The sequence below is a fragment of the Desulfotomaculum sp. genome (assembly GCF_982386235.1).
The window spans coordinates 1-57,671 of sequence record NZ_CEVWQM010000018.1 but is presented as its reverse complement, the minus strand read 5'-3'; the positions used below and the strand labels follow the sequence as shown (position 1 = coordinate 57,671).

55 protein-coding genes and 5 tRNA genes are annotated in these 57,671 nt (G+C 44.0%); 12 read left to right on the top strand and 48 right to left on the bottom strand.

All coding sequences use genetic code 11. The annotated features are described in order from the left end of the window. Nucleotides 1-23: 23 nt before the first annotated feature. Nucleotides 24-188 carry a hypothetical protein gene (locus AC1U9Z_RS11780; RefSeq protein ID WP_333531893.1) on the top strand — a complete coding sequence of 55 codons (165 nt, stop codon included), beginning with the start codon at nt 24-26 and terminating at the stop codon, nt 186-188. Nucleotides 189-327: 139 nt separating this feature from the next. Here the strand turns inward: AC1U9Z_RS11780 and AC1U9Z_RS11775 are convergent, their stop codons facing one another. After that, nucleotides 328-786, bottom strand: coding sequence for a TIGR04086 family membrane protein (locus AC1U9Z_RS11775; RefSeq protein ID WP_333531894.1), 459 nt, complete (start codon nt 784-786; stop codon nt 328-330). 156 nt (nt 787-942) lie between these two features. Here AC1U9Z_RS11775 and AC1U9Z_RS11770 point away from each other — a divergent pair, with 156 nt between their 5' ends. Together AC1U9Z_RS11770 and AC1U9Z_RS11765 are read left to right on the top strand one after the other, a co-directional pair. Then, nucleotides 943-2,037, top strand: a complete 1,095-nt coding sequence (locus AC1U9Z_RS11770) for an ABC transporter substrate-binding protein (RefSeq protein WP_333531895.1) — start codon at nt 943-945, stop codon at nt 2,035-2,037. A 195-nt stretch (nt 2,038-2,232) separates the two neighbouring features. Beyond that, entirely contained in the window at nt 2,233-3,336 is a 1,104-nt protein-coding gene (locus tag AC1U9Z_RS11765; RefSeq protein ID WP_333531896.1) for an NAD(P)/FAD-dependent oxidoreductase, read from the top strand. Nucleotides 3,337-3,353: 17 nt separating this feature from the next. Here the strand turns inward: AC1U9Z_RS11765 and AC1U9Z_RS11760 are convergent, their stop codons facing one another. The 11 genes from AC1U9Z_RS11760 to tig form a co-directional block, all read right to left on the bottom strand. Further along, nucleotides 3,354-4,445: a GerAB/ArcD/ProY family transporter gene (locus AC1U9Z_RS11760; RefSeq protein ID WP_333531897.1), complete on the bottom strand. Its 1,092-nt coding sequence runs from the start codon at nt 4,443-4,445 to the stop codon at nt 3,354-3,356. Continuing rightward, the gene (locus tag AC1U9Z_RS11755) at nt 4,438-5,622 is read right to left on the bottom strand and encodes a Ger(x)C family spore germination protein (protein WP_333531898.1); all 1,185 of its coding nucleotides are present in this window, start codon (nt 5,620-5,622) and stop codon (nt 4,438-4,440) included. The genes AC1U9Z_RS11760 and AC1U9Z_RS11755 overlap by 8 nt, the downstream gene beginning before the upstream one ends. Further along, the gene (locus AC1U9Z_RS11750) at nt 5,619-7,178 is read right to left on the bottom strand and encodes a spore germination protein (protein WP_333531899.1); all 1,560 of its coding nucleotides are present in this window, start codon (nt 7,176-7,178) and stop codon (nt 5,619-5,621) included. Before AC1U9Z_RS11750 ends, AC1U9Z_RS11755 begins: the two co-directional genes overlap by 4 nt. A gap of 125 nt (nt 7,179-7,303) precedes the next feature. Continuing rightward, nucleotides 7,304-8,281 (bottom strand): alpha-ketoacid dehydrogenase subunit beta, encoded by a 978-nt coding sequence (locus AC1U9Z_RS11745; protein ID WP_333531900.1) that lies wholly within the window; start codon nt 8,279-8,281, stop codon nt 7,304-7,306. Nucleotides 8,282-8,305: 24 nt separating this feature from the next. Then, entirely contained in the window at nt 8,306-9,262 is a 957-nt protein-coding gene (locus AC1U9Z_RS11740) for a thiamine pyrophosphate-dependent dehydrogenase E1 component subunit alpha (RefSeq protein WP_333531901.1), read from the bottom strand. Nucleotides 9,263-9,456: 194 nt separating this feature from the next. Next, nucleotides 9,457-10,056, bottom strand: a complete 600-nt coding sequence (gene yihA / locus AC1U9Z_RS11735) for a ribosome biogenesis GTP-binding protein YihA/YsxC (protein WP_333531902.1) — start codon at nt 10,054-10,056, stop codon at nt 9,457-9,459. Further along, complete coding sequence (gene lon / locus AC1U9Z_RS11730; protein ID WP_333531903.1) at nt 10,053-12,482, bottom strand: endopeptidase La; 2,430 nt, start codon at nt 12,480-12,482, stop codon at nt 10,053-10,055. Before lon ends, yihA begins: the two co-directional genes overlap by 4 nt. Nucleotides 12,483-12,697: 215 nt before the next feature. Continuing rightward, nucleotides 12,698-14,413: an ATP-dependent protease LonB gene (gene lonB / locus AC1U9Z_RS11725; protein WP_333531904.1), complete on the bottom strand. Its 1,716-nt coding sequence runs from the start codon at nt 14,411-14,413 to the stop codon at nt 12,698-12,700. Between the two features lie 306 nt (nt 14,414-14,719). Next, the gene (gene clpX, locus AC1U9Z_RS11720) at nt 14,720-15,970 is read right to left on the bottom strand and encodes an ATP-dependent Clp protease ATP-binding subunit ClpX (protein WP_333531905.1); all 1,251 of its coding nucleotides are present in this window, start codon (nt 15,968-15,970) and stop codon (nt 14,720-14,722) included. Between the two features lie 19 nt (nt 15,971-15,989). After that, nucleotides 15,990-16,577 carry an ATP-dependent Clp endopeptidase proteolytic subunit ClpP gene (clpP, locus tag AC1U9Z_RS11715; protein WP_333531906.1) on the bottom strand — a complete coding sequence of 196 codons (588 nt, stop codon included), beginning with the start codon at nt 16,575-16,577 and terminating at the stop codon, nt 15,990-15,992. 73 nt (nt 16,578-16,650) lie between these two features. Next, nucleotides 16,651-17,958, bottom strand: coding sequence for a trigger factor (gene tig, locus AC1U9Z_RS11710; protein ID WP_333531907.1), 1,308 nt, complete (start codon nt 17,956-17,958; stop codon nt 16,651-16,653). Nucleotides 17,959-18,421: 463 nt separating this feature from the next. Between tig and AC1U9Z_RS11705 the strand changes: the two genes are divergently transcribed. Continuing rightward, the gene (locus AC1U9Z_RS11705; protein ID WP_333531908.1) at nt 18,422-18,652 is read left to right on the top strand and encodes a hypothetical protein; all 231 of its coding nucleotides are present in this window, start codon (nt 18,422-18,424) and stop codon (nt 18,650-18,652) included. A gap of 65 nt (nt 18,653-18,717) precedes the next feature. Here AC1U9Z_RS11705 and AC1U9Z_RS11700 read toward each other — a convergent pair. The 4 genes from AC1U9Z_RS11700 to AC1U9Z_RS11685 all read right to left on the bottom strand — a co-directional run bounded on the left by AC1U9Z_RS11700 (nt 18,718) and on the right by AC1U9Z_RS11685 (nt 19,062). Then, nucleotides 18,718-18,802 (bottom strand) — tRNA-Leu (locus tag AC1U9Z_RS11700). 12 nt (nt 18,803-18,814) lie between these two features. Then, a tRNA-Lys gene (locus AC1U9Z_RS11695) sits at nt 18,815-18,890 on the bottom strand. Nucleotides 18,891-18,897: 7 nt separating this feature from the next. After that, nucleotides 18,898-18,972 (bottom strand) — tRNA-Gln (locus tag AC1U9Z_RS11690). A gap of 13 nt (nt 18,973-18,985) precedes the next feature. Then, nucleotides 18,986-19,062 (bottom strand) — tRNA-His (locus AC1U9Z_RS11685). A gap of 287 nt (nt 19,063-19,349) precedes the next feature. Here AC1U9Z_RS11685 and AC1U9Z_RS11680 point away from each other — a divergent pair. Further along, on the top strand, nt 19,350-20,054 hold the full coding sequence (locus AC1U9Z_RS11680) for an AzlC family ABC transporter permease (protein WP_333531909.1): 705 nt from the start codon (nt 19,350-19,352) through the stop codon (nt 20,052-20,054). Then, complete coding sequence (locus tag AC1U9Z_RS11675) at nt 20,018-20,338, top strand: AzlD domain-containing protein (RefSeq protein WP_333531910.1); 321 nt, start codon at nt 20,018-20,020, stop codon at nt 20,336-20,338. Before AC1U9Z_RS11680 ends, AC1U9Z_RS11675 begins: the two co-directional genes overlap by 37 nt. Before the next feature lie 66 nt (nt 20,339-20,404). On the opposite strand, the gene AC1U9Z_RS11670 is transcribed toward AC1U9Z_RS11675, so the two are convergent. Both AC1U9Z_RS11670 and AC1U9Z_RS11665 read right to left on the bottom strand, forming a co-directional pair. Next, entirely contained in the window at nt 20,405-23,362 is a 2,958-nt protein-coding gene (locus AC1U9Z_RS11670; RefSeq protein WP_333531911.1) for an SMC family ATPase, read from the bottom strand. After that, a complete protein-coding gene (locus AC1U9Z_RS11665; RefSeq protein ID WP_333531912.1) occupies nt 23,363-24,724 on the bottom strand; it encodes a metallophosphoesterase family protein in 1,362 nt (453 codons plus the stop codon). 132 nt (nt 24,725-24,856) lie between these two features. On the opposite strand from AC1U9Z_RS11665, the gene AC1U9Z_RS11660 reads away from it, so the two are divergent. Beyond that, a complete protein-coding gene (locus AC1U9Z_RS11660; protein ID WP_333531913.1) occupies nt 24,857-25,138 on the top strand; it encodes a MarR family transcriptional regulator in 282 nt (93 codons plus the stop codon). Nucleotides 25,139-25,186: 48 nt separating this feature from the next. Here the strand turns inward: AC1U9Z_RS11660 and AC1U9Z_RS11655 are convergent, their stop codons facing one another. The 3 genes from AC1U9Z_RS11655 to AC1U9Z_RS11645 all read right to left on the bottom strand — a co-directional run bounded on the left by AC1U9Z_RS11655 (nt 25,187) and on the right by AC1U9Z_RS11645 (nt 26,750). Next, nucleotides 25,187-25,408: a DUF378 domain-containing protein gene (locus tag AC1U9Z_RS11655; RefSeq protein WP_333531914.1), complete on the bottom strand. Its 222-nt coding sequence runs from the start codon at nt 25,406-25,408 to the stop codon at nt 25,187-25,189. Between the two features lie 77 nt (nt 25,409-25,485). Continuing rightward, nucleotides 25,486-25,671 (bottom strand): DUF3006 domain-containing protein, encoded by a 186-nt coding sequence (locus AC1U9Z_RS11650; RefSeq protein WP_333531915.1) that lies wholly within the window; start codon nt 25,669-25,671, stop codon nt 25,486-25,488. Further along, the gene (locus AC1U9Z_RS11645; RefSeq protein ID WP_333531916.1) at nt 25,668-26,750 is read right to left on the bottom strand and encodes a ComEC/Rec2 family competence protein; all 1,083 of its coding nucleotides are present in this window, start codon (nt 26,748-26,750) and stop codon (nt 25,668-25,670) included. The genes AC1U9Z_RS11650 and AC1U9Z_RS11645 overlap by 4 nt, the downstream gene beginning before the upstream one ends. A 151-nt stretch (nt 26,751-26,901) precedes the next feature. Between AC1U9Z_RS11645 and AC1U9Z_RS11640 the strand changes: the two genes are divergently transcribed. Next, nucleotides 26,902-27,249 carry a DUF2680 domain-containing protein gene (locus AC1U9Z_RS11640; protein ID WP_333531917.1) on the top strand — a complete coding sequence of 116 codons (348 nt, stop codon included), beginning with the start codon at nt 26,902-26,904 and terminating at the stop codon, nt 27,247-27,249. Between the two features lie 47 nt (nt 27,250-27,296). Here AC1U9Z_RS11640 and AC1U9Z_RS11635 read toward each other — a convergent pair whose 3' ends face one another. The 3 genes from AC1U9Z_RS11635 to AC1U9Z_RS11625 all read right to left on the bottom strand — a co-directional run bounded on the left by AC1U9Z_RS11635 (nt 27,297) and on the right by AC1U9Z_RS11625 (nt 29,689). Next, nucleotides 27,297-28,016 (bottom strand): N-acetylmuramoyl-L-alanine amidase family protein, encoded by a 720-nt coding sequence (locus AC1U9Z_RS11635; RefSeq protein WP_333531918.1) that lies wholly within the window; start codon nt 28,014-28,016, stop codon nt 27,297-27,299. Between the two features lie 370 nt (nt 28,017-28,386). Next, the gene (locus AC1U9Z_RS11630; protein ID WP_333531919.1) at nt 28,387-29,199 is read right to left on the bottom strand and encodes a histidinol-phosphatase; all 813 of its coding nucleotides are present in this window, start codon (nt 29,197-29,199) and stop codon (nt 28,387-28,389) included. A gap of 106 nt (nt 29,200-29,305) precedes the next feature. After that, nucleotides 29,306-29,689 (bottom strand): hypothetical protein, encoded by a 384-nt coding sequence (locus tag AC1U9Z_RS11625; RefSeq protein ID WP_333531920.1) that lies wholly within the window; start codon nt 29,687-29,689, stop codon nt 29,306-29,308. A gap of 160 nt (nt 29,690-29,849) precedes the next feature. Between AC1U9Z_RS11625 and AC1U9Z_RS11620 the strand changes: the two genes are divergently transcribed. Further along, a tRNA-Arg gene (locus tag AC1U9Z_RS11620) sits at nt 29,850-29,926 on the top strand. Between the two features lie 719 nt (nt 29,927-30,645). On the opposite strand, the gene AC1U9Z_RS11615 is transcribed toward AC1U9Z_RS11620, so the two are convergent. The 3 genes from AC1U9Z_RS11615 to AC1U9Z_RS11605 all read right to left on the bottom strand — a co-directional run bounded on the left by AC1U9Z_RS11615 (nt 30,646) and on the right by AC1U9Z_RS11605 (nt 31,455). After that, complete coding sequence (locus AC1U9Z_RS11615; protein ID WP_479957483.1) at nt 30,646-30,987, bottom strand: nucleotidyltransferase domain-containing protein; 342 nt, start codon at nt 30,985-30,987, stop codon at nt 30,646-30,648. A gap of 115 nt (nt 30,988-31,102) precedes the next feature. Beyond that, on the bottom strand, nt 31,103-31,249 hold the full coding sequence (locus AC1U9Z_RS11610) for a DNA cytosine methyltransferase (RefSeq protein WP_479957488.1): 147 nt from the start codon (nt 31,247-31,249) through the stop codon (nt 31,103-31,105). After that, the gene (locus tag AC1U9Z_RS11605; protein ID WP_333531921.1) at nt 31,216-31,455 is read right to left on the bottom strand and encodes a hypothetical protein; all 240 of its coding nucleotides are present in this window, start codon (nt 31,453-31,455) and stop codon (nt 31,216-31,218) included. The genes AC1U9Z_RS11610 and AC1U9Z_RS11605 overlap by 34 nt, the downstream gene beginning before the upstream one ends. 653 nt (nt 31,456-32,108) lie before the next feature. Between AC1U9Z_RS11605 and AC1U9Z_RS11600 the strand changes: the two genes are divergently transcribed. Both AC1U9Z_RS11600 and AC1U9Z_RS11595 read left to right on the top strand, forming a co-directional pair. Continuing rightward, complete coding sequence (locus AC1U9Z_RS11600) at nt 32,109-32,438, top strand: CPCC family cysteine-rich protein (RefSeq protein WP_333531922.1); 330 nt, start codon at nt 32,109-32,111, stop codon at nt 32,436-32,438. A 187-nt stretch (nt 32,439-32,625) separates the two neighbouring features. After that, nucleotides 32,626-32,883: a TM1266 family iron-only hydrogenase system putative regulator gene (locus tag AC1U9Z_RS11595; protein WP_333531923.1), complete on the top strand. Its 258-nt coding sequence runs from the start codon at nt 32,626-32,628 to the stop codon at nt 32,881-32,883. Nucleotides 32,884-32,961: 78 nt separating this feature from the next. On the opposite strand, the gene AC1U9Z_RS11590 is transcribed toward AC1U9Z_RS11595, so the two are convergent. The 8 genes from AC1U9Z_RS11590 to ybgC form a co-directional block, all read right to left on the bottom strand. Beyond that, nucleotides 32,962-34,317, bottom strand: a complete 1,356-nt coding sequence (locus AC1U9Z_RS11590) for a DUF1015 domain-containing protein (RefSeq protein WP_333531924.1) — start codon at nt 34,315-34,317, stop codon at nt 32,962-32,964. Between the two features lie 607 nt (nt 34,318-34,924). Then, nucleotides 34,925-35,233, bottom strand: a complete 309-nt coding sequence (locus AC1U9Z_RS11585) for a hypothetical protein (RefSeq protein ID WP_333531925.1) — start codon at nt 35,231-35,233, stop codon at nt 34,925-34,927. A gap of 187 nt (nt 35,234-35,420) precedes the next feature. Continuing rightward, a complete protein-coding gene (locus tag AC1U9Z_RS11580) occupies nt 35,421-36,128 on the bottom strand; it encodes an ATP-binding protein (RefSeq protein ID WP_333531926.1) in 708 nt (235 codons plus the stop codon). 473 nt (nt 36,129-36,601) lie between these two features. After that, the gene (locus tag AC1U9Z_RS11575; RefSeq protein ID WP_333531927.1) at nt 36,602-38,782 is read right to left on the bottom strand and encodes a PAS domain S-box protein; all 2,181 of its coding nucleotides are present in this window, start codon (nt 38,780-38,782) and stop codon (nt 36,602-36,604) included. Nucleotides 38,783-38,973: 191 nt separating this feature from the next. After that, the gene (locus tag AC1U9Z_RS11570; protein WP_333531928.1) at nt 38,974-41,109 is read right to left on the bottom strand and encodes a two-component system sensor histidine kinase NtrB; all 2,136 of its coding nucleotides are present in this window, start codon (nt 41,107-41,109) and stop codon (nt 38,974-38,976) included. Nucleotides 41,110-41,181: 72 nt separating this feature from the next. Then, on the bottom strand, nt 41,182-41,376 hold the full coding sequence (locus tag AC1U9Z_RS11565; RefSeq protein WP_333531929.1) for a hypothetical protein: 195 nt from the start codon (nt 41,374-41,376) through the stop codon (nt 41,182-41,184). Between the two features lie 172 nt (nt 41,377-41,548). Continuing rightward, on the bottom strand, nt 41,549-41,680 hold the full coding sequence (locus tag AC1U9Z_RS11560) for a hypothetical protein (protein ID WP_333531930.1): 132 nt from the start codon (nt 41,678-41,680) through the stop codon (nt 41,549-41,551). Between the two features lie 280 nt (nt 41,681-41,960). Further along, the gene (gene ybgC / locus AC1U9Z_RS11555) at nt 41,961-42,341 is read right to left on the bottom strand and encodes a tol-pal system-associated acyl-CoA thioesterase (RefSeq protein WP_333531931.1); all 381 of its coding nucleotides are present in this window, start codon (nt 42,339-42,341) and stop codon (nt 41,961-41,963) included. 176 nt (nt 42,342-42,517) lie between these two features. On the opposite strand from ybgC, the gene AC1U9Z_RS11550 reads away from it, so the two are divergent. Next, nucleotides 42,518-43,111: a hypothetical protein gene (locus AC1U9Z_RS11550; RefSeq protein WP_479957482.1), complete on the top strand. Its 594-nt coding sequence runs from the start codon at nt 42,518-42,520 to the stop codon at nt 43,109-43,111. A 65-nt stretch (nt 43,112-43,176) separates the two neighbouring features. On the opposite strand, the gene AC1U9Z_RS11545 is transcribed toward AC1U9Z_RS11550, so the two are convergent. The 13 genes from AC1U9Z_RS11545 to AC1U9Z_RS11485 form a co-directional block, all read right to left on the bottom strand. Then, a complete protein-coding gene (locus tag AC1U9Z_RS11545) occupies nt 43,177-44,025 on the bottom strand; it encodes a zinc metalloprotease HtpX (protein WP_333531933.1) in 849 nt (282 codons plus the stop codon). A 54-nt stretch (nt 44,026-44,079) separates the two neighbouring features. Then, entirely contained in the window at nt 44,080-44,520 is a 441-nt protein-coding gene (locus AC1U9Z_RS11540; protein WP_333531934.1) for a MerR family transcriptional regulator, read from the bottom strand. A 79-nt stretch (nt 44,521-44,599) separates the two neighbouring features. Then, entirely contained in the window at nt 44,600-44,857 is a 258-nt protein-coding gene (locus tag AC1U9Z_RS11535; protein ID WP_333531935.1) for a hypothetical protein, read from the bottom strand. 196 nt (nt 44,858-45,053) lie between these two features. Next, complete coding sequence (locus AC1U9Z_RS11530) at nt 45,054-45,242, bottom strand: CooT family nickel-binding protein (protein ID WP_333531936.1); 189 nt, start codon at nt 45,240-45,242, stop codon at nt 45,054-45,056. Beyond that, on the bottom strand, nt 45,235-45,657 hold the full coding sequence (locus AC1U9Z_RS11525; protein ID WP_333531937.1) for a DUF3842 family protein: 423 nt from the start codon (nt 45,655-45,657) through the stop codon (nt 45,235-45,237). The genes AC1U9Z_RS11530 and AC1U9Z_RS11525 overlap by 8 nt, the downstream gene beginning before the upstream one ends. A 435-nt stretch (nt 45,658-46,092) precedes the next feature. Further along, nucleotides 46,093-47,376, bottom strand: a complete 1,284-nt coding sequence (locus tag AC1U9Z_RS11520) for a methyl-accepting chemotaxis protein (RefSeq protein WP_333531938.1) — start codon at nt 47,374-47,376, stop codon at nt 46,093-46,095. Nucleotides 47,377-47,657: 281 nt separating this feature from the next. After that, nucleotides 47,658-48,518, bottom strand: coding sequence for an ABC transporter permease (locus AC1U9Z_RS11515; RefSeq protein ID WP_333531939.1), 861 nt, complete (start codon nt 48,516-48,518; stop codon nt 47,658-47,660). An 18-nt stretch (nt 48,519-48,536) separates the two neighbouring features. Next, nucleotides 48,537-49,472 carry an ABC transporter ATP-binding protein gene (locus tag AC1U9Z_RS11510; RefSeq protein ID WP_333531940.1) on the bottom strand — a complete coding sequence of 312 codons (936 nt, stop codon included), beginning with the start codon at nt 49,470-49,472 and terminating at the stop codon, nt 48,537-48,539. 21 nt (nt 49,473-49,493) lie between these two features. Then, entirely contained in the window at nt 49,494-50,606 is a 1,113-nt protein-coding gene (locus tag AC1U9Z_RS11505) for a zf-HC2 domain-containing protein (RefSeq protein WP_333531941.1), read from the bottom strand. Nucleotides 50,607-50,617: 11 nt separating this feature from the next. Beyond that, entirely contained in the window at nt 50,618-51,130 is a 513-nt protein-coding gene (locus tag AC1U9Z_RS11500) for an RNA polymerase sigma factor SigX (RefSeq protein WP_333531942.1), read from the bottom strand. Nucleotides 51,131-51,394: 264 nt separating this feature from the next. Continuing rightward, nucleotides 51,395-55,624 (bottom strand): acyl-CoA dehydratase activase-related protein, encoded by a 4,230-nt coding sequence (locus AC1U9Z_RS11495; RefSeq protein WP_333531943.1) that lies wholly within the window; start codon nt 55,622-55,624, stop codon nt 51,395-51,397. A gap of 351 nt (nt 55,625-55,975) precedes the next feature. Beyond that, complete coding sequence (ric, locus tag AC1U9Z_RS11490) at nt 55,976-56,689, bottom strand: iron-sulfur cluster repair di-iron protein (RefSeq protein ID WP_333531944.1); 714 nt, start codon at nt 56,687-56,689, stop codon at nt 55,976-55,978. A 313-nt stretch (nt 56,690-57,002) separates the two neighbouring features. Next, a complete protein-coding gene (locus AC1U9Z_RS11485) occupies nt 57,003-57,278 on the bottom strand; it encodes a thioredoxin family protein (RefSeq protein WP_333531945.1) in 276 nt (91 codons plus the stop codon). Nucleotides 57,279-57,671: the final 393 nt, after the last annotated feature.

Sequence of the window (57,671 nt, the reverse complement as noted above, 5' to 3'; positions counted from 1 at the left end):
TTAAAAAAGGGGGGAGCCAAACATTGTTTACGCAAAGAACCCAAAGTACCGAACCAATGACCAAGGATGTTATGGCAAAAATGATGGAAAACCCTTACTACATGGCTGAGAGAATTCAAGAAATTAAAAATTCTCCTAAGCAAAAGCAAGTCATGGAAATTATTTTGGAAAAATACCCACAAAGATAGGTGTATCTAGTGAACGATTTCACATTTTATTTGCCAAGTAAAGGTGTCTGAATTTCAGTTTAGTGAACTGAAATTCAGACACCTTTTTCCTTTATTAACCGTTCGCTTTTGACTGTTAGCCTTTAGCTAATAGCTAAAATTACCGATTAAAATTTCCCAAGTATCTCCGTTTGAGCACTGCTTTCCTGGCAGAAGGAAGGTTTACACCAATGATTCCCCCGATGCTGCCTAAGATAGTCATGGCGGTGGTGATGAGGACTGGATCAAAAATTGGTATACCCGTAAAAAATCCTACCACCACAAAAAACAAACCGTAAATCAAGCCTGTTGCACCCCCATGCTGCCAGCCCCGAATGCCAGCAGCAGCGCCCGCACTGCCTCCGCCAATGGTTGCCGCGGCAAATACCGTGAGCAGCGTGAGCCAGGAGAAATTGTAGACTGTTTGACGGGTCACAGCCACTACAAAACCCATCATAACCACCACTGCAAAGGTAACCCCAAAGGCTCTCACCAGGCCTGTCCCCACAGCACCTCTTTTAAAGGGCTTGTCTCCCTTTAGTCCGTGCTTATGCCACTGCACAAAGGTAAATTTACCCATGCTGCTAAAGCCTCCTTTTAGTTTTATTCTTTATTTTTATTCTTATAGAATATTTATGTTGCTTCTTCAAAAATATGCTTAGAAAGGTATAATCTGGTCTTTTTTTTCATTCACCAAATAAAATATTAGTGGATTTGCTTTGGGAGGTGCTTTTTAATGAGAAAACGTTGGAAAGGGTTATTATTACTCCTATTGCTGCTGGCGGTGGCCGGGTTGGGCACCTTTGGTATGAAAGAATTTCTGTTATACCAACTGGAATCAAAGGGACCCGATCAGATCAAAATAGTGGAAAACGAACGCACCCTGCTGGCCTTGCCCCACTATATCGCCCTGGCTCAGGGCTTTTATCAGGAACAAGATTTAGAGATAACCACCTCTAAGCTGGCGACTTCTTCTGAAAATTCCTTTGTTGAACAGAGTAACGGTGCTGTTCTTTTAAGCGACCTGTGCCAAGGTGTCTTTACCCGTCCCCTGGGTACCGGGGCAGACCGGATAGCCTTTGCCACAGTGGCTCAAAGGGAAGGGACCTACCTGATATCTCGCCAGGATGCAACGAATTTTTCCTGGCAGAATGTCAAACGAAAAAGCATTCTGGGGGATGCCCCGGATAGCCAATCCAATATCGTTTTGGAGGAAGCACTAAGACAAAATAAATTGACCCTACAGCATCAAGTAATCATTATCCAAAACCTACCCTCTGATCTAAAGGAAGGTGCCTTTGCCGCAGGGGTAGGACATTTTGTGCAAATGCCCCAGCCCCTAGCCCAGCAAACTTTACAAAGGCAAACTGGAAATTTGGCCACCTTTTTAGGTGATGCTGTTGCACCCATCCCATCGCTGGTTTTTCTGGCCTCCGGGAACTATTTAAAAAACAACGCTCAAGCTTGCCAGAAACTAGTAAACGGTCTCTGCAAGGGCATGCTCTGGCTGGACTATCATAAGCCGGAAGAAGCAGCCCAAATCGTCTCCCCCTACTTCCCAGAGTTGGATAAAGAAGTTATTACCATAATTATTCAAGAATATAAAAAGCAAGGCATGTGGGCAAAAAACCCCTTAACCTTAGAAAAAGACTATGAAAATTTAAAAACCTATGTCAGCCACTCCGGAGAAATGACGAATCCTGTGGAGTTTAAGGATGGCGTCAATAATACGTTGGCTAAGCATGCTGCTAAAACCGTAGAATATATTCCACCGGAACTAAAAAAGGAAAAAACCTGGTGGGAAAAGGTGAAGAGTCTGGATTTTAAGTAAGTTTCCTTCATAATCGGATCACCGCGGGGAAGAATAATAGCCATCAGGCGGCAGCTACAGAAGGATGAAAATCCCTTATCATCCTAAGCGATAGCGGGGGATCTTGGATCTTACCTTTCAATGATGCAAAAGAGCCTTGGCTATCGCTTAGGATGGCATAGCTGATGGCTGATGGCTAATAAGGAGGTGTCCCTGATGAAAGTTGCCATCATTGGTGCCGGCGTTTCTGGGCTGGCTTGTGCCCATGAATTGGAACACCATGGCATTTACCCGGATATTTTTGAAGAGCGCCCCCGCGTCGGTGAACCTTTTCCTCATGTGGCGGGGCTTCTTCAACTGATGAATCGCCCAGTACCTAACCAATTGTACTGGCTAAAAAAGGATTATCATATCGATATCCATCCCCTGAACACATGGAAGAAGTTAACCATGAACTCCCCAAATGCAAAAAAAGTCGTAAAGTCTAGAAATTTTGGCTATTTTTTAGAACGGGGCCAGGGTGAACGTTCCCTAGAAACACAGCTGGCCAACAAATTAAAAAGCCCGATCAATTTCAATTGCCGGGCTGATCATTCGGAACTGGCTAAGGAATATGACTACGTGGTGGTAGCAACCGGCCATCGGCAGGTTCCTGCTACCCTGGGCATTTGGACAGAAAACTTTATTTCTTTAGTTCGGGGGGCCATTATAACGGGTGACTTTAATCCCCAAGAATTGATCATGTGGGTGAATACGGATTATGCCCTGGGGGCCTATGCCTATTTAACAGCCTTTAGCCGCACTAGAGCGAGCTTAGTGCTTATTCATGCCAATGCCACAGCCCAGGAAATGGAACGCCATTGGAGGACCTTTCTCAAAAAAGAAAAACTAAATTACCAAATAGAAGAGAACTTTATGCTGGAACACGCGTCTGGAACCGTTTATCCTCATCAAGTGCGAAATATTATTTTGATTGGTGTTGCCGGGGGCTTTATGGAGTCCTTCCTGGGCTTTGGCACAGTATCAGCCTTACGGAGTGGTGTGCTGGCCGGCAGGGCCATTGCCAAAAAAGCTTCTTTTCCAAAAACTGCAGCTGAGTTGGACAAGGAAATGAGACGCTCTGTGCGCATTCGGGAAATTTTAAATACCATGCATAACAACGACTATGATCATTTGATTGCCACGATAACCTTTCCAGTTATTAGACATATTAACTATCACAGCAATATTCCTGTGCTGCGGATTGCCGGGGATGTCTTAGAATTGATCCGTGATTCAACAACCCTGCGTCAGAAAAGCATCCTTCCTCCAAAATCCTGAAAAAATAAGAAGAGGAGCTAGGATTCACCAACTTCTTTAGGGTAACCACGCAGCTTGGCAACGATTAAGAGCAATAAAGGTATCACCAGTGCCAAGATGTAGACCATGCTGGATAACGGGTTTAAAAACATGGTCCTTATTAATGGGACATTGATAATCCTGAAATTTGCTATTACGAGAATAACTAGGCCATAAAACCAAAGGACGAGCCGATAGCCTTTTAAATTAAATAAATCCCTCGTTAGAACCGCAGCCCCATAGCTAAAAGCTGCAATAAAAATTAAAAAACCCATATACCAAACCATCATCATCAGGGCATCCAGCCGGGTGATAAATCCTATATCAATGTTACGAATCATTTCTAGGGCGGGGAATATCATCATACCTGTTAATGCTGGCCCAAAAATTGCTATAGCCAGTGTTCCTGCCCATAGGGCCAGTATTAACAAAGGAGTAAGTTTATTACCCAGCGCAATTAACTTATCCTTATGCTCAATTAGGGGGAAGATGACAAAATACAAAAGCGAATGGCCTAATTTCCCCCCCATGGTATAGGCCCCAACCAAGGGAGGCAGATAGCCGTTTGCCAGCACTGGCAGATATTCTTTGAGATTAATATAAGGTATATTAAAAACCACCACGATCAATAGAATTAGCAACCCCAGAGGCAAAAGCAGCTCATTCATGCGGGCCGGTATGGAAATACCCAGGGAAGCCACATACAGAGCTGGTAAAAGCAGTGTAAAATCCCATAAATAAATGGAACTACCTGGCTTAAAGGCTGTGGGAATAATAATCGCAAATTCCACCAAGGCAATAGTAGAAATAACTAGAAAGGCTAAAATATAGATCATGGTAACTACACCACCCAGATATTTTCCCAGCAGCAAGCGATTGAATCCCGCCAATGTATGGTTGGGAAACAGGGAACAAAGCATTAGGGTCAGGCGAAACATACTATAGCCAATAACCACGGCAATGAGCACCGACAACCAAGCATCCCTGCCAGCCCTTTGGGCTACCTCGGAGGGAATAAATACATCCACCGTTGCTAAAATACAGGTGACCACCAAGAATCCTGCCTGCTTCGCACTGATTTTGTTATTCACCTTCAGCCCTGCCACCCTTCAGATTGGTCTCAATGAGTAAGCCCGTTCGCAGCAACTGGGATTGTACCATTACCTCTATGGACAGATCAGGGAATATCTCTTCGGCCCATTGATTCCGTATCTGCTGCCAAAGTTTGTTATCAGCCAATTGTACCTCCCGGGCTAAATTAAAATAATCCGCTTTCAGTTGTTGGGCCTGCTCGATGCTTTTCCTAATCTCCTGCTCCACTGCCCCATTAAAAGCATTTTCCGCGGCTTTATCAAAGGCTTGATTTTCTAAATTTAGCGGCTGATCATTTTCTCCAAAGTTAAATTGAGGCTTTACTTCTATGCGAAAGGCAACATTGCCGTCCTCAATGTGCGGTATAATTTTTGCTTTGGAGCCGATCAATTCTACAGCGATTTTTTTCCCGTGGACTTGCAGGGGAAATACAGCATTTTTTATTTGACCAGAGACAAATAGGTACCCTCTGGTTTCCTGGGGCGAGAGTCTGCCCACCATTTTATCCTCCCGAAATACCGCTGCACCCGCCATTTCAAATTTCGTTTTTTCTTCCACGGCCCGGGTTTCCGGTTGCTTCATGCTTAACATGGGAACTAAGTAGACAGGATTTTCCATGGACTGGTCCTTCCAAACCTCAATGACCCGCTTGGGAATAGTCTCACCATGTCTTTTGGGCCCTAACAGCACCAACCTTTTTAGTGCCATTAGGGGCACCTTTTCCTGCCCATCCTTTATGGAAAGGAGTTTTTCCCGCGGTATATCACTGACAAAGATATAAGCCGTTGATCTCAGTTCATGATCCCTATGGGCAAAATCAAGAAAGGGCAAGATACCCTTTTGGGCTAAATCCTTTCCCATGACATAAACATCACAATGGGACCAAAACAGTCGTCTAGCGGAATTTCTAGCAGCATCCCGCACTGCACCATAGACGGTATCTGCTTCACCTCTATATATGAGATAGGTTTCCTGCAGCTGGCCTCCCGACTGCATTTTACTAAAAGCCTCACTTACCGCTACTTGGGTATACATTTCATATTTATCTTTTTCTGCATCGTAGTCAAACAAGGCACCCAAAACAAAATTTGTTTCATTCATTTCCCGTCGCTCGGTACAACCACCCAGCAATAGACTGACAATCAGCAGCAAAGTTAAAAACCGTGGCCGGCTCACCTTTCATCTTCCTCCTGATGGCTTTGGACCTTCCCTAAGCGGTCCGGATCCAGGGAAGGTATCGTTTGAGGCCGGGTCACCATGGCCCAGGTCGGGACACGGAATAAGGTATCCTTTAAATCCTTAACCTGCACTGGGGTAAAGGGGGCCAGGTAAGGGACGCCAAAGGAGGTGAGAGAGGCCATATGGGCCCAGATGACAATTAACCCCGCCACCAACCCAAGGATTCCTATGGCAAAAGAAAGGATGATTAAGGGAAACCGCAGCAGCCGGAAAGCCAGCGTGGCATCATAACTGGGTATGGCAAAGGAAGCGATACCAGTGAAGGCCACCAGGACGACCACCACAGGTGAAATTAACCCTGCCTGCACGGCGGCCTGACCAATCACCAATGCCCCGGCAATACTGACGGCCGGACCCACTGCCTTAGGCAGACGTACCCCCGCTTCGCGCAGCAATTCAAAGGTTAATTCCATGGCCAATACTTCCACCAGGAGTGGAAAAGGAACGCCCTCCCGGCTGCCGGCGATGCTCAGGGCCAAAGGGGTAGGCATCATTTCCCAATGGTGCGTGGTGATGGCAGTATATAAAGAAGGTAAAACCAACGTAGCGGTAAAGGCAAAGAGTGTTAACCAACGCAAAAAGGAACCAAAGTAAAAACTAAAATAATAGTCGTCCCCTTCTTGTAACATCATGGCAAAGGTAACCGGTGCCACGATAACAAAGGGAGTACCATCCACAAAAATTGCCACCCTGCCTTCTAATAGACAGGCCACCACTTTGGCTGGTCTTTCGGTTTTCAGCAGGGTGGAAAAAGGTGTTAAACGCTGATCTTTGATAAACTCCATCACACTTTGGGCTGACTGAATGCCATCGATTCGAATGGCCTGTACTCTCTTTTTCACCTCTGCCACAATGCCAGGATCAGCCAACCCTTCGATATAGGCCACCGATAGAGCCGTATTGGTTCTCGTTCCCAAATGTAAGTTATCAAAACGCAACTGACTATCCCGGATCCTTCTTCTTATCTGGGTTATGTTGACTGAAATGGCTTCCACAAAGCCTTCTTGGGGTCCTTGTATATTTGTCTCCGTCTCTGGCGGTTGGATACTTCTTTTTTCCCAACCGCTGGTCTCAGCCACGATGGCCCGATCGGACCCAGACAAAAAGATCGCGGTTTTCCCATAGAGAATACCGTCAACGGCCTTTACCAAATCACCTGTAAGGACAACCTTTGATACCGGCAACACTGCATGGGCCAAAATTTTGCTGTTAGCCAAAAGTGCAACCGGCGCCTCTTGAAGTTTGGCAATAATCGATTCATTAATAGTTTTTGGGTCGGCCATATTCTCCAGATAAACCACTAAGACCGGTATAGTACCATTCCCAGCCAGGATTTTACGCAGCACCAAATCCCCCGTACTGCCAAAGCGCTGCCGCAGGGCATCCATAACCCTATTTAAATCGGGTGCCACAGGAGCCTTTGGCCGCTGAGGCTGGTTGCCTGATTCCATGATTTTTTCAACCACAAAGTTTTTCAAATACCTCTTCAGCATCGTCATACCTCATCGCCATAGCTTATGTTTTATTGTGCGACATTTTGGCAATTTTATGTATATTTGCCAAAAATAAAAGGGGTGTCGCTTCCGACACTCCCCCTTATTATTATAAAAAGGCTTTGCTATAAAAGGGCTTTGATACCCTCTATGACCATTTTTTCATTAGGCAAGTAAAACTCCTCCAAGGGCTTACTGTAGGGTACGGGTATATCCGGGGCGGCAATTCTTTTAATGGGTGCTTTTAACTGTACAAAGGCCTTTTCTGCCACCAGGGCAGCAATTTCCCCACCAAACCCACCTGTACGGGTGGCTTCATGCAACACTACCAGGCGACCGGTTTTGGCCACGGACTTTAAAATGGCCTCTTCATCTAAGGGAACCAGCGTTCTCAGGTCTACAATCTCCACACTGATACCCTCTTGCTCCAACTGAGCCGCAGCCTTAAAAGCGGTCCCTAACATCTTGGACCAGGTTACCAGGGTAACATCCCGCCCAGGCTTTTTAACATCCGCTACCCCGATGGGGATTTGGTAATCCTCCTCTGGTACAGGACCAGGTACAAAATAGAGGATCATGTCTTCAATAAAAATAACCGGATTATCATCCCGAATGGCAGACTTTAACAGTCCCTTGGCATCTGCCGGGGTGCTGGGCATTACCACCTTAAGCCCAGGGCAGTGGGCCAACCAAGCTTCTAGGTTATGGGAATGCTGGCAGCCGGCACCAATACCGGAGCCACTCTTCATACGCACTACCAAAGGAAATTTACTCTTACCACCGGATAAATAACGCAGCTTGGCTGCGTGGTTGACGATTTGATCCGCTGCAATGGTAAAAAAGGGATTAAACATAATCTCCACCACCGGGCGCAGTCCCATCACCGAGGCTCCCACCGCAAGACCGGCAATAGCTGCCTCGGACACGGGAGTATCCTTTACCCGGCGGGCTCCAAATTCCTCTAATAACCCAAAGGTGGGAAACTTCGGATTGCTATGAATTCCCACACCCACACCTTCTCCGGCAATAAAAACCTGCTCATCCCGACGCATCTCTTCCCGTAAGGCCTGATTGACAGCTTCACCCATTGTTATCTGTTGCATTTTACAATCCCCCTTTCTATTACCCTAGGCAAATACGTCTTCCAAAGCCTCGGTAACATCCGGCCAGGGACTTTCCTCGGCAAACTGTACAGCCTGTTCTACCTGTTTGGTCGCTTCCTCATTGATCTGCTGCCAAACTGCCTCTGTTAACTGGCCTGTTCCCAGCAGTGTATTTTTTAACAGTTCGATGGGACAACGTTGTTTCCATTGTTCAATTTCTTCCTTTGGCTGGTATGACTGAAAATCGGTGGTGCTATGGCCCCCCCAGCGATAGGTTTTACATTCAATGAGGATGGGACCCTGCCCAGACAAACACTTTTGTCGTGCCTCTGCTGTGGCTTGATGCACCTTTAATACGTCATTACCATCCACCACCTGGGATGGCATACCGTAGGCTATGGCACGGTCAGCCAGATCTTTTAGTCTGGTGTGTTCTTCCAGCCGCTGGGCGCCGGAATATATATTATTTTCACAAACAAAAATCACAGGCAGATTCCATAAGGCAGCTAAATTGAGGGCCTCATGAAAACTACCTTCATCCGATGCTCCGTTGCCAAAATAACACACCGTGACAAAGTCCTTCTTTTCATATTGGGCCGCAAAGGCTGTCCCCACGGCAATGGGGATACCTCCTCCTACCACGGTGGTGGTGCAGAGGGCATTGACCTCCGGAGCTGCAATGTGCAAGGTGCCGCTTTTACCTTTGTTATACCCAGTACGTTTGCCATAGATCTCAGCCATGATAAGATTTGGTAAGGCCCCTTTCGCTATTAGATGCCCATGACTGCGGTGATTGCTAATAATTACATCCTGCGGCTCCAATGCTGCACTGACACCCGCTGCCACTGCTTCCTGACCCGTACAAACGATCATCATACCGTGCAGCTTGCCATACTCTTTGCTTAAATCCTCCAGCTTTTCTTCAAACTTACGAATTAGCAGCATGGTTTCCAGCAATTTAACCTGATTCAAATTCTCCACGAGCTAGATCACCTCCTAGGTTTTACCTAAATATTCCATGCTCATTGGAGAAGTCCTTTGTTAAAAAAAGAAATATAGCCATCCGCCGTCCGCTTTTTTTGCATGCATTACAGAGAGCACAAGGGGACGGTTCTTTTGTGCTCCCGGCTAATGGCTAAAAGCAAAAAAAGACCGCCGGAATCATCCAGCAGCCTTTACTCTTCTTCACTATGTACCCAATCATCCAGCACGGCTAACAAATCATCTTTGCCCCTGCCTGTTTCCGCAGAAAAGGCCACCAATCGATGTCCCGGTGCCAGGGGTAGGGCTTTCTGTATCACTGCCTGTTGTTTGGCCCACTGATTATTGGATAATTTGTCCACCTTGGTGGCCACCACCACCGTGGGTACCTGATAATATTGCAACCATTCATACATTTGCTTATCCTGGGCCGTGGGTGTATGACGGCTATCCAGTAAAAGCACAACTCCCCTTAGGTTTTCCCGTTCCTTAAGGTAGCCTTCAATCATCTTGCCCCATTTAGCCCGCACATCTAATGGTACTTTGGCATAACCATAACCGGGCAAATCCACCATGAGGAATTGGTCATTGTTAATATTAAAAAAATTTATGAGCTGGGTTCTGCCGGGGGTGCTGCTGGTTTTGGCCAATCCCTTGCGGTTTACCACTTTGTTAATGAGGGAAGATTTCCCCACATTGGAACGGCCCACAAAGGCTACTTCGGGTAAATTCCCCGGGGGGTAACCCCCGGGGTTAACTGCACTGGTTACAAATGAAGCGGTTGTTATTTTCACGACGGTAGCTGGGTTCCTCCTTGCTGAACTTCCTGGGTTTCCACCGCTGTAAGATGCGGATTATCCATCAGGGCTGCTTCTGGTTCCATTATGGTGGTGGTATGGTCAATCTCCTTTTCCAACAAGGCGATTTCCAACACCTGATCAATATGCTCCACCAGGATGAATTCCAGGTGCTTCTTAATGTTAACTGGAATGTCTTCCAGATCCTTTTTGTTATCCTTGGGCATAATGATTAATTTAATACCTGCCCGGTGAGCCGCCATAACCTTTTCCTTGATACCACCCACGGGCAACACACGGCCCCGCAGGGTGATCTCACCGGTCATCGCAATGTCGTGGCGCACCTTCCGACCGGTAAGCACCGAAGCCATCGCTGTGGCCATGGTAATACCGGCTGAAGGGCCATCCTTGGGAACAGCCCCCTCGGGAATATGAATGTGCATATCCCATTTTTCAAACAGCTCTTGATCAATTTCTAACTCGTGGGCACGGCTGCGGATGAAGCTGTAGCCGGCCTGGGCAGATTCCCTCATCACTTCACCCAATTTACCCGTTAGGGTCATACGACCGGTTCCCTTATAGGTGGTAATCTCAATAACCAGGGTATCACCGCCCACTTCGGTCCAAGCCATACCAGTAACGGTACCAATTTCATCATTTTGTTCCGCTACCCCATAACGGTAACGGGGAATGCCCAGGAATTGCTCTAAATTTTGAGTGGTAACCTTCACCTTTTCCGCCTGACCTGCTACGATTTTCCTAGCTGTCTTACGGCAGATGGAGGCAAGCTTGCGCTCCAGATTTCTAACTCCAGATTCCCTGGTGTACTCACGTACTACCTTTAACAGGGTATTATCCGAAATCTGCATCATTTGATCGGTTAAACCATGATCTTTGATCTGTTTGGGCAGTAAATGACGTTTGGCGATTTGCAGTTTCTCTTCTTCAGTATAACCAGAAATCTGAATAACTTCCATCCGGTCCAATAAAGGCCTTGGAATGGAATACATGCTGTTCGCTGTGGTGATAAACATAACATTGGACAAATCAAAGGGTGTCTCAATGTAATGATCACTAAAGGTACTATTTTGCTCAGGATCTAGTACTTCCAATAGGGCAGAGGCAGGGTCACCTCGGAAATCGCTAGCCATTTTATCAATTTCATCCAGCAAGAAGACTGGGTTTTTTGACCCGGCGGTTTTCATACCCTGGATAACCCGACCTGGCATGGCACCGACATAGGTTCTCCGGTGGCCACGAATCTCCGCCTCGTCCCTGACACCCCCGAGGGAAATTCTTACGAATTTACGCTCCAGAGCTCTGGCAATGGAGCGACCCAGGGAGGTTTTACCAACACCCGGGGGGCCCACCAGGCAAAGTATGGGTCCTTTCATTTTCTTAGCCAACTTACGGATAGCCAAATATTCGATGATTCTTTCCTTCGGATCCTTTAGGCCGTAGTGATCGGCCTCCAACACAGCCTCTGCGGCGTTAATATCGATGCGATCTTTGGTGCCCTTGCTCCAGGGCAAACTTAACATCCAGTCCAGGTAATTGCGTACCACAGCGGACTCGGCTGCCATGGGCGGCATTTTTTCCAGACGCTCTACTTCCTTGAGAGCCTTCTCTTCGGCTTCTTTAGGAAGTTTTGCTTTGGCGATTTTTTCCCTGAGTTCTTCACACTCAGCCACCCGATCTTCCTTATCACCTAATTCCTTTTGAATGGCCTTCATCTGTTCTCTCAGGTAGTATTCCTTTTGGGTTTTTTCCATCTGTTTGCGAACCCGAATGTTGATCTTGCGTTCCAACTCGACGATTTCCAATTCCCTGGCCACAATGCCACAGAGTTTTTCCAGTCGGTCCACAATCTCGATGGATTCTAATATTTTTTGTTTATCTTCGATTTTTAGGGCTAAGTGAGAAGCAATTATATCCACCAGACGTCCAGGTTCTTCCAAATTAACCACAGAAACCACTGTTTCTGGAGGAATTCTTTTGGAGAGTTTTACATACTGCTCAAACTGATAAACCAGGTTCCGCATCAGAGCTTCAATTTCGGCACTCTTTTCGAATTCTTCGGTATATTGCTCCACTTTCACTCTAAAATAGGGTTCTTGATATTCATAGTTGTTAATCTTGGCCCGGGCGATGCCTTCCACCAGCACTCGAATGGTTCCCCCAGGAAGTTTTAGCAGTTGCTTTACTTCTGCCACTGTCCCGATCTGATAAATATCATCCACTGTGGGCTCATCGGTCTGAGCCTCCTTTTGGGTTGCCAGAAAAATCATTTTGTCTTGGACCATTGCCTCTTCAATGGCTTGGATTGATTTTTCTCTTCCTACGTCAAGGTGTATAACCATATAGGGAAATACTAAAATACCCCTCAGTGGAAGCAAGGGTAACGATTTAATTTCAAAATTCACTGCCGCACCTCCTTGTATATTCTAAACATATGTTGGCTGATTAGTTACTAAGAATAAGGTTATAATAACATAAAAGTTTTATCCACTGCCACAACAATAATTTACCATTAACAGAGAAAACCCAGCATACGCTGGGTTTTTGAAGCTTGATCAAGCAAATTTAAAATTATTCTATTAACAGGAAAACCTATATTTCTCAAATGTTTTTTAAATTATCAGGAATTGGCAGATTCCCCAGCCAAAAAGGCTGCCGCTGGTAGATCCAAACTGGAATTTAGCGATTCCCACTGGATTTTTTTCTCAGGCTGTTCCACCAGTGCCCCTTGAACGACCTCCTCTAGTGTGTCTATGGGTACAACCTCAATGCCTTCCATATTTTTAAATATTTCCTGATAGTTTTCCCGGGGGATTAAAACCTTCTTAACCCCTGCCTGCTTGGCTGCCTCTACCTTGGCCACCACACCACCGATGGGTTTTACCAAGCCACGAATGGAAATTTCGCCGGTCATGGCTACGGTATTGCTGACGGCTACACCCTTGATGGCTGAGTAAATGGCTGTGGCAATGGTGACACCGGCTGAGGGACCATCCACCAAGCCGCTGCCAAGGAAATTTACATGGATATCGTAGTTTTGGGGATTCACATCCATGACCCGCCTAAGTACTGTCACCACGTTTTCCACCGAACTGCGGGCCATACTCTTGCGCCGTACTTTTTTGCTTCCGCCACTGATTTCCTCTTCTTCCACTACCCCGGTCACAATAATTTTACCCATACCAGCCGCAGCGGGGATAACCGTTGCCTCCACTTCGGAGACGATACCCATATTGGGTCCATAGACGGCCAGGCCATTGACTACACCAACCTGAGACTGTGAATTGATCTTGCGCTCCGGTCGCGGTGTATACTGCCCACTATGCAGGACCCATTCAATATCCCTGACTAAAATCTCTTTTCTATCCTCTGTCAGGGCTATACCGCCGGCAATTTGAATGATATTGACAGATTCCCGCCCATTGGTGGCATAGCGTTTGATAACGTCCAGTGCCCCCTCCTCTAAGGGAAAGCCAATCTTCTTTGCTGCATTGTCAGCAATTTTTTTGATTTCCTCCTGCTGTAGTGGTCGAAAGAAAATTTCTAAGCAGCGGGAACGAATGGCCGGGGGTATCTCCTCTGGCGTCCGGGTGGTTGCCCCTACCATGCGAAAGTCCGCCGGTAAGCCATTCTGAAAGATATCATGGATATGGGTTGGTATGTTATTGTCCTCAGAGCTATAGTAGGCACTCTCTAAAAAGACCTTGCGATCTTCCAATACCTTTAGCAGCTTATTCATTTGGATGGGGTGCAGTTCCCCGATTTCATCAATAAACAGCATACCCCCATGGGCCTTTGTCACAGCCCCAGCCTTAGGCTGAGGAATACCTGCCATGCCCATGGCCCCAGCACCCTGATAGATCGGGTCATGCACCGAACCGATCAGGGGGTCCGCAATACCTCTTTCGTCAAAGCGAGCAGTGGTTGCATCCAGCTCAAAGAATTTTGCATTTTCCTTAAAGGGAGAGCTGGGTGTTTTTTTAGCCTCTTCCAGCACCAATCTGGCCGCAGCTGTTTTACCAACCCCCGGGGGTCCATAGACGATAACGTGCTGTGGATTGGGCCCGCAGAGGGCAGCCCGCAGGGATTTTAAGCCCTCTTCCTGGCCGATGATTTCACTAAAATTTTTGGGCCTGGTTTTCTCCGCCAGCGGTTCAGTCAAGGAAATAGCCCGCAGACGCTGCAGTTTTTCCATCTCTTTACGGGATTCTCTTTCTACGGCGGTTTTATTGCCCTGTTGTTGCTTCAGCAAGTTCCAGAAATAAAGACCAATAACCACCGCGAAAAATACCTGTATAAAGGTGAGAAAACTCCCAAGGCCGGTAAGTTCCCCCATAATACGATGCCTCCTTTTAGCGAACTCTTTCTTTTGTATTATTGCTAAAAGGACCAAATTTTACACGTGGATTTTTGATTTAGGGTATTTCTTTTGGGTATTAGCCGTCAGCTTTTTTCCTTGAGGCATTCCTATGGGGTAAGCGATGGCCATAGTCCATTAATTGACAGCTATTACCTTTATTAATCATGAATGACATTGGTGGCTTACTCCCCCTGTCACTCCGTGACGTCATCCTCAGAGAGAGCTAATTAAAAAAGCGAAAAGCTAAAGCACGGGGGATTTCCCCGTGCTTTGACCCTTAATCTATGCGCTTTCTTCTTTTTTCTTCTTTTTATCCATGGTGATGAGCAGTGGTTCGCCTTTCTTTAAGATGGCGTCCCTGGTGATGATAACCTTGGAGATGTCATCACGGGAAGGAATGTCATACATAATGCCCAGCATCGCTTCTTCCATGATGGCCCTGAGGCCCCTGGCACCGGTTTTGCGTTTTAGCGCTTCCTTAGCCACCTCACGCAAGGAATCAGGCTGCAATTCCAAATCCACGCCATCCAGTTCAAATAACTTCTGATACTGTTTGGACAGAGCATTCTTGGGTTCTGTCAAAATACGAACCAGAGCATCTTCATCAAGGGCGTCAAGGGTAACCACAACCGGCAGACGACCTACAAATTCGGGGATTAAGCCAAATTTCAAAAGGTCTTCCGGCAAGATGTTGGCTAAGATTTCACCAATTTTCCGATCCTTTTGGCTTTGAATTTCTGCACCAAAACCAAGCTGTTTTTTACCGGTACGGTTTTGGATAATCTTATCAATGCCGTCAAAGGCACCACCACAGATAAACAAGATGTTGGTGGTATCCAGCTGGATAAATTCCTGATGGGGATGCTTGCGCCCACCCTGGGGTGGTACGCTGGCAACTGTGCCTTCGAGGATTTTTAGTAAAGCTTGCTGTACACCTTCGCCGGAAACATCCCTGGTAATGGAGGGATTTTCCGATTTGCGTGCAATTTTATCAATCTCGTCGATATAGACAATGCCTTTTTCAGCCTTTTCAACATCATAATCCGCTGCTTGGATAAGTTTTAGCAGGATGTTCTCCACATCCTCACCAACATATCCTGCCTCGGTTAAAGAGGTGGCATCGGCGATGGCAAAGGGCACGTTTAACAAGCGAGCCAGTGTCTGGGCCAGTAATGTTTTACCACAACCGGTGGGCCCCAGCATAACGATATTGCTCTTGGAGAGCTCCACGTCTTCAACTTTGCCCCCAAGGTTAATCCGCTTGTAGTGGTTGTATACTGCCACAGCCAATTGTCTTTTTGCACTTTCTTGTCCAATTACATACTGATCCAAAATGGCTTTGATTTCTTTGGGTTTGGGTAAATCACCCATATCCAGGCCCAAGTCATCGCTTAATTCTTCTTCGATGATTTCATTGCATAACTCGATGCATTCATCGCAGATATAGACACCGGGGCCGGCTACAAGCTTTTTTACCTGATCCTGCATCTTGCCACAGAAGGAGCATTTGAGCTGGCCTTTCTCGTTAAACATATTTCCACCTCTTTTATCTTTACTTCCTATACGGCATCACCTCATCAATGATTCCGTACTGTTTAGCTTCCTCAGCGGACATAAAGAAGTCCCGCTCAGTGTCCCTGGTAATCTTATCCAGAGGCTGCCCGGTGTGGTGGGCCAACCGTTCATTTAACAGGTCTTTCATGCGTAAAATCTCTTTGGCATGAATATCAATATCCGTTGCCTGACCCTGCACGCCACCTAGGGGTTGGTGAATCATAATTCTAGCCATGGGAAGAGTATAACGCTTGCCAGTTGCTCCGGCGGCCAGCAAGAAGGAACCCATGCTTGCAGCTTGACCCAAACAAATGGTGGATACAGGGGGTTTAATATACTGCATGGTATCGTAAATCGCCAATCCAGCAGTAACAACCCCACCCGGAGAATTGATATATAAATGAATATCCTTCTCAGGATCCTCAGCCTCTAGGAATAAGAACTGTGCGATTACCAGATTGGCAATATGGTCGTCAATGGGTCCACCAATAAAGATAATACGATCTTTCAATAATCTTGAATAAATATCGTATGCTCGCTCGCCCCGGTTAGTTTGTTCTACTACTATTGGTACTAAGCCCGACAAGTCTATCGCCTCCTTGAAATATCTATCTAGCCCTATCTACGGCTTTAGGGCTTACATTGCCAATATATTCAATCTAGGCCTCTTTGGTGCCTTCCACCACTTTAGCATTTTCAGCCAAGAAATTAACAACTTTACGGCGGGCTATATCTAGATTAATATGTCTCAGCTCACCCTGTAATTCCAGTGTCTTACGTACAATTTCCGCATCCTGTTTAACATATTCAGCAATTTTTTGAATTTCCTCATTTAATTCTTCTTCACTGGCAGTAATATTTTCAGACTTGGCAATGGCGTCTAAAACCAGTTCACTTTTAACTGTTCTTTCAGCATCTGGTCTCATACGGTCACGCATGTCATTAATGCTGGTGTTCGTATATTGGAAATACTGATCCAGGTTAATGCCTTGCTGAGCCAGACGTTGGCTCATGCTGTTAATCATTTCTTCAACCTTTTGGTCTACCATAACTGCTGGGATCTCAACCTCTGCTTTAGCAACCGCAGCTTCCACTGCACCGTTTTCCATGGAAGACTTGGCCACTTTTGCGGCATTTTCTTTTAATCTATTCAGAATGTCTGACTTTAATTCATCCAATGTATCGAATTCGCTTACGTCTTTGGCAAACTCATCATCCAGTGGTGCCAGTTCCTTGCGTTTAATTTCATTAATTTTTACTTTAAAGGTTGCTGGTTTGCCGGCCAGATTTTCTGCATGGTATTCTTCCGGGAAAGTAACGTTGATATCTTTTTCTTCACCAAGCTTAACTCCCACAAGCTGCTCTTCGAAACCAGGGATAAAGGAATTGGAACCGATGGTTAGGGAGTAGTTTTCGGCATGACCGCCTTCAAAGGCCTCACCGTCTACATAGCCGGTAAAGTCAATGAGGGTGACATCTTCATTTTGCACTTCTCCTTCTTCCACTGTGATAAGTTTCGCATGGCGATTCTGCAGACGTTCCAGTTCCTTCTCTATGTCCTGATCCGTTACTTCTGCGGCAGGTTGGGTTACTTCTAAACCTTTGTATTCGCCCAGGGTTACCTCCGGCTTTACTTCTACAGTGGCTTTAAAAATTAAGATTTTACCAGCTTCACCCTGTACAATATCAATTTGGGGTTGGTCAATGGGCTCGGTGGCAGTTTCTTCTAAAGCTTCCATATAAGCTTCGGGAATAATCATTTCAGCGGCTTCACCAAATAAAGTTTCGGAACCTACATAACGTTCTACCATTGCCCGGGGAGCTTTTCCTTTACGAAACCCAGGAATGTTAACTTGCTTAACAACTTTCCGGTAGGCTTTATCCAAAGCCTGCTCAACTTTTTCCTGTTCTACCTCAACCTCTAAAAGGACGGTGTTTTTATCAATTCTTTCTGCAGTGGCCTTCATTATAAAGTGTTCCTCCTTAAATATCCTTTGGATTATTATTGTTTACTGAAATTACACCCTCCCACAGGACTGCAACCCTCGTTGTTTGTAGTGTAACCAAATATAGGCATAACACTATATTTATTTCTACGAAAGGTTATCCAACTCCTGCTGAAGTCGAATCATTTACAGTCAAAAAGGGTAATTTTTTCCAGTTACCTCAGTAATTAAAATACCAGGGCATAACCCTGGCAATCCTATATCATTCCAATTATACCATAATGTCTTTTCTTTGCAAAACATTTGCTTAGGGCTTCCTTTTCCTCCATTTTTTAAAGGTTTTATTTTCTAATTTCTTGAATATATATCATCTTTTTAATTAGATTTCAAGTCTTGTGAAATAAATAATTTTGTTGTATAAATTAGTTAGATAATTAAAAATTGACTGAATTTTAAAACATTATATTATAAAGAGGGTGTTGCTATGTCAAATGGTTGTTCAATTTGCCAAAAGGAAACCGATCGATTACTAGAGTGTTCTGTATGCGGCGATGAAGTATGTTCACACTGTCATGAGCAATGTAGTATCTGTGGTCAATGGGCCTGTCATAAACATGTTATCTGTATTTACAAGCAGGTTCATGTCTGCTCAACTTGCTATGCTAGCCAAATAGTAGAATCCCTAGACTACCCGAACGAAAAATTTAAGGTTTAACCACTATCCCGAACGAAAAATCAAAAAAATAAAAAACACCTGATTAATCAGGTGTTTTTTATTTGTGGTGCGGATGAAGGGACTTGAACCCCCACACCTCGCGGTACCAGATCCTAAGTCTGGCGCGTCTGCCAATTCCGCCACATCCGCATATAAAACTGATGGTGATCCATCCGCGACTCGAACGCGGGACACCCTGATTAAAAGTCAGGTGCTCTACCAACTGAGCTAATGGATCCTATTAATGGCTGGGGCGGCTGGATTCGAACCAACGAATGCCGGAGTCAAAGTCCGGTGCCTTACCGCTTGGCGACGCCCCAATATAGTATAAAATGGGGTGGATAATGGGACTCGAACCCACGGCCTCCAGAGCCACAATCTGGCGCTCTAACCAGCTGAGCTATACCCACCACAAAGCGTTGCTGACTTTGGTGACTCGCAGAAATTATATTATCAAAGTCATTCATCATTGTCAAGCAATATTTCAACAAATTATTTTCTCATAACCTTTATTACTATTGCCTAAACGATCATGCTTTTTGCTGCGAACAATTACTGATTATATATAGTTTGACATGTATTGTCAAGACCTTTGGGTGCTTCTCAGGTGTTTATTTTTCGCAAACTAAACTAACCTTAACTAACTAAATTCTGTTATCATAGGGAATGTACATTTGTTTTTAGGAGGGTCTTAGTCATGGCTCAATCCCAGTTTAAAGAGGGTTTTAAAGCAGCTTTGCCCGTTGTCTTTGGCTATTTTCCCATTGGCATGGCCTTTGGTGTTTTGGCGGTTCAATCTGGTATGACTACCCTTGAGGTCTTTATGATGTCATTGCTGGTCTACGCCGGTTCCTCCCAGTTCATCGGAGCAGGCATGCTAGCAGCCCAGGCTTCCTTTGGTACCATTGTCTTAACCACTTTTTTAATTAATTCCCGGCACCTATTAATGACTGCCTCCTTGGCACCCTATATGAAACATTTGAGTGCCAAGCTTTTATCCTTATTGGGCTTTTGGATTACGGATGAAACCTTCGCAATTTCCGTTGCCACTGTGGCCCGTGAAAAGAAGGATAAAGGATATTTCTTTGGTCTTTTGGTTACCGCTCACCTGGCTTGGCTTTCCAGCACCGTGCTGGGGTCTGTGATGGGTAATTTTATCCCTGACCCACAAAAATATGGTTTGGATTTCGCCCTACCGGCTATGTTTATCGCTCTATTGGTTTTACAAGTAAAACACAAGAAAATGTTGGCCGTAATTATTATTTCCGCCGCCTTATCCATTGGTATCAAGCTAAATGCCGCGGGTAGCTGGAATATTATTTTGGCCACTATAATATCTGCAACGATTGGGGTGTTAATCGATCAATGGATGGAAAAGTCCTCGCAGTCATTATCGGCATGATGGTGGTTACCTACATTCCCCGGATGCTGCCGCTGGCCGTATTATCCCGTATGAATATTTCCCAGGGCGTAATGAATTGGCTTAGCTATGTGCCAGTGGCTGTCTTGTCTGCCCTGTTGGCACCTGAGTTACTTTTAAAAAATGGTCAGCTTAGCCTGAACCTGTCCAACACCTATCTCCTAGCAGCCATTCCCAGTTTTCTAGCCGGGTATTTTTCCAAAAGTATCTTCCTGACGGTGGTAACTGGTATGTTGACTGTCGTATTGTTAAATCAGGCCTTTTAGTTGTTAACAATTAGCCGTTAGCTAAAAACGATCCGCTAACAGCTAAAGGCTAATCATGACTCATGGCTATAGTTTCGTCCCCTCCATGGGTGAATATTCCAGTTTTAAAGCATGCTCTACTTTGTCATCAAAGGCTTGATCATGGGAAACCAGCAAAAGTTGCTCAAATTTGCATTCTTCCTGGGCCTTGCCGATGGCTTCGGCCAACATATTGCGGCTTTCTGCATCCAAGCCATAGGTGGGTTCATCAAAGGCGCAGAAACCTGCTTGGGAAAATTCCTTGACCATGGCCAGTTGCATGGCCATGGCAGCCTTCATTTGCTGGCCACCGGACAGGCTGGTAAAGCGCTTCTCCCCGGACACAGTGGTGACCGTAAGGCTGTAATCTCCCGAGCGCCAGTGAAACTGTGCCGCCTCATTGCTCATCGTATTGTAGATAACCTGGGCCTGGGCTGCCACCCGAGCAGTTAGGCTGCGGGCCACCGGTTCCTGGGCATTTTTCAAAATATACCTTGCCCGCTCAAGAATACTTTCCTGGGCCTGTAAACGGAGCAACTCTCTGTACTGCTCCTCCCGTTGCTGCAGCAACCCCTGCATAACCTTGACCCGCTGCTGCTGTTCTTTCACCAACCGCACAGCTTCGGCCAATTTGCTGGTGGCTTCCCCAAGAGCAAGGTTTGCCTTGGCATAGGTGTCCTTTAGCTCCTTATGCCTGGCTGGATTATAGGCCGCCTCTGCTTGCTGAAACCTTTGCTCCCACTCTATCAATTCTGCCTGTAACCCCTTTAACTTGTCTTGACTTTCCTGCAGCATCGTGAGATATGCCTGCTGTTTTGCCGCCACAGGCTGATTTTGCAAATATAAGGTGTAGCCCGGCAGATGGTTGGCTTTGTTTGCCGTGGCTAAGGCCAGTTTGTTGTCCAGCTCCTGAAAGGGTGCCAATTGCTGTTGCAAATTCTTTATCTCCCGGCGAATTTTGTTTAGTTGGGCTTCAATCCGTTCGGCCCTTTGCTCTGACTCGGCTGCCCTTTGATTAAGTTTCTTAATTTCCTCTGTCAGGTTCTTTAGGGCTGTTTCCTCCGCCGCCAACTCCTTTTTCTGTCCCACCCGCTGGGCCAATGTATCCTGGGCTGCTTTATACCGTTTCTCCACGCTGGGCTGCCATCCCTGATAACGCTCATAAAGGGCCATCTGCAAAGCCTTCATTTCTTCCACCGCAGCCCGGTAGCCGGCCACTTTCATTTTTGAAGTTACAGCCACGCCGCCACTTAACTTGGGTAATTCACCGCCGGATTGCAAAACTTTGGCCAGTACCTCTGCCGCCGCCCGACCCCGGACATCCACCAGCTGCCCATATAGCCCCACGATGCCTTTGGCCAACTGACTGGCCCTAGCCTGTTTCTCCAGCTGACTTTTTTCCTCTGCCAGCAAGTATTCTACTCGCTTTCTTGCCTCGGCAACCAGTTTTAAAGCTTCCTTCTGCGCGATAGCTGTCTGTTGAAACTTCTGAGTCAAGCTATCTAGGTCTGCCTTGGACTTAGCCGGGTTGAACTGGTTGCAAGCTGTCCCCAGCAAGGGACATTGTCCGCCAGATAATCTGGCCAACTGTTGTTCTAGAACAGCCTTCGCTTGGCGGGTTCTTTCTAACTCCAAGCGACATTGCTGCTCCTGTTCTTCAAGCCTCGTAAGTTCTTCTTTTGCCTGGGCTAACTGGCCGGCTATTTTTCCATTTAGCTGCTGTAATATTTGCTCCAAATCTGCCAGCTGTTCAATGGCCGGTTTATTTACCGCACTCATACCCCTTAGCCATTCCACAATGCTGGCCAGATGCTTGCGTAATTCTTCGGCCTGTTTATAAGCCAATTGGCAGTCTGACTCCCCGGCTTGGAACTGCTCCAAGCGAAGGCTAAGCTGCTGCCATCTGGTTTGATAATCCTGCTGCTTCTGGGCAGCATTTTCCCGATCCCGCTGCCCTTCCTGCCCTTTAGCCAGCAAATCCCTGGCCAGACCCATTTCTTCCCTTTGTCCGTTGGCTAGGGTTTTTTGGATTTGATCCCGGGTCAGACGTTCCTTTTCTAAAACACTAATTTGTTGTTCTAGCTCTAGGTAGGCTTGGTAGGCTGCCTGATTTTGTTGAAGCATCCGATTGGCCTGCTTGGCTTCCTCCACCCTGGTAGAACAAGTGGCAGCATCATTGTTAGCCTGGGCAACCAAGTTTTTAGCCTCACTGACCTTTAACCGTGCTGCTTGATAGTTATTCATGAGAATTTCGTACTGTGCCAATTGGCCTGCCGCATGATGCTGCTGCTGTTGGCTTTTTTCTACTAACGCCTCCAGAGTAACCCTTTGTTTGACGGCCTCCTCATATTTTTCCGGGGCATCTTGAAGCTGGGATATTTGCCCTTCTAAGCCGCTAATAACTGCCCGTTGGTTAGCTATCTCCTGCCGAACCTCATCACAGGGACCCTTGAGGTACTCAAAACACTGGCGAAAAATATCTACATCTAATAGTGGGTCAAAGTGGTTCTTGGCCTCGCTGGGCTTCAGATCAAAGGGAATGGTAAAACGTCCTTGCTTGACACCCAACAGACTGTGGTAAACCTCAGCCAAGCGTTCGGAATTTTCCACCCCGGCCAGGTTAGCAATAAAGTCCTTAACTTCTTTTTCCCCTTCTGCTTCGATAAAGTCATCATCCTGCCGAACCACCTTCCAGCGACGTCCGCCATTGCCTACATCCCGCTCTACCCGGTACAAGCAATCCTCGTGCCAGACCCAAACATCCACCTCACCGGCTTTACTGCCATTTCTTAAGAGATAGGTATTCTTAGCCATTCTGGCATTGCCACGCACAGGTTCCGCATCGAAAAGGGCATAGCCAATGGCTTCGATAAGGGTACTTTTGCCTGTTCCATTTTTCCCCGCAATCTGATTAATACCTGGTTCTAGCTGAATGGTAATGCCCTCACCATTCGCCCCTTCACCATAGCTTTTGATATTTTTTAGTCGGATCCTCTGCACCCACATCTAGTCCTCACCTTCCTTTGCCGTTGCCACCGCACGTCGTGGTTGCTCAGCCAATGCCTCTTGTACCAAACGCTCCACCAGTCCACTGCTGTTAAGCCTTTCACGAATTTCCTGGTAACCAACTTGGCTGCGCACATCCTCTTTAAACTGATGAAATAACCCTGCCAAGATATTCGCTTGTTCCTCTAACCCCACCAGGGGATTATGCAATACTAAATCATAAATGGCCGCCCTTTCCAGGGCTTCCCGGGTGGGTACGGCAGCCGCCCCTTGGGCCTCTAACCCTTCGCTGTTAGCCAACTGTAAAGCACCGGAATTTATTTCAACCGCCAATACGGGCAGATCTTCTTCCAGGTAGGAGGCCAAGGCATCGGTATCCAATCTTATCCGCCCCAAATTTACAGCACCGGTCAATTCCAGGCGCACCGCATCCTCTGGCCCGGCCCCCGCCTCTTTTAATAAACTGCTGAGATCCCTCTGAATACCATCCATTGCCCGTTTCGTTTTGTTGCCGTGGGGGGAACAATCATAACGCAGGCTGATGACTCTTCTTTTGGGTACATTGAGAATTTCCGCCCTTTGCAGAGGGTTGATTGCCGTGGGATCAATTTCTACCAGAGCCATACCCCTGGGCTGCCCGTCGTAGCGGCTCTCTTCCAATCTTACATGCTCCGGGGAACCTGGGTTAAGGGCCCACCCGCCGTGGTTTAAGGGCTTATGTATGTGTCCCAGGGCCAAGTAATCAACCTGCTGATGAAGAAATTCCAATGTCTCCTTGGCAAAGCCGCCCCCTTCCTGCACCATATAGTCCGGTCCAGCATGGAGCAGCATCACAGTGGCCCTGACAGAGTCCTTGGGCCACTGTGTCATGGCCTCCCAAATAAGACGTGCCCTCTTAATGGTGCCAGCCCCCAAGTAACCGGCACCAACGATCCTGACACCTTTATAGTCGATATAAGAACCTCTTCTGGTTTTTTCATCCCAGGGGGTAAGCACAGGTCCCTCGGCCTGAAAGGGTATGGTCAGTAGGTGAAGCAGTCCTATATCATTTAAATAACGCACCCAGGTATGGGTTTCCCCGGTCACCGTGGCCCGGTCATGGTTGCCTTCAATGGCAAAGACCGGTATATTCGCTTCTTGCAAAGGCAGCAAACAGGTGGTGGCCTGCCGCAAAATAGGTGGCTGAATATTTGGGGAGTCATATAAATCCCCCGCCAGCAGCAGACCATCCACCCTTTGCTCCAGGGCATACTGTACAATATAGTCTAGGGCCTTAGCAAAGTCATCATCGGGCAGTTTACCGCCCAGACGCTGGCGGCCCAAATGAATATCGGAACAATGTATAAATTTTAGTGCTGACATGGTTTGCACTTCCTTTTTTCACAAGATTCCTGCTTGTCCTGATCAATTATACCGGAATCTCGAACGGCCTGTCACTTCTATAAAGAATGCATAAATGTGGTTTGAAAAGAAATAATAAGAAAAAACAAGGAGGTGCCCCATTTGTTGAAGGCTCTCAGTCTTGCTAACCTAAACGAAATTCAGCGCAATGTTTTAATCTTTGTGCGAGAGCATACATCACCGGACGGAATGTTGATTTACCCCCTAAAAGATATGGGTAAATCACTGGGCTATTCAGAATTAGAAGTCCAGCGGGCCCTACGAAATTTGGAAGAACTAAATCTGGTGGATTATCGCGAAGGTGAAAATCCAGAGGACCCCAACATGATCCTTTATAAAGACGAATGGTTAGATTCTTACAGCCAAAACCATTAAATGGGAAAGGCCCCTCACCAAATGGCGAAGGGCCTTTGTCTTTTTGTCTTACTTATCTACGGGTGCTTTCTCACGGAAAAGGGAAGGAATCAACAGAATACCGGATAAACCGACTAAGCTGTAGATTACTTTGCTCAGGATAGAAGATTCACGCACAGCATCTCCACCCAAAAGGGCTGCAACCAAATCGTAGCTGAATAGGCCAACTAACAACCAGTTTAATGCCCCGATGATCACCAGTACTAAAGCAACTCTTGATAATGTTTCCACCAAATAGAACCTCCTCGAAAAAATAATTTCGAGTGGTATTATTGCCGTTTTTTTCTAAAAGCAAACATTTTTATTTATTATTTAAAGACTTCTTCAAACAACTCATCCTCCGGCCCTTCATCAAGGATGGTAAAATTAACTTCCAGTTTGCTGCCTTCCTTGGCCTCTGGAGGTAAAAAACTGCGCGGCACCTGCCACATGATTTTTCCTGACACCTCTAAAACAGCCCAATCTGCTTCAAAGCGATCGATCACTGCCCTCATCGGCTCGCCCTCCTAAAACCTGCCTGCACTGCCTCATCCTCTGTTTTAAACCAAGCCTCTGGTTTGGTTTGTTCATAATTCCGCTGCCCGGGCAGGTGGTAAATTTTATCACCGTTTTTATTAATGTTGCCCTTAATTAGGCCTTTAGCATTTTTATCTACATAGACCGAGGTATCCTTGGCTATCGGTACCTCCCCTTTTGTTGTTATAGTTTGGTTTTCTACTGTAATTTTTTTGCCATCCGATACCAAAACCAGGGTGCCCTGTTGGGCCGTCTGATAAACCTCAACCTTACTGGTCTTTAACCTTTCCAGGATTTCACGGTGGGGATGGCCATAATCATTCTTGGCCGCCACTGAGATCACCGCTACCTGTGGATTCACTGCCTTGAGGAATTTTTCCCCGGTGGCAGTGTAACTGCCGTGATGACCCACCTTTAGCACGTTAGCCCTTAGGTCATAACCTTTGGTTATCATCTCCTGCTCCGAAAGGATGCCGGCATCCCCGGTCAGTAAAAAAGCAGTTTCGCCAAAAGAAATCTTACTAACGATACTATAATCATTCAGTTCCTCATAACTGCTACTGTTGGGTGCCAGAATCTCCACTCGGGCATCACCCAAGGTAAAACTTTGTCCTCCACTGGCTGCGGTGGCCTTTATATTTTTCGCCTTCATAGCACGTAAAACATCCTGATAGGTTTCCGTAGCATGATTAACTTTGGGTAAATATATTTGCTCCACCGAAAAATGTTTAATTACATCATCCATGCCACCGATATGATCTTCGTGAGGGTGGGTCCCGATGACCACTTGCAGCTTTTTTATACCCTGTTGATTAAGGTAGCGAACCATCAGCTCTCCATCAGCATTATTGCCGGCATCCACCAGCATAGCCTGATCACTATTTTGTACCAAAATTGCATCCGCCTGGCCCACATCAATAAAATGAACCTTCAGAGTACCGGCTGGTGCCGTGATGATTTTTGGTATATCTGCCTTAGGACCCTCGGTTTCAGGTTGACTGCAACCAGTAACCAACATTAAAATACAGAGTAATAGTGGTAGGATAAATTTTTTCATGTTTTCTCTCCCTTGTTGATAGGATGGTACAGTAGAATATTATACCATACGCACCAGTACCTGACTGGGGCTATTATTTTAATTTTTTGCGAATTATTTTGTACACGCTATTGGATATGATAAGATAAAGCAAAGGAAGGAGTTGTTTTGGATGAACAAAAAGCTTCTTATCGTGGGTGCATTGATTCTGGCCCTTGTAGCCTTAACCATTCCTGCCGCCTTTGCCGCCGATACTGACACTCCGGCTAAGGCATGGTTTGAGCAACGAATGGCTTCTAAGAGAGTTCAAGTTGATCAGGCTGTGCAAAATGGCACCCTAACTCCGGAGCAGGGGCAGGCCTGGCAACAACATTTTGATAAAATGAGTGAATTTCGGGCTCAGAACGGCTACACCTGCCCCGGTGCTGGTCCCGGCAAATGTGGCTTAGGCCCAGGTGCTGGCATGGGACGTAACGGTGGCGGTCCCTGGCAGAATAATCCTTCTGCCCAAATTCAATAATGGTAAAATCAAAAGCGGCCCCTGGGGGTCGCTTTCGATTTTTTTGCTTACTGTAAAAAATTTGTTATACCCCGGGCAATGGCATTGGCAACCTGCTCTTGATAGGCTGGATCCTGTAGCCGCTTCCTTTCCTCTGAGTTACAAAGCCAGCCTGCTTCCACGATGACTACGGGTATGGTCATGTTTTGGAATAAGTAAAAATCATCTGGCCGAGGTTCCTTTTCCCTGACCTTGGGCAGCCTGTTGGTCTCCCGTTGAATGGCCTGGGCTAACCTTTTACTTTTCTCATCACTGGGATTGTAGTAAACAAGAACACCATTGTCCTGGCCTTCACCGGTATTGATGTGGATGCTAACAAAAACCTCACCCTGAAACCTCTGGGCCACGGCAATACGATGGTCTAGGTCAAGCCGCTCGGCCTGCTTGGTGTAAACACCATTTTGTGTGAAATCCTGATCCTTTTCCCGGGTCAATTGAACCTGATGCTGTTTCATAGACCGAGCTATCTTTTGGGCAATGGCCAAATTTATATCCTTTTCCATTACCCCTTCTCGACAGGCACCAGGATCTGAACCCCCATGTCCTGGATCAATAATAACCACATGTTTGGGTAAAGGCTTTTTTTGAGGTTTTTGGGGTGAACTTTCTGCCTCCGTTTTATAAAGACATCCCTTTAGAAAAAAGCCCACGGGTAGCATCACAATAACAACTAAAATTGGCCAAAACCACGGATGTCTTTGTTTTCTGTAGGGTCCTTTGATATACATATTCATTACCTTCACTTATTTATTTTGGTTTGCCCTTATGCATATCGGAAGGTTTATACTTTCCGATATGCCAAATCTAGTTTTACTTTTTTAAAGGAAACCCATTCATAAAAAGAAAAAAGCACTGCCCCAAAAGCAGTGCCTTTCTTATGATCATAGCCTATAGGAAAATAACCAGCAGCACAATGGCGATGATTAATAGGAATATAAAAAAGCAAACGCAAACCGGCAATAGAAAACTAGGAAAACAAGAGTTAGCTTGTGTCATAATCTCAACCCCTTTTTCCTACAATCTATGACACATTAACAAAAGATGTGAATTCATTCGGTCTTTTCTTTTTAACTAAATAATAGAATCACATCCCAAGCATTATCCCAGGGTGTGACTTTCAGCCTTCCTGGCAGTAAAGGTTTGTATGGACCGATACCCTGTTCCCCTGGCCAACGTAAGGGCTTGATCGTAATCCGCCCCAACATCCTCCGGATTGTGGGCGTCGGAGTTGATCACAATCGGTACTCCATTGAGAAAGCATGTTTTCAATAATAAAGGCTGGGGATACATTTCACCCACTGGCTTTCTTAGGCCAGCGGTACTAATTTCAATACAGGTACCACTATTGGCAAAAGCCCGGGCAATCCGGTCATACTGTTCCTGAAGAAAATCTTGATTCGTAGGAATATATTTAAAAATTTTCGCCAGATCCAGGTGGGCTGCAATATCAAAAAGGCGGCTCTCAATCAGGGACTCAACCCGATCAAAATAGTCCCGCCACACATCTTCAACTTTACGTCTTTCCCACTCTTCCTTCATTTCCGACAAATCAATACCCCACTGATCAATCCAATGGACTGAACCAATCACATAATCAAAGGGATAGCCATCGATAAATTCTTTAATTTCCTTCTCCTTACCAGGAAAGTAGTCAATTTCTATACCAAACTTAACATTAATCCCCTCTGCCCTGGCCTGTAAGATCATATTTAGATAGTCGTCCATCTTCTCCGTTTGCCTTTGTTCAACCCAATGGTTCCAAAAAATATGCTTTGTCTCAATAAACCTGTAAGCATGCTCCGAAATTCCCCAATCATTAATGCCCACATGCCGGGCATGTTCATAAAACTTCCGCAGCCACTCTACTGTGTACTGTCCTTTTTCCACATGAATATGATAATCTGTTAACATTTTGCACCCACCTTGTTGTCGTATATAGAATTATGTTGTTGTATATAGAAACTATATTAAGACTTCTAAAAAAAATCAATAAATCTTGCTGTATACATTCAAAGCCCTACCTTGCACGATTGATTTCAGTTGCAAACTCATTAAGAGCCATTGCATTAAGCCCCGCAAAACCCGTGGATAAAACATTGTTACTGGCCAAGCGGACAACGATAGAATAATAAGCATCCTTATTTAAGCCCCAATCAAACAGGCATTTTAGGCTGCATACAGAGAAAACATTCGATTCATATTTTTTTAGCAGAAAACCTCTTCTTATTTCTTCGATGATCCAAAACTTATTATCGGAAGATTCATTACAGTGCTGACAAACAGGAAAGGTCTCCAATAAATGCATAATTGTATTTTCTACCCTTTCCCGATCCTTTTCTTTTTCTGATCCCCAATGGGTACTCATAAAAACTATATCCTTAACTAGCAGTTCCTTGTCCACCGAATCATGCCACTCCTTAATTATTAACATAAGCCAACATTGTTGACATTGCTTATTTTACCATATAAAATCATTAATACGGCAGCTAATAATCTCTTAATAAATATTGTTGCTTTCCAAGAATCATTATGTTATTATATTTTGTGTTGGCTCAAGAATTGTCCCAGTAGCTCAGCTGGATAGAGCAACGGACTTCTAATCCGTAGGTCGGGGGTTCGAATCCCTCCTGGGACGCCAGAAAACGTAGAAATGGCAAGGCTTTCAAGGTTGGAAGCCCTTGCCATTTTTCTTTTTTAGGGGAAACTTCTAATATTCTTCTAATGTACGGTATGGAACTATTGAAAAAGAGGTTATTATACTCCGTTATGTTCTTTCCGTCAGTGATTTTGGGGGAATTATTTTTGATTATATTCCGGCAAGTTTCAATCCCCTTCACAGAATTTTAAGTCCTTCAACACACCTTGATTTTACTGGCATCTAAAGTGTAAGCTATGAAATTACTGGATTTCTTTTTTGCTAGTTAATAATCAACTTTGGTAAGTTTGGGTAATTTTGGTGACATGTTGACGACGTTCTGGCGATGTTTTTCACCCAGTTATATGGGTAAGTTAATCATGAAAACATTTCCATATTCTATCAAACAACTGAATAGTCCGGCACCAATGGCTATAATTATGTATTTTACAACTATATTATTTAATACAATTATATCTGTCAGATTAGAACCTAAAAAACAACCATTATAACCACCTATAATCATATAATACCCCCAATTATTCCACTCCTTTTAAACATAAACTTAATATCACCTTATTCTTTATCATGCCATTTAGATCAATATATGGATTATGGAAAGTTTACAAGATCAGTTTTTCCGCAGCATGCCTCTTTATAAAATACGCAACAACAATAGTCCATTGAAAGTTTAGGGAAGCAAAAGAACCGTCCCCTTGCTTCTAAAGAGTCCATAGGGTTTCACCGTCCCTAACCACATTGGTGGCAAAAGGAACATTCAACGCTACTAGCCTACTGAATTGTTCACTCTCGTAAATGTTAACAGAAATATCGATGCCATGCTCTAGTTCAGAATCTAATACGAAATCGTAGATTTTATCCCGATCCATCCTATTCTTGTCTGAAACGAGAATAAGAATATCCATATCTGAATCTAAATGATGATCTCCCCGAGCCCTTGAACCGTACAAAACGATTTTATTAATTTCTCCTGGGTGTAATCTATTCAGATACTCAACAAATAACTTTAGTACTTGCTTTTCAATAGAACTTAGTACGGGCATTGAACCACCCACTTAAAATAATTTAATAATTTTTCTTTTGATTCATTATACCATGTTTGACAATAAATTCCCTTAAAGCGATCACTGTCGATGCTATGCAAATTCAAAGATATAGCTATAGAAAGTAAAGGTGGTACTGCGTTCCAATATACTTATACCGTACAAGACCTGGTGCCTCAAAGATATAATCATTCGGAAACGATTGGACCCTTGCAGCTTCTCTTACAGTTAGTGTCCTTGCCTGACTGCTATCTGGATGAATAAATCTGTTACCATCTTTAAAAGTTCTTTATCTTTGGAATCATCGCTTTTGAGTAAATGTTTGGAAGAGGTGCCTTCTTTCATACCTTCGAATAGCCTGACATCTGTTTCTTGCTGACTTCGGGCTATATGTTCAGTAATCCTATTGTTAGCAAAGCTTGGGCATGCCACTGCCGCCTTTATGCTTGATAGATATTCCCATGCCATTCCATCCAAACAAAAACAAGCTGCCATCAAGGCGGGGGAAGCTGTTTTGTAAGGGGCAAAAATCCTCTATTGCAGGAGGCGGCTGCATCTGGTAAATTTACCGAGAAGGAAGCTCGTAAAACTGGCTAATAACTAGGCAGGGGATGGAAAGAATATGGCCATAAACCAACCATCGAAAAGTAAGTGGCTTAGAAATGTCTGATGGATAAGGTTGCACTATGCTCAAGATAAAGAAACAGGGGTTATAGTATACCATTTCGCTTAAAGACAAAATAAAAATAGCCCCCACCTCTCGGCGGGGGCTTTGGTAAAGAGAGGAATTGCGCCTACTGGCACATGTCGACGTGTTGATTTTATCACACGGAATCTCCTGTTATCTATAGGAAGTAATATCCATCTACGGCCACACTTTTGTCCTATCCCATAAGTAAAAGTAAGTGGATAAAAAGCCCCAGGGAAACCTGGGGCTAATCAGTCAACGACAACATAAGGTCCCGGCCACAAAAGACCTGGCTTTCCGCAGAGGAAGGCTATGTCTTTTTTATGGTAAAGCATGGTATGATGGATTCAAAGTTTATGAAACCACTCAGACAAACAGGAATTTGTTGAACATCCCAGACTTCACATTATTGCATAAAAGGAGCATAAGGCAAATGGAAAAGCGCCGTAAATTATATCTTCCTGACAGTAATTGCTCCAATTTATCTGAAGAAAGAGAAGAAACAGAAGTCGCAGGAAATGCGCCTTGTCCATGCTGCCGATTTATTACGATTCCGAATGTTGGGGATGCTCTGGCTTACATCTGCCCCGTCTGTTTTTGGGAAATTGATTCTTTTATTCAGTCGGAAAACGAGCCAAGCGACCAAAATCATGGATTGTCTTTATTCCAGGCAAGAGATAACTATGTAAAATACGGCGCCGCAATGCCTGAACTGAAGATTTATTGCAGAAGCCCCAAAGAGTCTGAATTTCCAAGAAAATGAACATAATGAGATACGGACAAATTGAAATTTGTCCGCCACACCATAAGCAATATCCTACTACTTATTCTGTACTATTCTTTCTTGCCGTGATAGCAATTGTCGTAAAAAAGTAAGAAATTCGCAGGAGGAATATCAGCTAAATACGCTAATATCCCATTAACACAAAAACAAAAAAGGAGGTTATGTTATGGAAAATAGTGTTGGCGGAGTCGTTATAGTTGTGGAAAATCGGGAAAAACTGGCTCCGAAGGTAAATGCCATTTTAACAGAGTTTGGTGAATTAGTTGTGGGACGAGTTGGTCTACCCTACCGTGAAAAAAATAAGTATGTCATTACCATCGTGGTGGACGGAGACGCTGCCGTAGTGGGTGAAATGGTTAAAAAACTGGAAGCACTGGGGGAAATTCAAGTTAAAGTTGCACTAAGTGGCATCTGTAACGCATAAGACATTTTTAAAAAAGTTTAATGAATTTAAAATCAATACCTCTAGCGTTATTGCTAGAGGTATTTTCGCCCTGATTAATTAAGTGGTGGTAATCTTCCTACATTCCAGATAAAACCTTTTTTCTTCTGCCTCACCCATTGAAAAGGTTTTTCTAGGTAACACCCCGTCTAAAATAACGGTCTTAAATAAATCATGTTTGTCCATTGGTTCAAGGTAAAAGCCAATGTTTCCATCCTGTGAAGCCAGGGAACTCAAAACATCTTCCCCATGAATATAATCAATTTTCAAGTTTCCTTCGTTGTCAGAAATATCATTGAGGGCCTTCTGGAGGGTTGCAACTTCTAGGTTGAATTTGGGATGTTGAACTACTAATAGGCCTCTAGAAGTACCGGTAATATAGGGAATAACGTGGCAATCTCCACTGGCAGTAAGTTTTTTTCCCTCTTGCTCCAACTCTGCCTTGTTATTAAATTCTTGAAAATAGGCTTTTGAGTTATTTCTATTACAGTATCCAACAATACGATCTAATAAGTTTTTTCCATTGACGTTGAACACAACCCTGTGAATGGGTTCAAAGGTTAGTCCCTGATCATGAACGTTTACAACCTCTACCATAGCATAACGTGCAGGGTGGTTTTCAAACTCACTGGCTGTCAAACTAGCTTTTATATTTTCCCAAACAGCTTTAGCAGTAGCCAAAGAATGGTTACCATCTCCGGCTGCGAACAGCAGTACATCTTTTTCTGGGCCTACCCCATATTTTGCCCTAAAGGATTCGGGTTTTGCCAAACTTACAAAGGCCTTCATGATGCTTTCTTCCATGGCGGAATCACTTACCCTGTAACCCTTAATGTGACCACCATTCATCATTAATTCAAAATCATAGAGCCGTTCCATTCTTTCGGTTTGTGCTGACAGGGGCTCAATTACTGTCATTTCCGGATCATCTATAAGGAGCATAACATGGGGAACTTCAATGGGGGCATTTTCCCTGACCTTTATTCTAGGAGGCAATCTGTCTAAAACTGTACCTTCAGTGGCTCGAATCAAGGTCTTGGCACCAGGGTTATAGTCATATTGCTCTAGGTCAATGGCAATTAGCAAACCCTTTCTTGATCCGGTATGGGCTGTTTTACGATCAATATAGATAAAGCCCTTTCCCTTTTCTACCAATAGTTTGTCAGCGATGTACCGCCTCATCGTATCGTTAATATTCGTTATTCTCTCCTCTGCCCTACCCTCTTCTAGATAAACCTCGGGAAATATTAGGCGCAAAGTTGAAGGTTCCCCTGCTACAATTCTTTCCACTTCTGACCAGTATTCCGGCTGAGATGAATATTGATCGCAGGCCACAACGGACCACTTGTTTAAATTAATTGTTATTTCCGGCAAAAGTACTTCAGGTGGTTTTATTCCAATGTTCTTTATCGACAAAATTATCAACCTCCAAATCAATCTTTTTGGGCCATATTTCCCAATCCACAAGTTTTTAGTTCCTTAGCCATATCTTCACAACCTCTTTTATTGTATCAAATTAAGACTATTCCATCATTACAAAATACTCAGTATACATAATATTTCAGAAAAATCAAAGAAATATGGGTCTATTTCTCAAGTGTCAGGGGGAAGGTTCTTCTGACAACAGCTAAATAAATTTTTTAAATATCAAAAAAAACTTCTTTACCCTCTTTACAAGTTCTATAACAGATAGTATAATATCGTCAAGGGGAACGCCAAGTTTAGGTTAAGGTTAAACACTGAGTTCTGTTTAAGTTAGGTTTGTTTTAAAGAGTGTCATGTGTTAAGTCTAAGTCCAAAAAGTAAAGTAATGTTTTGGAAAACCCAAATTCTCGTGATTCCCTTGGTAATTAGTAAGAGGTAATTTGGTAAGTAAGTGAAAATTTAAATTGAGGAAAGTTGGAACCCTAGATAATTAAGTTATTCGGTAAGTTAGGTAAGTTTAATTGTTAAATGGCGTTCCCCATTAAGGAGAACCTAGGCTAAGCCTAGGTTCTTTAATTTTCTAATTCTCTTTTATCTACTAATCCGTTGAATAGCCCCCGGCTAACGCCAGTAATTTGAACAGCAAAACGGCCCCACCAATACTAAATCCTGACACCACAGAAATACCTACTAATACCATTCCAATTGTCTTAGAATTTAAATTATTATTCTTTTTCAAATCATGAATAAAGAAAAATCCTACCACGACGGATAAGAAGAAAAACAAGATAGAAAAGGTAATCAACGCCGTTCCAAAGCCTATTCGCTTCATAGAATTAAAGATCAACAAAATATTAAAACTAATAATTACAGTTAAAACCAGAGCTACCATATGTTCTTTTTTCATGGACAACCCCCCGGAAGCCTCAAAGACCTTCATGATTTTTACTTATTATACCATAATTGAATAAGTTCCCCATGAATTTCCCAAAGAAAATTACTTGTGCCTTAATTGCCCTTTACAAACCAAGAAAATTTTATGCTTTCCTGGTTTGCATAAATAGGCTGCCCCTTAGGGACAGCCTGTTGTAACATTACTTAATTTGTCCATCAACACCAATTACAACTTCCCTAACGGGTATCTCTTTTCCGGATAGCTGCAGTGCCTGTTTCAATATAGCAGATACTCCACCACAACAGGGAACTTCCATTCTGGCTACAACAATCGTTTTAATATGGTTTACTGTAAAAATCTGTGCCAGTTTTTCTACATAGCCCTGAATATTGTCTAGCTTCGGGCAGCAAATGGCAATTGCCCTGTTTTTTAGTAATTTATTCTGAAAATCTCCGTATGCTGCCATAACACAGTCTGCACTCAACAGCAGATTTGCATTCTGGAAATAGGGTGCATTTGGATCTAACAAATGTAATTGAATCGGCCACTGTCTTAAGTAGGAAGGTTGGTTTTCACTTTTTTGCCCTTCATCATCCTTCCCTTCTATAATCTTTGCTTGGGTGGATGGGCACCCACAGGAACTCCCTCCAGCATGGTTAGGATTGGGATTGGACTTAAGCTTTATATTAAATCTGGAAGAATCAAATTCTGCTGTTTCCTTTTCTACCAACCTTATGGCATCCACTGGACACTGCGGCAGGCACATACCCAGACCGTCACAATAGGATTCTGATACCAATTTAGCTTTTCCGTCAACTAATTGAATAGCACCCTGCATACAGGCATTCGTACAAAGTCCACAACCAATACATTTTTCCTGATCTATTTGAATTACGTTACGTTTCATCGTTAATATTCCTCCTTGCTATTATGTTCATTACTTGTTTGTATTATATAGCAAGCTTCGGAACTAAACTGTAACATATATCACTTTAAGAAAATTATTCAATATAAGAATATTAATTTTCCTGGGGTGTTAAGGGCCCGGGAAGATTACCAGACAGTTGGTTATCCTACGGAGTTTATTTAGAGGCTGGAACACGGGATTATTTGCTATCCTGTGTTGGGGTTAATCCAGAGAAATTGAAAGAAGAACGTAATAAAAGTAGGGTAACCGGCATCAAAATATATGCCGGTTACTTTCCATATGGTGTCTAAGCTACAATTTATAATTCATTTATGAATTTGCTAGAAAATATAACGTTCCCGTTGCATTCATTGTGGTGATACACAATCAGCCGGGGGCCGTTAAAATACCCACACCCTCTAACTATGGATGCATTAGCCGTGCAGCAGTGGGATATTACCTTTAACTATTTGTCACCTGGGGTTTCCTTGGAGAATGGATACAGCCGGATTTAGTAGATTAAACTTAATGTAAACGGTTGTTCCATTTGCATCACTTTCTATGTCTATGGTGGCATTATGACGGGCAGCTATACTGAAGCAGGTAGCTAAACCAAGACCCGTGCCCTTATCTTTGGTGGTAAGGAAGGGGGTACCCAGCTTTCCAAGAACCTCCGGAGGTATACCTGGTCCCTGATCCTTTACCGCCAGTACCACAACGTCATCAACTGAATAGGTTTGTACCGTTATGCAGCCGCCCTGGGACATGGCTTCTAATCCATTCCTAACCAAGTTTAGGATAATCTGCCGAATTTCCTTATCGTTCAGGAGTAAATCAGACACATCCGCAGTCTTTACTTCAATATTTTTATCCTGTTGCATGGCATCAGCCTGTAGTAAGGGTAATAGAGTTTGTATAATTGCGTTAAGGTTTTGCATTTTTTGTTCTTCTGGTTTATTTCGACCAATGGAGAGAAATTCAGTAATAATGGAATTGGCCCGGTCTAATTCTCCAATCATTAATTCATAATAATCTCTGTATTTAATGCAATCCTTTTTCTCCCTAAGCATTTGCAAAAAACCCCTAACAACAGTCAGTGGGTTACGTACCTCATGGCTGATACCGGCAGCCATTTTTCCAATCAGGTTCAGACGATCTAATCGAATCATTTCCTTTTCCATTTCTTTGGACTGGGTAATATCATAAATGAAAGCAATAAACATTTTAGGTAATTCTTGATCACCCCGGATGACAGATACAGATAGATGGCTCCAAACAGGTTTGCCATCCTTTCGTATATACCGTTGTTCCATTTGGTAGTGGTCATATTGCCCCGCTACCAACTTGTTAAAAAACAACATGCATTTTATATCATCTTCCGGGTGGCTAAAATCGTTGAAACCCTTGTTGCAGAGTTCTTCCTTCGTATAGCCAACCATTTTGGCAAAGGCTTGATTCGCTTCAATTATCCGACCGTCTTCCTCTACGATTATCATGCCAAGCAATGATTGTTCAAAAATGGCCCTGATCCTAGCCTCACTTATTCTTATTGATTCCTCCATTTGCTTCCTGTCAGTAATATCAAGTATGTATACAGATATTCCTTCCATACTAGGGTAGCCGTGAATTTCAATCCACTTACCAGGGTAAAAATCCTTTATTTCCAAATGTACAGGCATCCTTTGAGCAACAGCCCTGCTCAAGGCCTCGTAAATTTGCTCTTTAACAGGTCCTGCTACAAAACTATAAAAACTTTTGCCCAACAATTCGTTATGAGTAAGCATAAAAAGTTGTTCTGCCACTTTGTTTAAATAGGTAAATTTCCATTGATAATCCAGAGTAAAAAAAGCATTCGCAATACTATTAAGAATATTAATAAAACGGTTATGGGATCTGGCTATTTCCTTCTCCATTTTTTTACTGGCAGTAATATCACGACCCACAGCATAAAATACCGGAAGCCTAATGGAAGATGAGGCAGACCAAACAAACCATTTATGGGAACCATCTTTACAGATAAAGCGATTCTCAAGATCCCGTACTTCCATGCCCTTTTCTAAATTTTGGATTTGCATTAGGGTAAGTGCCCGGTCCTCAGGATGAACATAGAAGATAAAGGGTTTAGCCATTAGTTCTTCTTTAGTAAATCCCAGAGATTTTATAAAGGTTAAGTTCGCTCTTTTTATATATCCATCTAAACCGATTGTAGCGATGGCATCCTGCGAAAGGGAAAAGAAATGATAAATCTCATCTTCATTCTGTTTTTGTTCACTAATATCCCGAATCTGGACAATAAAATATAAGAAATTGCCCTGGGCATCGGAAACTCCAGAAACATTTATACTCGCCCATACCTCATGGCCCTGCTTGTGCAAATACCTTTTTTCCAGCTCATATTTATCCAGCTCACCCCTGTACAATTTCTCTAGGAAAAAAATATTGTTTTCTAAATCATCCGGATAAGTAATTTCCTGAAAGTACATGCTAAGCAACTCTTGCTCTGTATAACCCAGCAGTTTACATAGGGAAGGATTTACGGAAAGCAGACGCCCATCGGCAGCTGTCACAGCCATTCCGACACTGGCAAAATAAAAGGCATCGCCGATAACATTTCTTTGCTGTCGTTCAACCATATCGGTTTTTGAATCTGCCATCGTAATCATCCGTGACTCCAAATGTTCAAATCTCTTTAACATTTGCCCAAGGGTTTCCTTTAGGCCAGCTATTTGGCTAATTTCTCTTTTTATCTCCAATAATTCATTCGTTAGATTCTTTGTATCAATAAATCCTCACTCCCGGAACTTATAGTACAGGCTAATTAATTAGCTCTTTTACCTGCCATTTCTCAAACTTTGACAATTAATCGGGTATAATCCAAAGGCCTTGCAATAAACTCAACTCCCGGTTTAAGCGTTATACCTTTAGGCTCACCAATAATAAGAATTTTGGTGCGGGGCCAAATCCGTGTAATTTCATCCATTTGACTACTGCTATTTGTAGTGTTATCAATAACCAGAACCGTGGGGTCATACTGATTTGCCATACTTAATGCAGCGCTTAAATCGGGAGCGGATAAAGATCTTAGGGCAGCTGCTCGCAACGTTTGTACCGCAGGATAGCGAATAACTTCATCTCTCAAAACAATCATCACATCCAGAGGACAGGGTTGTCCTTCATTGGATGTCTGTATCGGTAGCAATACAGAAAAGAGTGCACCGCCATCAATCGCATTACCAGCTGTAATTCTGCCACCGTGATTGTGCACAATTGCCTGGGTAACTGACAGGGCAAGACCAGTACCTCGCTCTTTATTAGTAAAAAAAGGTTGAAATAGCTTTTCCATTACCTCCGGCGACAAACCAGGTCCGTTATCCTCTACCTCTATGGTAACCCAATCTTCCAGTCTGCTTAGTCTAATCATGACCTTGCCTCCGGTTTCCACAGCCTCTACAGCGTTTCGAATAAGCGTCATCATCACTTGGGTAAGCTGTCCTGAGTCTGCTAAGATAGATGGTACCGGCTGAAGGCTGGTACTTATCTCCACTTCCTTACCCAAGGCTTCCCCTTGAAATAGCGGTAGAAGCTCCACTAAAAAATTTAGTGGGTCTAGAGGAATAGGAGAAATTTCAGAAGGCCTCCCCAGGATAAGAAACTCATTTAATAACCGATTTACTCGATCCAGTTCCCGGGTGATCATATCGCTATAACTGGCTATCCTTTGTGGCTCTCTTCGTCGACCCATCAACTGGATTAACCCCTGGGACACCGTCACAGGATTTTTTAATTCCCGGGCCAAAGCCCCCACTAGGGAAGCAGTTGTTGCAAGCCTTTCAGCCTGACGCCCCGCCTCCTGCCAGCGATAATAATCCGTACGGTCATTAATCATAACTAGCCAACCACAAATCGTTTCCTTATCCCGTATAGGGTTAACTTGCCAATCAACCCAGCGGCTTTGCCCATTTAACTGCAATGGGCTCATATAGCCCTTAACCTGTTCAGCCGTTTTGACATTTATTGCTGTGACCCAAGGTCCTGCCAAATCATCCGCCATACATCCTAAAAGCGTTAAAGCTTTTATACCTAAAAGACGTTCCGCTGCCCCGTTAAGATAAGTAACCTGACCATGTTGGTCCACCAGCAGAATCCCGCTGCCTATGGCCCCCAGTACGCGGGTAAGCTGGGCTTGCAGCAATTGGAATAGGTGATCGATTTCAAATACCAAGATGCATTCCTGGGACAGTAATGGCAGAAGTGCCGTAGCCTGTTTTTTATCCGTCGGACATAGTACACCTAATTGTACCTGGGAACTGCCATTGCAAGCTTCCGTGACCACTGCATCCCCGACCGGTTGCCCCAAGTAGGAAGCAACAGCTTCTTCATCCCCCTTTACTAAAAGATCCTCCTCCGTACCATTCCGATACTTTAACCAACTGCCCTTTGCCTTCAGCAGAATCACCAAAGCACTTAATATAAGATCAAGGGCCCTTTCCACCGCATTTTGATCACCACGAAACAATGATAAAACAATATAATTCATTTGCCGCAAAGCTGAAAGCTCGATGGCCCTTTGGCCACCTTCTAAACCTTCCTGTAAGGTAATTTGAAAGCTGTTTAACAATTTGCTTGCGACGTTGGATCGTTCCAGCAAAGACGGCAGACCTTCTCCAGAACGACAGGGGCATTCACAGGCCACCACGGCTAAGCCGTCCCGAAGAGGCATGGCAACGACTGTTAAGCCCTGGCCCGTAAGAAATTCATGCTCATTTCTGTTATTTTTGGTCACCTGCCAAGCTAACATAATTTCGCCCGGGGTTAGGTCCGGGAAGGTTTGCTGGCAAACCGGACATTTATCCGGAACATGAACATACTGAGTCATACTAGCTGGTATAATTGAAAGATTCAATTGTAAACCGATGGCCGTACTTTCGATAAACTGTATCCAGCGCCGAGAATTTAATAAGGTTTTGGAACAAATTTGCATTTTCTTTATCCCCTTCACACTATGTCCGGGGCGTATCCCCTAGGGTAAAATTATCACCGATTAATCTTTCCCTTAATACGGTAGCATGGCTGCTGGATCAACGCCTTCGGAAAAGGTAATTAAAGAGGCTTCTTCATATTTATGTTTAGTAACCCATAAAGCTCTTTCTATAACCAACAGCATGACATGAATTTCAATGGCTTGAGATACTGATTGAAAGGTATCCTTGAGCATCGATTTGTATGTATCCAAAGTCTCTATACTCATATAGTTATTTGTCCCCCTAATTCCAATTTGTGACATTATAATAATATTAAAATGATATTCTACAAAAACAATTGTTTCCCCTTTTTGAACATAGTCTCTAATTTTAGTTTTGCAATGGAATATTAATTCATAACTATCCGGAAATTATACCCAAGTTCATTGGAACAATCGTCTAGTCGATCATTCCGCCTATTGATACAATACACTCAAACTCATCCTCTTGAACAGGAATCATATTGGTCTTAGAAATACGATAGATAGTTAAAGTATCAAATGGCAGCTTCCAATTGCTAGAAGCTGCCATTTACCCATCCCCTTCTGTTACGCCATCGTGTCAAGGGTACGGTTATTTTGCAGGGTTTTCTATTGCATCCTTTGCTATCAACCAATGTTGAATGATACTTAAATAGTCAAGCAAGTTGCTAAGAGCTTGCTTGACTATTTATTGTGTTAAGAAAACCTTACTATTAAATGTATTAACTTTATAATGTTGAATCCAATCTAACCTACACTTTCATACTTATATCTGTGACGGCATCGAGCATATTGTTTTCCTTTCCTCCGGGTCAAAGTCCGATAAATTATTAAAGAAGGGCCTGAATAATCTCCTCCGGCAACCTCTTCGGTTTCATGTTTGATCCCACACATGCCAATTTTACTTTACCTTCCACAAGGAGTTTTCCGTCAATAGCCCTAAGTACCTTTTGAGCAACGGTAATAGAGGATCTTCCAATTTCCAATAAGGCAGTTTCCACCTTTAGCAAATCGTCATGCAAAGCCGGAGCACGGTAACTAATCTCCAGGTGCACAACCGGAAAGACAAAACCACGCTGGGCCATTTCCGCAACCGAAAATCCCCTGTCACGAAGGTATTCCGTTCTTCCTCTTTCAAAATATTTCAGGTAATTTGAGTAGTAAACCACCCCGCCTGCATCAGTATCTTCGTAATAAACCCGAATTTCCATGGGAATCCCTCCTGTAGCTATAATCTTGGGACATTATTTCAATGAAATAATGTTTTACTCCTTCATTTTTTGATTCTTTTGTACGGCACAAATATAGCGGCATAATCAGAAAATTGATATAGTAGTGTTAAGCTTATAAAGAAATGGGATAATTTTATTAAATGGGGGTTTTACCAATGTTGGCGGAGTTTAAAATTATTAATCACCCCTTACGCCCCAGTGTTTGTACCAATCTTTGTTCTGTCTGTTACCGGGATAAAAAGAAAGAGAGCAATCGAATCGGTTGCTGTTCCTATGAACCGGAACTTTGTCTTTTTGATTTATTATTTTTATATCTCCATTACCCCTCTATCTATGAGTTTGTACTGAAAAAAGGACGGATAATCAAGGGATATAACGGAATCATGATAGAAATGAAGACAGGCTTAAACCGTTGTCCCTTTATTAGTGACACGGGTTGTGTCTTACCCAGGGATGCAATGACTCCCCTTTGTCGGCTATACATTTGCCGGGAAGCTGCCATTTGGGGACCGTCTATCATCGAAGAAAAATTTAATGAGTATTTTTCCAGCAAGGAATTTCAGTTAAATAATTTTTTAAATAGTAAGCTGACCTATGACAAGGGTTTTACTAGAATAAAACTTAACAGCTTTATAGAGAAATTTGCCCCGGCAATAAAAGCCATGATTGCAGAAATCGATACAACTAACCCACCAGTAGAAATTTTCAATAAAGAAATCGTGGTCAAGGATTTTGGCATACTTCCATAGTGTTATAAAATCTAAAAGCGTAACACCTAAAACAAAGGATGTTACGCTTTTCTCATTTAAAATATTTAACGTCTCATGCCTCTTAGTCTCTGTACCCGTTCTTCAATGGGTGGGTGGGTACTGAACATCCGTGCCAGGGAGTTCCCGGAAAGAGGGTTCGTGATAAATAAGTGGGAAGTCGCAGGGTTTACATTATTCATGGGCACCCGTTGAGCTGCAGATTCTAATTTTAATAGGGCATTGGCTAAACCGTCTGGTAAGCCGGCAATTTCTGCTCCGGTGGCATCTGCCGAGTATTCACGGGAGCGGGAAATGGCCATCTGGATGATCATAGCTGCGATGGGGAAGATAATGGCCATGATTAGGCCACCCACCATGCTGCCACCACCTTCTTCATCCTCACTGCGGCCCATGCCAAAGATGGCACCCCATTGTAGGGCACTACCCATCATACTGATGGCCCCGGCAAAGGCAGCGGCAATGGTGCCTATTAATATATCACGGTTTTTAATATGGGCTAGCTCATGGGCCAATACACCTTCTAACTCCTGGGGGTTCATTAGACGCAGGATTCCCTCGGTTACCGCCACTGCAGAGTTTTCGGGGTTGCGGCCAGTGGCAAAGGCATTGGGCTGATCGGAGGGTTGAATGTATATTCTTGGCATTGGTAAGCCGGCACGTTTGGATAACCGACGGATCATTTCATATAGTTCAGGTGCCTCAGCTTCGGAAACAGGGTAAGATTGGGTCATTTTAATGGCCATTTTATCGCTGTAAAAGTAGCCAAAGAAATTCATTGCCATGGCAATGAGAAAGAAAATCATTGCTCCACTGCTGCCACCAATGGCATTGCCCATCGTTACCATGATGATCGATAGTGCTCCCATTAAGAGCCAAACTTTTAAGGTATTCATTATATTCCTCCTCCCATCAAAATGACATCCTAAGCAAAAGCAGTACTAAAAGTCTTATAGATAAGGTGTCACTTCACTGAGATACAAAATCAACGACTGCATAAGAGTCATACTTCGCATCAATACCACCCGAGTAGCAACCACTCCTTGACCAGATTCTATATTATTAACGAGCGGCTGCAGCTCTGCCATTTGATTCTCCAGCAGTTTAAATTGTTGTTTGAGAAATTGGAGATCTAAACCATGTGGTTTGCCAATGACTCCTTGTAGGTTACTCGTCAGGTCACCAATACGACCTTTGATTTCATCCAGGGTGAGACGCTGGTTTTTCATACTTTCAATTAGTTTTAAAAGCAACAAACAATCTTCCGTATAATAACGGTAACCAGACTCAGCTCTTTCAGGCTTTAAAAGACCCAGGTTGGTGTAATAGTCGATGGTCCTCCGGCTAACTCCCGCCAATTCAGCCAGTTCCCCAATCTTAAATTTCTTCAACTCCCCAAATCTATCACCCCTCCATTATTATACAAGATTACCAATAAACTGTACAGTTATACGTTTTGGTAGCTTTTATCTAAAGTAATGTAATAATTGCCCAGATGGAACTGATTAAACCTCCTCCGATAAAGAAAAACAACCCCCTAAATTTATTGTCAATAGCATCAAATTTACGCTCCAACTTTTTGTCCAGGTTTTGAATTGCTTCTTTAAGTTCTTTTACTTCATCATTACTACGAATCGATTGCCTAAACATCCGACCATATAAATTATTTAAACGTTCAAGTTCTTTCTCTATGTTACGCTCCGGTCGTTCTTGATATTTAAGAGACATCGGCACCCCTCATTTCTTGATATATGCCAAAATATGTCATTGGCATAAAAAGGGTGAAAATTTGCTCTCTAAAATAAAAGCACAGGGGATGAGATTTCTCCAAGCCCACTGTGCTTTTATTAAATAACCCGTGCATAATTTATTTTTCTCTATTTCCCGTAACATGTTTAACCGATTGCATATAATGGGGTACTATCTATTCCTCCAGGATAATTCGATGGTCAACCAGTGCCATTTCTTTTATCTTTGCTTTTACTATCTTTCTTTGGCTAAAAATATTCTCTAAAAATAAGCCTTCTTTCGTTGGAACAATCTTATCTACTGATTCCAGCAATAGTTTCTCATGGCCATCTTTATCCACCAAGTAAACATTCGCTTCACACACAGCAATCACCCCTTTGTGCTCGAACAATCTCAATAGCATCATCAATATAATGGGGCAGTGGCTTGGTTTCAACCCCAGCCACAATTAAATTACATCTATTTAGGGGAATCAGCACCTTTTTAGCGGGACTTTCTGCTATTGCTTTAGCCATAAGTGGTGTAAGCTCACCAAGCAATGAATTTGCACATATGATGGCAACCGGCCCTATAATAATGTCTACCTTGGCAGCATTGATAACGATAGCATTTTCCCCGGTTGCCCCTTCATTGGCACCGGATTTAAGCATTAATGAAGTAGCCAAGGCGTTGGTACCCAATGCAATAATCTCAAGCCGCTCCCCAAAGACCTGCCTCAATTTGCTAACAACAGCCTTACCGATTCCCCCACCTTGCCCATCGATAACCGCAATACGCATTTGGTTCCTCCAATCATTAAACTTACCAACATATTATACTAAAAAACACAGGTAGTATGATTGGGTTTTTTATTCTATTTGTTCTTGGCGGAGCCACAGATTGGACAATTCTGAAGGGCAAGGGGCTCTTCTATGATGACTCATTTATTCCATCACTAAAGAAAAGTGCCTGAATCAATAGTATGACAAGCAATAGTCCACCTACAAGGTGAAAGCAAGGCATCCACCATATGCATAAAAAACTCCTTTATAAAAAAATCAAAATGACCCATAAAGGGTAGTTCGTCCCTTCATGGGTCTGTTGTTTGTTAGCTTGCCAACTCATAACAATAATTTTTCAGGGTAATGCAAAACCTTCATGGTTTTAATATACATTTGCTATATCAAAGCCAATTAATTTTATCAATTTGCCCGCCCAATACATATTACGGTAGTTTAGCCCTTGCTTTCATACTTGATCACTTGATCAATTAACTCCATAAACAAGGCAATGATTTCCTTTGAGGCCTTGGTTAATTCATTGACATAATCAAAGGCTAAATGGTGATCCCCTTTGCTATGGTGCTGGATAGCCATTAAACCACTCTGATGCACCATCCGGTGTGGTTCCTCAATTCTCTTAAATACATCCACCACCTGAGGGGGATACTTATTGATAGACATTTCACCTTCACCGTAGTACCAGCGGCCCAGCTTACACTGGTGGTGATCAGCCAGATCTTCGGCTTCTTTAATTTCCCCTTTTAGATGTGCCACCACTTTATTAATCCAAGTTGCATGGTCGACCACACGCTCGGCTAGAAATCCTGCTAAACCTGCCTGATCAAAACCCTTTTGTTGCTTGATCTCTTCCCAGATGGTATTGGTAATTCGATATGAAAAGTCTTTCTGATACTGGGCATCTTCGGCAATTTCCTCAGCAAATTTAGTGGCTTCAGCAATTTGATCCGCATTGGCTGAAATTTCCTCGGTAACAGCAGTTTGTTCTTCGGCTGCACCGCTTAAGTGCTCCAACAAACTACTTACAGTCTGGGTAGCTCTTTTAATTTCCCCAAAGGGTTCCGTCACAGACTTTGCGGAATAAATGCCTGCCTCCACTGAATTGCTGCTCTGTCCCATGGATGCCAGGGTATCGGTCATGCCTGTTTGGAGGTGGAACACCACATCCTTAATTTGTACCGCAGATTCCTTTGTCCGGTCTGCCAGACGCCGTATTTCCTCCGCCACCACAGCAAAGCCGCGCCCGCTGTCACCTGCCCTAGCGGCCTCAATGGAAGCATTTAAGGCCAACAGGTTGGTTTGCTCGGTTATTTCTGTTATTACTTCCACCGCTTCATCAATGGCCCGAACCCTGGCCTCCAGGTCCCTTACTGTTTGGGCCAACACGGACATGGACTGGCCTGCCTCCTCTAACATAACCACTGCTTGATTTAAAGATTGTTGACCAGTTTGCACAGCATCCTCTACTTTCAAATGTTCACCGTGACTATGCTGTGTGGTACTGGTTAACTCTTGGATCGATGCCGCCATTTGTTCTGAAGCCGCTGCCAGGGAATCAGTCTCACCGCCGATTACGGATACCCTATTCTGTGTTTTAAAGGCAGATAATTGATTATAAGTGGCAGAAAAATAGTTATAGGACAATATTTTTAGTATTGGTGCCATGTCCTTTATGGCACATTGCTGATTCTTTTCGCGGCCAAAAAGGGTTTTAAACAAAGGCATTTACCTCCATAATAGTACTCAGTTTAACTGTTCTAGAATTTTTATCTGTTTTTATTATGCCATTTGCAAATGCCATTTGTAAGCCATTTAGTCATTTAATTTATATTTTTTTAATTCTTTTTTAAGGAATCACATAAAACCTTGGGGCATAGGCTTCTCCCACACCAGATACCGGCCGGTGTTGTAACCGGTATTTCTTTGGCGTAAAGTAAAGACAAGGGAATCTGTACTCTGCTTTCCTATAGGCAGACTTCAGATCCCCTTGTCTTTTTCTATTAAAGATCCTTACGTTCAAAATGGTAAATCGCCAGGCCAAGACAGACCAGTAAATAAAGGCAGGCATATACCAGCATGGCATTGCTCGGTGGTACCGACACCCCAAAGGGACCCACCGAAAGGGAGGATAACGGATTCATATCACTGCCGGTAACCACCGTCAACAGTTTACGAAACAGTGCGTCACTGGGCATCACCAAACTGGTAGCAATTCCCAAGTTAACCAAATCCGCCTTATTAACGATACTGCCAATCTGCTCTAAAAAGCCTCCCACTGCACCCAGGCCAAAAAGTACAATTGAAACGATACCAGCTGTTAGGGTTCTTAACAGCGTACTGCATAGCAAGGCCACCCCCAACAGAATTAAGGGCTGCAGAGCAAAAATCAAAGCCCCGGCAATTCCCTTGGCAGTGGTCAAAAAACCCAGGGCAACGGGGTTAAAGTATTGGTTTAGCGCTAATAGACCTCCATATAGCACCAAAGCATAGACCGTTAACATCGAACCATAGCCTAAAAATTTGCCCAGTATAATATCCCTGCGTCGAATGGGCTTGGAAACAATGGCGTGCAGCAAGCCGCTTTCAATCTCCGAAGCAACAGAGCCTACACTGGCCAACAGGGCCAACAAGGCCAGTAAAAAGGAGCCAAAGTACAATCCTGCCCCCAATAGTTGCAGGCCAACCATTTGCTGTAGCATAAGCTGCGGGCCGTGGCCTGGACCCAGACCCCGCATTTCCTGGGCAGTGAAGTTAAGGGCCGCACCATAGAGCAGAAAGAAGGCCGTCGAAAGCAGTAGGGTAACCAGAAATACTTTTTTACGGGAACCTTCCCAAAAGGTTAAACGGGCAATTGTCAACACGTCGGGTACCTTCCTTCCTTAGTCCTTGGGCTGGCTGTCGGTTACAACCTCTAAAAAGAGTTTTTCCAGCGACTCGATCATAGGCGTTACTTCGTGGACTGCCGCCCCAGACTGTACCAGTCCGGTGACTAACTCTGGAACCTCTAGCTTTTCGGCACTGGCAAAGATAAGCTCCTGACCCCCTGCCAGATTCTGACTGGCTTGCTGGGAAATCAATTGCCAACCGGCACAACAAGCAGTAATCCTGTGCACCGGCATCGTACCAGCCAGCACCACTTTAACCCGGCGACCAGTGGTGATATCCCGCCAGTCCCCCTGGAAAATAAGACAACCTTCTTTGATAATGGCAACCTGATCACAGATTGTTTCCAGTTCACTCAAGAGATGACTGTTTAAAAAGATCGTTTTCCCCTGCCCCCTTAGGGTCACCAGCAAATCCCGTACCACTTTCCGGCCAATGGGGTCCAGGGCCGAGGTTGGTTCATCCAAAAAAAGCAGCTCTGGGTCTGGCAATAGGGCACAACCAAGACCAATGCGCTGCTGCATGCCCTTGCTGTAGCTGCCCACCCGTTTCCTGGCATGCTGGGTCAGTCCCACCATCTCCAGCACCAGCGGTATGCGTTGGACTGACTTTTTAGCAGGCAACCCAAAGAGTGAAGCGTGAAAACGAAGTAAATCATGACCCGTGAGCCAGTCATGATAACTGAAATTCTCCGGCAAAAAACCTACCTTCTGACGCACTGTGAAGTCATGTAAGGGACGACCCAGTAATTTGGCTTCGCCAGAGGTTGGTTGTAACAGCCCCATTAACATTTTGACCAGGGTACTTTTACCAGCACCATTTGGTCCCAGCAAACCAAATATAGACCCCCGGGGGACTGCCAGGGATATATCCCGGCAGCCCCCTTGGCCCTGGTAGGTCTTGGTTAATTCAATGGTTTCGATGGCTAACAAAAATGCCCCTCCGTTCCAGCGTTACTTCAAAGAACCGGCAATCCTAATAGCGGTATCCCGCTCCAGCAGACCATTTAAACCATAGATGATACCCTGGTCCACCCAGATCAAATTACTGTAGCCATGTTTGCTTTGGTTAAAGATGGCCGTAGTACCACCCAGGTCAATTTTCTCTGATCCTTCGTCTTCCGGCAGCACCAATGTATTTTGCCAGTCCTTAATACTGGCCAGTTGGGTTCTTAAATCATCGGGTAAGATGGGCAAAGCTAACAATGCTGCCCTTAAATCATTGGCATCCACTCCAGCCGGCACGGTAATTTCCGGGGTATTAAACTGAGTAAGGGTAAAACCACGCCCCTCATTCTGAACATATTTCAGTTGAATGCCAGCGGGCATCTCTATTTTAAAGGCCTCTGCATTCAGGTTCCCCGGCAGCAAAGTGGTAGAACCTAGCCCTTTTAACAGTAAGTTTGTCTGCGCCACATCCAGCCTAAATTCCGCCAGACCTTCTTGATTCACATCAACCGGCTCGGCCAAGGTGTAGCCAGCCGGTATAAAGGAGGGTTGCTTTAAATTAAAGGGTACTTTGGCCTGGGCCTCTGCCAGGGTTAATTTGGCTTGCACTGGTTGTTTAAGCACGACCACCTTACCAAATTGTTGTAAATCAATTTCCCCTACTTGGGACTCAAGGGATTTTGCCATTTGCTCCAGATCATTTGGTGTTATTTTAACCGTTTCAATTTTTTGCACTCGGAAAACCGAAAGAAAATCAGCCACTGCCAGTTTAACCGGTGTAAAGGTAAGTGCCCCGGTTAAAATTAATGCGGAGGCAGCCACTGCTGTCCATTTTCTCCATCCTTTGTTCATCCAAAAACCGCTCCTTACTTTTTCTTTTGGTTGTACACAAGCCTTAATAAGATGGTTATTAATTGCTTGGTCAGAAATACTTTGATTCATTTCATCTTGGTAGCTCATTAAACGATCAGCGGACCAATCGGCCAATTGGCTTAATTCTGTTAAGGTTTTCGAACAGTGGGTACACTCTGACAAATGCTCCTTTAAAGAAGCGGCTTCTTCAATTGAAAGCTCATCATCCAGGTAGGCCTGCCAGGTACCTTGCTCGGGACATTTCATGTAGTCACCCCCTAATTAGTTAACAAAAATCGTTGATAGGCTTGCCTAAATCGCTCCCTGGCCCGGGCCAAAAAGGTACCCACTGAGCCCTTACTAACATCTAAGGTGGCGGCAATTTCCTCATAGTTGTAGCCAGAGAATTTCATAAGTAAAACCATACGATCCCGGGGCTTAAGTTCTGCTAGGGCCTGTCTGATCAATTGAAGTTCTTCCCTATCCACTACTAACTGTTCCGCCGAGGGTACAACTAAGGAAAAGCCAACGGCTTCCTCTGCTTGACCGACTTTTTCCTCCCGCCGTCTTCGGTTACCTTCGCTCCTCAGGTGACTGTAGCAGAGGTTATTGGTAACCTTGGTCAACCAAGCAGAGGGGTTTTCAATTTCATCTAATCCTTGACGGTACAGTCGTAAAAAGGCCTCTTGGGCGGCATCTTCCGCGGCCCCAACATCTCCCAACATAAAAGCTGCCTGACGAACTAATTTAGGATACATTTCCTCATAAAGTTTTTGTAGTTGATCTGTCACTTGATCACCACAAATCCTAACAACTCCCCAGGTGAGAGCAGGTGAATTTACACGAATGGTACAACCCCCCTTATCCGCTGCGCAACAGATCTCTCATTTATAGTTCCATTATATAGACTCAGCGGCATGATAAAAGCTGACACCCTATTACTATATTCCTTTAAAAAAATAAAAACAATTATCACATTTTGGCATCCCCGTGAAACGAAAAAAGGAAGCACCGCTTGCTACTAAACAACGTAGTTTTGCGGCACTTCCTTATAATCATTTTTTACCTACTTCTTCCATAGCCACAGAAAGCATCAATTTGATGCGGTTTAGTTGGTTTACCTCACTTGCGCCCGGGTCATAGTCGATGGGGGCAATATTGGCTGCAGGGTAAGCCCTGCGCAGTTCTTTGATCATGCCTTTGCCTGTGATATGGTTGGGTAAGCAGGCAAAGGGTTGTAAACAAACGATATTATTGACGCCGCTTTGGATCAGCTCAACCATCTCACCGGTTAAGAACCAGCCCTCGCCAGTTTGGTTGCACAGTGACAGGTGTTTGGCTGCACCATGGGCAATCTCCTCGATGGACTTAGGTGCTTCAAAGCGTTTGCTGGCCTGGAGGGCTTTTTTCATATCTGTCCGGTAGGATTCAATGACCTTCACAGAAAACATACCAGAAAGCGCCTTTCCCAGGGTGCCGGAAAGCTCCTGATATTTGATCTTATTATCAAAGGAGCAATATAAAAAGAAATCAATCAGGTCTGGTACCACGGCCTCGGCACCCTCTGCCTCCAATAGTTCCACAATGTTATTGTTGGCAGTGGGGTGGAATTTAACCAGTATTTCTCCTACCACACCGACTCTGGGCTTTACTGCATCCTCATGAATTGGCAGGTTATCAAAATCCTTAACCATCTGATAAATATTTCTCTTAAACTCTTTTCTGCCGCCATCCTTCAGGGCCTGTTGACACTTGGCTACCCACTTCTCATATAGACGGTTGGCAGAACCTGCTACCTTTTCGTAGGGTCGCACTCGGTAAAGTATCCTCATAAGAAGGTCACCATATACCAAGCCCATCATTAAATTATTAAAAATAGGCAAGGTCACCTTAAAACCAGGATTTTTCTCCAAGCCTGAGGAAAGGGAAATAACCGGTACCTGTGCCATGCCCCCATCCCTTAGGGCCTTGCGGATCACAGCAATATAGTTTGTGGCCCGGCAACCACCACCCGTTTGGGATATGATCACAGAGGTATTCTTTAAGTCGTATTTGCCAGACTTCAATGCCCTCATTAATTGACCAACCACAATGATGGTTGGGTAACAAGCATCATTATGCACATAACGTAATCCTTCATCAATGGCTGACTTATCCACGGAGGGAAGAATCTCAATTTTATAGCCCGCCTTTTCAAAACCAACCTTTAAAAATTGGAAATGAATGGGTGACATCTGTGGTGCTAAAATTGTATGGGTTTGCTTCATTTCCTCGGTAAAAATGACCCTGGCGGGGTAATTAAATAATTTTGTGGGTGTAAAATCCCTTTTATCCCTTTCTTTAATGGCAGCAATCAAGGACCTTATCCGAATTCTGGCAGCCCCCAGGTTGTTTATCTCATCAATCTTCAGCACGGTATAAATCTTACCATAGGCTGCTAAAATTTCTTGAACTTGATCGGTGGTCACAGCATCTAAACCACAGCCAAAGGAGTTCAATTGAATCAATTCTAGGTTTTTCTGCCGGGCCACATAGGTGGCTGCAGCATACATCCTGGAATGATATACCCACTGGTCTACAACCCGCAGGGGCCTTTCAATCCTGGCTAAGTGTCTGATGGCATCCTCAGCTAAAACTGCAAAACCATAAGACTTAAGCATCTCTGGAATGCCGTGATTGATTTCTGGGTCGATATGGTAAGGCCTGCCAGCAAGGACAATGCCCTTGATCTGATGTTCCTCAAGATAGGCCAGGGTTTCTTCCCCTTTTTTTCTTACCTCTTCCTTATAGCGAGCCAACTCCTCATAGGCCATTTTAGTGGCAGCGGCAATTTCCCGCTTGGCAATACCTTCCGGTGCCAGCTCCTTAACTAACCGTTTTACCATTCTGCCAGGTATATCAATAGGCAGAAATGGGTAGTAAAAGGTTACATGATCATCTTTCAGGATGTCCATATTGGCATTAATGGTTTCCGGGTAAGAGGTAACAATGGGGCAATTATATCTGTTCTCTGCCTCTTGATCCTCTGGTATGTTATAAGGAAGACAGGGATAAAAAATTTTATTAACACCTTTGTTGATTAAATCCACAATATGCCCATGCACCAGTTTAGCCGGGTAACAGGCTGATTCTGAGGGTATGGTTTCCATGCCCAATTCATATATTCCCTTGCTGGAGCGTCCTGAAATAATCACCCGATACCCTAGTTGATTAAAAAAAGTGAACCAGAAGGGATAGTCCTCATACATGTTAAGTACCCTGGGCAGTCCAATGGTGCCTCTGGTTGCTTCCTGCTCCGATAAGGGTTTGTAGCGAAATACTCGTTTATATTTATATTCATAGAGGTTGGGAATGTCATTGTGGACCTTTTCTTTCCCTGCACCCCTTTCACAGCGGTTGCCGGAATAAAACTCCTGCCCATTGGAAAAGTGTTTAATGGTCACAAGACAGTTATTGCCACAGAAGCTACAACGCTTCAAGGATGTCTCGGTGCTAAAACTTTCCAGCTCTTCACCTTGGAGCAGGCTGGTTTGGCAGCCAATTGCATAGCGTTCCCGGGCAATTAAGGCTGCCCCAAAGGCACCCATGATGCCAGCAATATCAGGCCGCACAACTTCCTTGTTGATAATCCTCTCCAGGGCCCGCAATACCGTATCGTTGTAGAAGGTACCTCCTTGCACAACAACTTTTTCACCTAAATCCTCGGCACTTCTTAATCGAATCACTTTAAATAGGGCGTTTTTAATGACCGAGAGGGAAATTCCCGCTGAAATATCGCTGATCTCTGCCCCTTCCTTTTGGGCTTGTTTTACCTTTGAGTTCATAAATACCGTACACCGGGTACCCAGATCCACTGGATTTTTTGAGCCAATGCCGAGACTGGCAAATTCTCTTATATCCATATTTAATGAATTGGCAAAGGTTTCAATAAAAGAGCCGCAGCCCGAGGAACAGGCTTCATTCAACATGATTGAATCAATGGCACCATCTCGGATAACCAGGCTTTTCATATCCTGCCCGCCAATATCCAACACAAAGTCAACACCTGACAGGAAAAAGTCAGCGGCCTTGTAGTGAGCCACGGTTTCAATTTCGCCAATATCTATTTTAAGTGCTGCTTTAATTAAATGTTCCCCATAGCCGGTAACCGCAGAACTTACTATTTGGATATTTTCATTGAGCCTGCTATATAAATCCCTTAAAGCTTCAATGGTGGATTCTAAGGGATTGCCATTATTGCTGCCGTAGTGAGAATAGAGCAATCCTCCCTCTTCACTGATCAAAGCCACCTTTGTTGTGGTGGACCCGGCATCAATACCCAGGTAAGCATTGCCCTGGTAGCTCCCAATATCTACTCTTTTTACCCTGTGCTGAGAGTGACGTGCGATAAATTCTTGATATTCTTGCTCATTGGCAAATAAGGGCTCTACCGTTTCCTCTTCTTCGGGGTTCATTTTCCAGATCACTGGAGCCTTTTCCTGCAGGCAGTCAAAGGGCAGGGGTTCTGCCTCCCGGGAAGACAGGGCAGCTCCCAGGGCCACAAAGAAATGGGAGTTGTCGGGGAAAATAACATTGTTCTTTTCTAATTTTAAGGTTTCAACAAATCGTTTTCTTAATTCTGACATAAAATGCAGCGGGCCACCCAAAAGGGCAACCCTACCACGGATTGGCCTGCCCTGGGCCAGGCCACCAATGGTTTGATTGACCACAGCTTGTAAAACAGATGCAGCAATGTCTTCCTTAGCTGCACCTTCATTTAGCAGGGGTTGAATATCTGTCTTGGCAAACACACCACACCTTGATGCAATGGGGTAAATGCTTTTATGATTTTTGGCCAGTTCGTTAAGTCCTGACGCATCTGTCTGCAGCAAGGCTGCCATTTGATCAATAAAGGCTCCCGTACCACCGGCACAGGTTCCATTCATTCTTTGCTCAATTGATTCACCAAAATAGGTTACTTTGGCATCCTCACCACCCAGTTCGATGGCTGAATCCGTATTGGGTATGACACTTTTAATAGCATGGGCACAGGCGATTACCTCCTGGATAAAGGGTACTTCTAACTTTTTGGAAAAGTTAAACCCACCTGACCCTGTAACCATTACAGTTAACAAATTTCTTTGCATGATTGATTTGGCATCATCAAATAAAGAAGTAACGGTATTTTTGATATCAGAAAAATGCCTTAAATATTTTTTATAGACAACCTTGTTATTCTTGTCCAAAATAACCATTTTCACGGTAGTAGAGCCAATATCAAGTCCAACATTTAAAACTCTACTCATATCAATTCCCCCAAAGCTCATCGTAATTGTTAGCGCAAATAAACTATGGGTATTAATCGTTACCCCTTAATTTAGAACATATTAGGCCCGTTCATACTTTAGCCCAATCTCTACTTATGATCGTATCAAAAAAAACGAACCCTTTCTAGTTATTGTACTTCATTTTGTAATTAACATAAATCGAAAAATATAATTTATTTATTTGTCAGGGCAGCGGAACGAGTGAGTCAGGGAACGGTCAAGACCGTTCCCTGACTTGCATATTAGAATTTTTTATTTTGCGACATGTAAAAAAGAGTAGTTAAGGACGAATGCCTTCACTACTCCCTTTATAATACGCTGGAATTCTGGTTATACCTGCATGCCCAACCGAGGGAAAAGAATGTTATTCTCCAAGTGAATGTGCTGAAAGAGGTCGGATTCCAATTCTTCAAGCTTTTGATAGGTTAAGCGAAAGGTGGTGCAGGCATCTTCGGGGCTAACATATTGCTCAGTAATGCTCCGAATTTCTTTAAGAATATCTCCGGCTGCGGTATGCTCGTTCTCAATGTCCAGGATGGTTTCACGAATCTTTGGCAAAAGAGAGTCAGCGGGATTTTTTTCATATTCTTTAATCATGGGGAAAAGAATCTCTTCCTCTTTAATCAGGTGCTGCTCCAAATCCATCTTTAAACTATGAAAAAGTTTGTGTACCTTCGATAGCACAGCCCCATGATGAGCGCCATGGACCCGTAATATTTTGGTGACATTTTCACTCAAGCGGGGCAGTTCCTGGTTGAGGTATGCGTGATGGGTGTTCACAATATGATCAATAAGTTCACTATATGAACTCTGCTGCCAATCCTTGGCGGTGTCCTGCTTGACAGACTCTGCTTCTTGATAGGCTTTCCCAAGGGCTGCTAAAATTTCACCTTCGTTGAGATTTTGTTCTTGGATGGCAGCGGCGAGGGGTCTTTGGCCACCGCAGCAAAAATCGATATTATATCGTTTGAAGATTTCACTGGCTTTCGGCAGCTTGCTTACTATGTCGCCTAACTTATCGGATGCCGTGAATACGGTTTTCATTTTTGTACCTCCTAACTATTCTGGAAACTTGTGACCGGTGCTAGGGCTTGCTCGCTTGTAAGATTATCTTAGCTTTGAAGGACTTTGCTGCGATAAGAGCCAGGCACCTAAATCGATGGCCCTTGGGTCATTAAGCCATCCGCTATGTCATCCTGAGCGTTAGCGAAGGGTCTTTTAACTATTGAAAGGTTAGACCCACGATCCTTCGCTGTCGCTCAGGATGACTCAAAGTTCTCACTAACATCATGCACAAAATTGCTTTTACTGTGATCTCGGGACTATCATTGGGAATTAAGGTTGTTTTTATACTGTTTTACCACGATATTTCAACAGACGCATGGCGTTGAGAATAACTAGCAATAATCCAATTTCTAATTTCAGCTCTACTGGGCACTCGTCCACTAACTAACACTTGATCGTTAATGACAAGTCCTGGCAAGGCAAATACCCCATATTGCACCAACTGTTCCACATCTACTACCTTACCCACCGCTGCAGGCACGTTTAATTCTGATAGTACATCAATCACCGTTTGCTCAAGACCCAAACATACCTTGCAACCGTCAGCACCTACTATTTTAATATCCATTGATCACGTCACCTTTCTCTAAAATTCTTTATTCTTGTTATTACTAAAAGTACAATATTTCCAATCAAGAAACATTGATCCAAATCAAAAAAGAGAGGTTTTCCTCTCTTTTTTCTGGACTTATATCTAGTTGATTAATCCATCAAGTTTAACTTGATCAAGAATAATAATATTTTTTTGCCCCTCAATGAAGATAATTCCTTCAGATTGCAATCCGCCCACCCCCATCCCCCTGATAAAGAATAATTTTAATTAGGGCTTGCTGAACTGAACCTAATTTCAGTAAAAATAGAAACCGCCATAATGTTGGTTAACCAAAAGTAGGATTACACCTAAATAGATGTCGCAGAAAAAAGGACAAAAAGATACGGAGCCTGTGCTCCAAGTTCATCA

Excerpts from the sequence above, each read along its gene's own strand:
- AC1U9Z_RS11775 (WP_333531894.1), bottom strand. The coding sequence starts at position 786 with ATGGGTAAATTTACCTTTGTGCAGTGGCATAAGCACGGACTAAAGGGA.
- AC1U9Z_RS11770 (WP_333531895.1), top strand. The coding sequence starts at position 943 with ATGAGAAAACGTTGGAAAGGGTTATTATTACTCCTATTGCTGCTGGCG.
- AC1U9Z_RS11765 (WP_333531896.1), top strand. The coding sequence starts at position 2,233 with ATGAAAGTTGCCATCATTGGTGCCGGCGTTTCTGGGCTGGCTTGTGCC.
- AC1U9Z_RS11750 (WP_333531899.1), bottom strand. The coding sequence starts at position 7,178 with ATGCTGAAGAGGTATTTGAAAAACTTTGTGGTTGAAAAAATCATGGAA.
- AC1U9Z_RS11745 (WP_333531900.1), bottom strand. The coding sequence starts at position 8,281 with ATGCAACAGATAACAATGGGTGAAGCTGTCAATCAGGCCTTACGGGAA.
- lonB (WP_333531904.1), bottom strand. The coding sequence starts at position 14,413 with ATGGGGGAACTTACCGGCCTTGGGAGTTTTCTCACCTTTATACAGGTA.
- clpX (WP_333531905.1), bottom strand. The coding sequence starts at position 15,970 with ATGTTTAACGAGAAAGGCCAGCTCAAATGCTCCTTCTGTGGCAAGATG.
- tig (WP_333531907.1), bottom strand. The coding sequence starts at position 17,958 with ATGAAGGCCACTGCAGAAAGAATTGATAAAAACACCGTCCTTTTAGAG.
- AC1U9Z_RS11705 (WP_333531908.1), top strand. The coding sequence starts at position 18,422 with ATGTCAAATGGTTGTTCAATTTGCCAAAAGGAAACCGATCGATTACTA.
- AC1U9Z_RS11680 (WP_333531909.1), top strand. The coding sequence starts at position 19,350 with ATGGCTCAATCCCAGTTTAAAGAGGGTTTTAAAGCAGCTTTGCCCGTT.
- AC1U9Z_RS11675 (WP_333531910.1), top strand. The coding sequence starts at position 20,018 with ATGGATGGAAAAGTCCTCGCAGTCATTATCGGCATGATGGTGGTTACC.
- AC1U9Z_RS11670 (WP_333531911.1), bottom strand. The coding sequence starts at position 23,362 with ATGTGGGTGCAGAGGATCCGACTAAAAAATATCAAAAGCTATGGTGAA.
- AC1U9Z_RS11665 (WP_333531912.1), bottom strand. The coding sequence starts at position 24,724 with ATGTCAGCACTAAAATTTATACATTGTTCCGATATTCATTTGGGCCGC.
- AC1U9Z_RS11650 (WP_333531915.1), bottom strand. The coding sequence starts at position 25,671 with ATGAGGGCAGTGATCGATCGCTTTGAAGCAGATTGGGCTGTTTTAGAG.
- AC1U9Z_RS11645 (WP_333531916.1), bottom strand. The coding sequence starts at position 26,750 with ATGAAAAAATTTATCCTACCACTATTACTCTGTATTTTAATGTTGGTT.
- AC1U9Z_RS11640 (WP_333531917.1), top strand. The coding sequence starts at position 26,902 with ATGAACAAAAAGCTTCTTATCGTGGGTGCATTGATTCTGGCCCTTGTA.
- AC1U9Z_RS11635 (WP_333531918.1), bottom strand. The coding sequence starts at position 28,016 with ATGTATATCAAAGGACCCTACAGAAAACAAAGACATCCGTGGTTTTGG.
- AC1U9Z_RS11630 (WP_333531919.1), bottom strand. The coding sequence starts at position 29,199 with ATGTTAACAGATTATCATATTCATGTGGAAAAAGGACAGTACACAGTA.
- AC1U9Z_RS11615 (WP_479957483.1), bottom strand. The coding sequence starts at position 30,987 with ATGCCCGTACTAAGTTCTATTGAAAAGCAAGTACTAAAGTTATTTGTT.
- AC1U9Z_RS11605 (WP_333531921.1), bottom strand. The coding sequence starts at position 31,455 with ATGGCATGGGAATATCTATCAAGCATAAAGGCGGCAGTGGCATGCCCA.
- AC1U9Z_RS11600 (WP_333531922.1), top strand. The coding sequence starts at position 32,109 with ATGGAAAAGCGCCGTAAATTATATCTTCCTGACAGTAATTGCTCCAAT.
- AC1U9Z_RS11595 (WP_333531923.1), top strand. The coding sequence starts at position 32,626 with ATGGAAAATAGTGTTGGCGGAGTCGTTATAGTTGTGGAAAATCGGGAA.
- AC1U9Z_RS11585 (WP_333531925.1), bottom strand. The coding sequence starts at position 35,233 with ATGAAAAAAGAACATATGGTAGCTCTGGTTTTAACTGTAATTATTAGT.
- AC1U9Z_RS11580 (WP_333531926.1), bottom strand. The coding sequence starts at position 36,128 with ATGAAACGTAACGTAATTCAAATAGATCAGGAAAAATGTATTGGTTGT.
- AC1U9Z_RS11575 (WP_333531927.1), bottom strand. The coding sequence starts at position 38,782 with ATGGCAGATTCAAAAACCGATATGGTTGAACGACAGCAAAGAAATGTT.
- AC1U9Z_RS11570 (WP_333531928.1), bottom strand. The coding sequence starts at position 41,109 with ATGCAAATTTGTTCCAAAACCTTATTAAATTCTCGGCGCTGGATACAG.
- AC1U9Z_RS11565 (WP_333531929.1), bottom strand. The coding sequence starts at position 41,376 with ATGAGTATAGAGACTTTGGATACATACAAATCGATGCTCAAGGATACC.
- AC1U9Z_RS11560 (WP_333531930.1), bottom strand. The coding sequence starts at position 41,680 with ATGGCAGCTTCTAGCAATTGGAAGCTGCCATTTGATACTTTAACTATC.
- ybgC (WP_333531931.1), bottom strand. The coding sequence starts at position 42,341 with ATGGAAATTCGGGTTTATTACGAAGATACTGATGCAGGCGGGGTGGTT.
- AC1U9Z_RS11550 (WP_479957482.1), top strand. The coding sequence starts at position 42,518 with ATGTTGGCGGAGTTTAAAATTATTAATCACCCCTTACGCCCCAGTGTT.
- AC1U9Z_RS11545 (WP_333531933.1), bottom strand. The coding sequence starts at position 44,025 with ATGAATACCTTAAAAGTTTGGCTCTTAATGGGAGCACTATCGATCATC.
- AC1U9Z_RS11535 (WP_333531935.1), bottom strand. The coding sequence starts at position 44,857 with ATGTCTCTTAAATATCAAGAACGACCGGAGCGTAACATAGAGAAAGAA.
- AC1U9Z_RS11525 (WP_333531937.1), bottom strand. The coding sequence starts at position 45,657 with ATGCGTATTGCGGTTATCGATGGGCAAGGTGGGGGAATCGGTAAGGCT.
- AC1U9Z_RS11505 (WP_333531941.1), bottom strand. The coding sequence starts at position 50,606 with ATGAAATGTCCCGAGCAAGGTACCTGGCAGGCCTACCTGGATGATGAG.
- AC1U9Z_RS11495 (WP_333531943.1), bottom strand. The coding sequence starts at position 55,624 with ATGAGTAGAGTTTTAAATGTTGGACTTGATATTGGCTCTACTACCGTG.
- ric (WP_333531944.1), bottom strand. The coding sequence starts at position 56,689 with ATGAAAACCGTATTCACGGCATCCGATAAGTTAGGCGACATAGTAAGC.
- AC1U9Z_RS11485 (WP_333531945.1), bottom strand. The coding sequence starts at position 57,278 with ATGGATATTAAAATAGTAGGTGCTGACGGTTGCAAGGTATGTTTGGGT.